This is a genomic window from Rahnella sp. RcJ3 (assembly GCF_009498575.1).
Classification (GTDB): domain Bacteria; phylum Pseudomonadota; class Gammaproteobacteria; order Enterobacterales; family Enterobacteriaceae; genus Rahnella; species Rahnella aceris.
On record NZ_QSNX01000007.1, the window covers coordinates 92,557 to 150,227 of the forward strand.

The 57,671-nt window shown below is 53.6% G+C and carries 49 protein-coding genes (1 of these 49 running past the window's edge); 6 read left to right on the forward strand and 43 right to left on the reverse strand.

What is annotated here, in order from left to right; translation table 11 throughout:
• Positions 1 to 122: 122 nt before the first annotated feature.
• The 19 genes from DXU84_RS11075 to DXU84_RS11165 all read right to left on the reverse strand — a co-directional run bounded on the left by DXU84_RS11075 (position 123) and on the right by DXU84_RS11165 (position 23,529).
• Positions 123 to 1,022 carry a LysR family transcriptional regulator gene (locus DXU84_RS11075; protein WP_013575730.1) on the reverse strand — a complete coding sequence of 300 codons (900 nt, stop codon included), beginning with the start codon at positions 1,020 to 1,022 and terminating at the stop codon, positions 123 to 125.
• 7 nt (positions 1,023 to 1,029) lie between these two features.
• Positions 1,030 to 1,851, reverse strand: a complete 822-nt coding sequence (locus tag DXU84_RS11080) for a M55 family metallopeptidase (protein WP_013575731.1) — start codon at positions 1,849 to 1,851, stop codon at positions 1,030 to 1,032.
• Positions 1,851 to 2,930: a P1 family peptidase gene (locus DXU84_RS11085; protein WP_015690019.1), complete on the reverse strand. Its 1,080-nt coding sequence runs from the start codon at positions 2,928 to 2,930 to the stop codon at positions 1,851 to 1,853. Before DXU84_RS11085 ends, DXU84_RS11080 begins: the two co-directional genes overlap by 1 nt.
• A 30-nt stretch (positions 2,931 to 2,960) precedes the next feature.
• Entirely contained in the window at positions 2,961 to 3,872 is a 912-nt protein-coding gene (locus DXU84_RS11090) for an ABC transporter permease subunit (protein WP_153375731.1), read from the reverse strand.
• Positions 3,873 to 3,881: 9 nt separating this feature from the next.
• On the reverse strand, positions 3,882 to 4,802 hold the full coding sequence (locus DXU84_RS11095; protein ID WP_013575734.1) for an ABC transporter permease subunit: 921 nt from the start codon (positions 4,800 to 4,802) through the stop codon (positions 3,882 to 3,884).
• Positions 4,803 to 4,945: 143 nt separating this feature from the next.
• Complete coding sequence (locus DXU84_RS11100) at positions 4,946 to 6,490, reverse strand: glutathione ABC transporter substrate-binding protein (protein ID WP_013575735.1); 1,545 nt, start codon at positions 6,488 to 6,490, stop codon at positions 4,946 to 4,948.
• Positions 6,491 to 6,526: 36 nt separating this feature from the next.
• Positions 6,527 to 8,395 carry an ABC transporter ATP-binding protein gene (locus DXU84_RS11105; protein WP_015690022.1) on the reverse strand — a complete coding sequence of 623 codons (1,869 nt, stop codon included), beginning with the start codon at positions 8,393 to 8,395 and terminating at the stop codon, positions 6,527 to 6,529.
• A 30-nt stretch (positions 8,396 to 8,425) separates the two neighbouring features.
• On the reverse strand, positions 8,426 to 9,391 hold the full coding sequence (dgcA, locus tag DXU84_RS11110; RefSeq protein WP_015690023.1) for an N-acetyl-D-Glu racemase DgcA: 966 nt from the start codon (positions 9,389 to 9,391) through the stop codon (positions 8,426 to 8,428).
• Complete coding sequence (gene dgcN, locus DXU84_RS11115) at positions 9,391 to 10,401, reverse strand: N-acetyltransferase DgcN (protein WP_037034403.1); 1,011 nt, start codon at positions 10,399 to 10,401, stop codon at positions 9,391 to 9,393. Before dgcN ends, dgcA begins: the two co-directional genes overlap by 1 nt.
• A 285-nt stretch (positions 10,402 to 10,686) precedes the next feature.
• Positions 10,687 to 11,766 (reverse strand): porin, encoded by a 1,080-nt coding sequence (locus tag DXU84_RS11120; RefSeq protein WP_013575739.1) that lies wholly within the window; start codon positions 11,764 to 11,766, stop codon positions 10,687 to 10,689.
• A 772-nt stretch (positions 11,767 to 12,538) separates the two neighbouring features.
• Positions 12,539 to 14,251: an ABC transporter ATP-binding protein gene (locus DXU84_RS11125; RefSeq protein ID WP_153375733.1), complete on the reverse strand. Its 1,713-nt coding sequence runs from the start codon at positions 14,249 to 14,251 to the stop codon at positions 12,539 to 12,541.
• Between the two features lie 105 nt (positions 14,252 to 14,356).
• The gene (locus tag DXU84_RS11130; protein WP_013575742.1) at positions 14,357 to 14,662 is read right to left on the reverse strand and encodes a hypothetical protein; all 306 of its coding nucleotides are present in this window, start codon (positions 14,660 to 14,662) and stop codon (positions 14,357 to 14,359) included.
• Positions 14,663 to 14,676: 14 nt separating this feature from the next.
• The gene (locus tag DXU84_RS11135) at positions 14,677 to 15,201 is read right to left on the reverse strand and encodes a hypothetical protein (RefSeq protein WP_015690027.1); all 525 of its coding nucleotides are present in this window, start codon (positions 15,199 to 15,201) and stop codon (positions 14,677 to 14,679) included.
• 265 nt (positions 15,202 to 15,466) lie between these two features.
• On the reverse strand, positions 15,467 to 16,330 hold the full coding sequence (locus DXU84_RS11140; RefSeq protein WP_015690028.1) for a D-amino-acid transaminase: 864 nt from the start codon (positions 16,328 to 16,330) through the stop codon (positions 15,467 to 15,469).
• A 167-nt stretch (positions 16,331 to 16,497) separates the two neighbouring features.
• Positions 16,498 to 16,737, reverse strand: coding sequence for a hypothetical protein (locus tag DXU84_RS11145; protein ID WP_013575745.1), 240 nt, complete (start codon positions 16,735 to 16,737; stop codon positions 16,498 to 16,500).
• A gap of 96 nt (positions 16,738 to 16,833) precedes the next feature.
• Positions 16,834 to 17,514: a respiratory nitrate reductase subunit gamma gene (narI, locus tag DXU84_RS11150; protein WP_013575746.1), complete on the reverse strand. Its 681-nt coding sequence runs from the start codon at positions 17,512 to 17,514 to the stop codon at positions 16,834 to 16,836.
• Positions 17,511 to 18,233, reverse strand: coding sequence for a nitrate reductase molybdenum cofactor assembly chaperone (narJ, locus tag DXU84_RS11155; RefSeq protein ID WP_013575747.1), 723 nt, complete (start codon positions 18,231 to 18,233; stop codon positions 17,511 to 17,513). The genes narI and narJ overlap by 4 nt, the downstream gene beginning before the upstream one ends.
• Positions 18,233 to 19,768, reverse strand: a complete 1,536-nt coding sequence (gene narH, locus DXU84_RS11160) for a nitrate reductase subunit beta (protein WP_037034411.1) — start codon at positions 19,766 to 19,768, stop codon at positions 18,233 to 18,235. Before narH ends, narJ begins: the two co-directional genes overlap by 1 nt.
• Positions 19,765 to 23,529, reverse strand: a complete 3,765-nt coding sequence (locus tag DXU84_RS11165) for a nitrate reductase subunit alpha (protein WP_153375735.1) — start codon at positions 23,527 to 23,529, stop codon at positions 19,765 to 19,767. Before DXU84_RS11165 ends, narH begins: the two co-directional genes overlap by 4 nt.
• A 385-nt stretch (positions 23,530 to 23,914) precedes the next feature.
• On the opposite strand from DXU84_RS11165, the gene DXU84_RS11170 reads away from it, so the two are divergent.
• Positions 23,915 to 24,934: a transporter gene (locus DXU84_RS11170; protein ID WP_013575750.1), complete on the forward strand. Its 1,020-nt coding sequence runs from the start codon at positions 23,915 to 23,917 to the stop codon at positions 24,932 to 24,934.
• A gap of 21 nt (positions 24,935 to 24,955) precedes the next feature.
• Here the strand turns inward: DXU84_RS11170 and DXU84_RS11175 are convergent, their stop codons facing one another.
• Complete coding sequence (locus DXU84_RS11175) at positions 24,956 to 26,650, reverse strand: chloride channel protein (protein WP_153375737.1); 1,695 nt, start codon at positions 26,648 to 26,650, stop codon at positions 24,956 to 24,958.
• Between the two features lie 6 nt (positions 26,651 to 26,656).
• Positions 26,657 to 26,890 (reverse strand): hypothetical protein, encoded by a 234-nt coding sequence (locus DXU84_RS11180; protein ID WP_013575752.1) that lies wholly within the window; start codon positions 26,888 to 26,890, stop codon positions 26,657 to 26,659.
• Positions 26,891 to 27,063: 173 nt separating this feature from the next.
• Here DXU84_RS11180 and DXU84_RS11185 point away from each other — a divergent pair, with 173 nt between their 5' ends.
• Together DXU84_RS11185 and DXU84_RS11190 are read left to right on the forward strand one after the other, a co-directional pair.
• The gene (locus DXU84_RS11185) at positions 27,064 to 27,378 is read left to right on the forward strand and encodes a type II toxin-antitoxin system RelE/ParE family toxin (protein ID WP_013575753.1); all 315 of its coding nucleotides are present in this window, start codon (positions 27,064 to 27,066) and stop codon (positions 27,376 to 27,378) included.
• A 53-nt stretch (positions 27,379 to 27,431) separates the two neighbouring features.
• Positions 27,432 to 27,749: a HigA family addiction module antitoxin gene (locus tag DXU84_RS11190; RefSeq protein ID WP_015690029.1), complete on the forward strand. Its 318-nt coding sequence runs from the start codon at positions 27,432 to 27,434 to the stop codon at positions 27,747 to 27,749.
• A 114-nt stretch (positions 27,750 to 27,863) separates the two neighbouring features.
• Here the strand turns inward: DXU84_RS11190 and DXU84_RS11195 are convergent, their stop codons facing one another.
• The 8 genes from DXU84_RS11195 to chaB all read right to left on the reverse strand — a co-directional run bounded on the left by DXU84_RS11195 (position 27,864) and on the right by chaB (position 36,190).
• On the reverse strand, positions 27,864 to 29,441 hold the full coding sequence (locus DXU84_RS11195) for an ABC transporter substrate-binding protein (protein WP_112198522.1): 1,578 nt from the start codon (positions 29,439 to 29,441) through the stop codon (positions 27,864 to 27,866).
• 142 nt (positions 29,442 to 29,583) lie between these two features.
• Positions 29,584 to 30,261, reverse strand: coding sequence for an ABC transporter ATP-binding protein (locus DXU84_RS11200; RefSeq protein ID WP_015690031.1), 678 nt, complete (start codon positions 30,259 to 30,261; stop codon positions 29,584 to 29,586).
• Positions 30,254 to 31,078 (reverse strand): ABC transporter ATP-binding protein, encoded by an 825-nt coding sequence (locus tag DXU84_RS11205; RefSeq protein ID WP_223509804.1) that lies wholly within the window; start codon positions 31,076 to 31,078, stop codon positions 30,254 to 30,256. Before DXU84_RS11205 ends, DXU84_RS11200 begins: the two co-directional genes overlap by 8 nt.
• 49 nt (positions 31,079 to 31,127) lie before the next feature.
• Positions 31,128 to 32,006 carry an ABC transporter permease gene (locus DXU84_RS11210; protein WP_013575758.1) on the reverse strand — a complete coding sequence of 293 codons (879 nt, stop codon included), beginning with the start codon at positions 32,004 to 32,006 and terminating at the stop codon, positions 31,128 to 31,130.
• A 5-nt stretch (positions 32,007 to 32,011) separates the two neighbouring features.
• Positions 32,012 to 33,064, reverse strand: a complete 1,053-nt coding sequence (locus DXU84_RS11215; RefSeq protein WP_013575759.1) for an ABC transporter permease — start codon at positions 33,062 to 33,064, stop codon at positions 32,012 to 32,014.
• Positions 33,064 to 34,632 carry an ABC transporter substrate-binding protein gene (locus DXU84_RS11220; protein WP_013575760.1) on the reverse strand — a complete coding sequence of 523 codons (1,569 nt, stop codon included), beginning with the start codon at positions 34,630 to 34,632 and terminating at the stop codon, positions 33,064 to 33,066. The genes DXU84_RS11215 and DXU84_RS11220 overlap by 1 nt, the downstream gene beginning before the upstream one ends.
• A 284-nt stretch (positions 34,633 to 34,916) precedes the next feature.
• Entirely contained in the window at positions 34,917 to 35,606 is a 690-nt protein-coding gene (locus DXU84_RS11225) for a gamma-glutamylcyclotransferase (protein WP_013575761.1), read from the reverse strand.
• 350 nt (positions 35,607 to 35,956) lie between these two features.
• Complete coding sequence (gene chaB / locus DXU84_RS11230) at positions 35,957 to 36,190, reverse strand: putative cation transport regulator ChaB (RefSeq protein ID WP_013575762.1); 234 nt, start codon at positions 36,188 to 36,190, stop codon at positions 35,957 to 35,959.
• A gap of 471 nt (positions 36,191 to 36,661) precedes the next feature.
• Between chaB and chaA the strand changes: the two genes are divergently transcribed.
• Positions 36,662 to 37,762, forward strand: coding sequence for a sodium-potassium/proton antiporter ChaA (chaA, locus tag DXU84_RS11235; RefSeq protein WP_013575763.1), 1,101 nt, complete (start codon positions 36,662 to 36,664; stop codon positions 37,760 to 37,762).
• Between the two features lie 116 nt (positions 37,763 to 37,878).
• Here chaA and phoH read toward each other — a convergent pair whose 3' ends face one another.
• The 7 genes from phoH to putP all read right to left on the reverse strand — a co-directional run bounded on the left by phoH (position 37,879) and on the right by putP (position 45,853).
• Positions 37,879 to 38,667: a phosphate starvation-inducible protein PhoH gene (gene phoH, locus DXU84_RS11240; protein WP_013575764.1), complete on the reverse strand. Its 789-nt coding sequence runs from the start codon at positions 38,665 to 38,667 to the stop codon at positions 37,879 to 37,881.
• Positions 38,668 to 38,730: 63 nt separating this feature from the next.
• The gene (locus DXU84_RS11245; protein ID WP_153375739.1) at positions 38,731 to 39,144 is read right to left on the reverse strand and encodes a hypothetical protein; all 414 of its coding nucleotides are present in this window, start codon (positions 39,142 to 39,144) and stop codon (positions 38,731 to 38,733) included.
• A 183-nt stretch (positions 39,145 to 39,327) separates the two neighbouring features.
• Positions 39,328 to 40,476 carry an N-acetylmuramoyl-L-alanine amidase gene (locus tag DXU84_RS11250; RefSeq protein ID WP_013575766.1) on the reverse strand — a complete coding sequence of 383 codons (1,149 nt, stop codon included), beginning with the start codon at positions 40,474 to 40,476 and terminating at the stop codon, positions 39,328 to 39,330.
• Positions 40,477 to 40,646: 170 nt separating this feature from the next.
• Positions 40,647 to 41,942, reverse strand: a complete 1,296-nt coding sequence (gene efeB, locus DXU84_RS11255; protein ID WP_013575767.1) for an iron uptake transporter deferrochelatase/peroxidase subunit — start codon at positions 41,940 to 41,942, stop codon at positions 40,647 to 40,649.
• Positions 41,943 to 42,097: 155 nt separating this feature from the next.
• On the reverse strand, positions 42,098 to 43,225 hold the full coding sequence (gene efeO, locus DXU84_RS11260) for an iron uptake system protein EfeO (protein WP_013575768.1): 1,128 nt from the start codon (positions 43,223 to 43,225) through the stop codon (positions 42,098 to 42,100).
• 44 nt (positions 43,226 to 43,269) lie between these two features.
• Positions 43,270 to 44,121: an iron uptake transporter permease EfeU gene (efeU, locus tag DXU84_RS11265; protein WP_037034423.1), complete on the reverse strand. Its 852-nt coding sequence runs from the start codon at positions 44,119 to 44,121 to the stop codon at positions 43,270 to 43,272.
• A 247-nt stretch (positions 44,122 to 44,368) separates the two neighbouring features.
• Positions 44,369 to 45,853, reverse strand: a complete 1,485-nt coding sequence (gene putP, locus DXU84_RS11270; protein ID WP_013575770.1) for a sodium/proline symporter PutP — start codon at positions 45,851 to 45,853, stop codon at positions 44,369 to 44,371.
• 510 nt (positions 45,854 to 46,363) lie between these two features.
• On the opposite strand from putP, the gene putA reads away from it, so the two are divergent.
• Positions 46,364 to 50,338 (forward strand): trifunctional transcriptional regulator/proline dehydrogenase/L-glutamate gamma-semialdehyde dehydrogenase, encoded by a 3,975-nt coding sequence (gene putA / locus DXU84_RS11275; protein WP_153375741.1) that lies wholly within the window; start codon positions 46,364 to 46,366, stop codon positions 50,336 to 50,338.
• Between the two features lie 312 nt (positions 50,339 to 50,650).
• On the opposite strand, the gene tcyN is transcribed toward putA, so the two are convergent.
• From tcyN to DXU84_RS11310, 7 genes are all read right to left on the reverse strand, one after another.
• Positions 50,651 to 51,403 carry an L-cystine ABC transporter ATP-binding protein TcyN gene (gene tcyN, locus DXU84_RS11280; RefSeq protein ID WP_013575772.1) on the reverse strand — a complete coding sequence of 251 codons (753 nt, stop codon included), beginning with the start codon at positions 51,401 to 51,403 and terminating at the stop codon, positions 50,651 to 50,653.
• Complete coding sequence (tcyL, locus tag DXU84_RS11285; protein WP_013575773.1) at positions 51,400 to 52,068, reverse strand: cystine ABC transporter permease; 669 nt, start codon at positions 52,066 to 52,068, stop codon at positions 51,400 to 51,402. Before tcyL ends, tcyN begins: the two co-directional genes overlap by 4 nt.
• A 70-nt stretch (positions 52,069 to 52,138) precedes the next feature.
• Complete coding sequence (gene tcyJ, locus DXU84_RS11290) at positions 52,139 to 52,939, reverse strand: cystine ABC transporter substrate-binding protein (RefSeq protein WP_015690037.1); 801 nt, start codon at positions 52,937 to 52,939, stop codon at positions 52,139 to 52,141.
• 135 nt (positions 52,940 to 53,074) lie between these two features.
• Positions 53,075 to 54,085: a D-cysteine desulfhydrase gene (locus DXU84_RS11295; RefSeq protein ID WP_013575775.1), complete on the reverse strand. Its 1,011-nt coding sequence runs from the start codon at positions 54,083 to 54,085 to the stop codon at positions 53,075 to 53,077.
• A 188-nt stretch (positions 54,086 to 54,273) separates the two neighbouring features.
• On the reverse strand, positions 54,274 to 54,780 hold the full coding sequence (fliZ, locus tag DXU84_RS11300) for a flagella biosynthesis regulatory protein FliZ (protein WP_013575776.1): 507 nt from the start codon (positions 54,778 to 54,780) through the stop codon (positions 54,274 to 54,276).
• A 54-nt stretch (positions 54,781 to 54,834) separates the two neighbouring features.
• Positions 54,835 to 55,557: an RNA polymerase sigma factor FliA gene (locus DXU84_RS11305; RefSeq protein WP_013575777.1), complete on the reverse strand. Its 723-nt coding sequence runs from the start codon at positions 55,555 to 55,557 to the stop codon at positions 54,835 to 54,837.
• 308 nt (positions 55,558 to 55,865) lie between these two features.
• Positions 55,866 to 57,146 (reverse strand): FliC/FljB family flagellin, encoded by a 1,281-nt coding sequence (locus tag DXU84_RS11310; RefSeq protein ID WP_013575778.1) that lies wholly within the window; start codon positions 57,144 to 57,146, stop codon positions 55,866 to 55,868.
• A 375-nt stretch (positions 57,147 to 57,521) separates the two neighbouring features.
• Here DXU84_RS11310 and fliD point away from each other — a divergent pair, with 375 nt between their 5' ends.
• Positions 57,522 to 57,671: the 5' end (the start) of a flagellar filament capping protein FliD gene (fliD, locus tag DXU84_RS11315; protein WP_013575779.1), read on the forward strand. It continues 1,287 nt past the right edge of the window; 150 of the gene's 1,437 nt are visible here — the first part of the coding sequence; the start codon lies at positions 57,522 to 57,524; its stop codon lies beyond the right edge, outside the window.

The following is a 57,671-nucleotide window of genomic DNA, read 5'->3' on the forward strand; positions in this document are numbered from 1 at the left end:
GGGGGGGTCTTGGGGGGCGGCGGCGATAAGCCGTCCCCCAAGTCGGTGTGGGCCGACGCCCACGACCTTGACCTTGACCTTGACCTTGACCTTGAATTTGAATTTGAATTTGAAATTAAAAACTAAACGGGATCGAAAGGCACTCCTTTCAACTCCCCCACTTTCCGCTTAATCAGTTGTCTGAGCCTGAGCGCCGCCTGCGACGCCGGTTGATCCCGGCGGCTCAGCAAAATCACCTCAAATGGCAGGGGTTCCACTACCGCCACGATCTTCAGTTGATCAACATACCGCCGGGCGGTAAACGTATCGACCACGCCGACACCGCCGCCTGCCAGCACCATGTCGGCGATCACCGAGTAGGTTTTGATGAACAACGCCGAGTGCGGCATCAGACCGTTTTCGCGCAGGACGCGGTTGAGCACCTGCCCCAGCGGATCCTGCTGCTGCAACATCAGCAGATCGTTTTCGCACAGCCACGCCAGCGTTACCGGCCCTTCCACCGGGGAATCTTTGGGCAGGAGCGCGACCATATTGGCCTGATAGATCGACTCAGCAACCAGTTCCTGCGTGGCCTGCTCGCCAAATGCCAGCGCGAAATCCATTTTGTATTGCAGCAAGTCCTGACTCAGCGTGTTGAAATGTCCGGTCACCAGTTCGACGCTGCCGCCGGGGGTCTGACGGCGGAAATCCACCAGCACCGGCGCCATCACGCTGTGTCCGAGGGCGTGTGCCGAACCAATGCGCACATGCTGGCCTTCGCCCTGACGTAACTGTTCCGCCAGCTCACCGATGGCCTGAATATGGCTGAATAACGCTTCGACTTCCGGCATTAACCGCCGCCCTTCCGGCGTCACAATCAGCCCCTGCGGTGTACGGTCAAACAGCGTGAAACCCAGTTGCTGCTCAGCGTGATTCAGCACGCGGCTGACATTCGGCTGCGACACGTTCAGCAGGCGCGCCGCGCCGCTGACGCTGCCCGCCTGTAACACGGCCTGAAACACTTCGATGTGGCGTAAGCGCATTGCTGCCCTATTTCTGCGTGATGGCTAAGTACGAGAAAGCACTTAACAGGCTGATAATATTAGCAACGGTCGGGCTGTGATAACCGACGGTGACGGCATCGAGACGTTCAACGCCGGGGATCAGACAAAATAAATCTGCCAGGACCGGTTTCGCAGTCATCAGTTCGAGATGGTATGGCGCGCTGAATCTTCCGGCAGTGAGCGGCGCAGGTTTGCTGACGGCAATGGTCGCCTGTTTACGGATTTTGGCACAGGCAATCGACGGGCTGTCGGATTCGGCCGCATTGGCAGAAATCGCCCGTTTGACGCAGACATATTGCGATTCCGGGTAATAACGGCGGATCCAGGTTTCGAGGTGATCGTCGCCGGTCACCAGCCATAACGGCACGTTGAGTTCCGCACCGGCAGCGGCGTATAAGTCGCTTTCGCCGACCACGTTACCGTTGAGTTTAACGCGGTAAAAAGCGCGGCCATTGATGGTGTGCGCCAGTACACCGTTTTCGCCTGCGGCAGTGTGATAGCCGACAAACATCAGGCCGTCGTATTGCTGTTGTTGCAGCCCTTCGACCATCGATAAACCACGCGGTTTACCCTGTACCAGCCTGGCTCGCGGGTCGATTTTATCGGCGCGCAGGTTTTGCATCATCGCGTGGCTGTCAGCCACCGTCACTTCCATCGCGCCACCGGCAAAAGCGCCGTCGATGGCGGCGTTAACTTCGCCTTCCATCAGTGCACGGGCGGCCTCGTAATCTGAATTCCCCGGGCTGCACTGCTCAGGACGCATGACACCCGCAATACCTTCAATGTCCGCAGAGATAAACACTTTCATCAGTCGTTCCCTTTTTGGTTTGCCAGAGCGTCCAGGACTTCAGACAACCCCAGCCGGTAATGTCCGTCGAATCCGCAAACGGTTTCAGCACTCAGTAAGGCATCAATAATAGCGTGTTCTGTGGCGTCTGCCGCCAGTGCCAGTAAAGGCTCAAGTTCGGCATCCGGTAATGTGACACCGTCACGTTGCGTCGAAAATGCCAGCGCGATATCCCCTGAGCCATGCCCCCAGTAACTGCCCAGACGCCCTAACCCGGCACCGGCGCGTTTGGCGATACGTCCGAGCTGACGGCTGTCGAGATAGCAATCGCAGGCCATCACAATAATCACCGAACCGGCGTCCACCTGCGGCGCCAGTTGCGGCAGGATTTGGGCGATGGCTTCGCCGGCACGCACGCCGTCAAGCGTCAGGTCAGAGAGTTTGCCAAAGTTCGCCAGCACCAGTACGCCTAATGTCGCGTTTAGCGTTTCGCACCAGCGCGAGGCGGTGCCGATGCCGCCTTTTAAGCCAAAGCTGCTCATGCCACGTCCGGCACCCACGCTGCCACGGGCGAAGGTTTTTGTCGCGCTGTCGAGTGCGGTCAGCGCGTCGTCTTCACTCACCGCCATCGCCTGAATATCATTAAGATAGAAATCATTGCACTCGAGGATAACCGGATTGATGGTGGCATCAGGACGGCCAATCTGCGGAAATTGCTGACAGCTGCGTTTCACCAGCGCATTAAATAACGTGCCGGTGGCGAAGGTATTGCTGAGCAGTACCGGCGTTTGCAGCTCGCCCAACTCCATCACCTGAATCAGCCCCATCGGTTTGCCGAAACCGTTTAACACCGCCACGCCACAGGGCAACGGCTTTTCATACAGATCGTCGCCCGGCGGCACGATGGCGGTGACGCCGGTCTGCACATCTCCGGCGGCCAGCGTGCTGTGTCCGACAGTCACGCCGGTCACATCAGTCAGTGAATTGGTGGCACCGCACGGGAAGCGCGGGCGGAAAATCTGGCGCGACCTGCGCCAGCGTTGCAGCAAGGCGGACAACGCCTGCTGCTGAAATTCATCTTCATGTTGTTGCGGATGCATCAGTTTTCCGTTTCAGCTGTTCGGTGACTATTACTTTTTCAGTTTAGGATCCAGCGTGTCACGCAGCGCGTCGCCGAGCAGATTAAATGCCAGAACCGTGAGGAATATCGCCAGCCCCGGGAACACGCTGACGTTCCATTTGCCCGCCATCATCATATTACGGCTCATCGCCAGAATATTGCCCCACTCCGGCACATCCGGTTCCGGCCCCAGACCGATAAAACTCAGGCTGGCTGCGGTCAGGATACTGGTGCCAATACGCATGGTGAAATAGACGATGACGTTTGAGAGCGTGCCCGGCAGGATATGACGCAAAATCACCACCCTGTCCGGCGCGCCGACGCAGCGAACGGCTTCGACATAGGCGCTTTGTTTAATCGATAACGTAGCAGCGCGCACGATGCGGGCAAACACCGGCACGCTGAATACCGCGACCGCGATGATCACGTTGTTCAGCCCCGGACCGAGAATAGCCACGACTGCAATGGCCAGCAACATGCCCGGAAAAGCGAATAAAACGTCGGAGCCGCGCATGATCAGCATATCCAGCCAGCGGCCGTAATATCCGGCCAGCAGCCCGAGTAACACACCGGCAATCATGCCGAGCGTGACCGAAAAAATACCGACATAAAGGGAGATACGCGCACCATAAATGATGCGGCTGAGGACATCTCTTCCCAAGTCGTCGGTGCCGAACCAGTGTTCTGGCGTCGGACCGACACCGAGTGCCATCCAGTCTGGTGTCATCGGGTCAAAAGGTGCCAGCCACGGCGCGAACACCGCAACAAGCACCAGCAGCAGGATAAATCCGCCGGAGACCAGCGCCATCGGATGACGAATAAAGGTGTGAAAAAAGTCGTACCACGGCGAGCGGATATCATCGTTTTGCGAGGCTACCGCAGCCGGTTGGATATCTCCCGGAGGAGAGACAGGATCGGTCATGAGCAGCTCCTAACGCAGACGGATAGCAGGATTGACCACCGCGTACAGCAGATCAACCAGCAGGTTTATCAGAATAAATTCAAACACGAACAGCATGACCAGTGCCTGAATCACCGGCTGATCCTGCGTTTTGATGGATTCGATCAGTAACCAGCCCAGCCCCGGCCAGCTGAACACGCTTTCGACAATGATCGAGCCACCGAGCAGGAAGCCAAATTGCAGGCCAAGCATGGTGATAATCGGGATCAGCGCATTACGCATGATGTGTTTCCACGTCACCAGACGCGCGCGTAATCCTTTGGCGTTGGCGGTGCGCACATAATCTTCCTGCGCCACGTCGAGAAATGCTGAGCGGGTGAAACGCGCCATGACTGCCGCCACCGAGGAACCCAGGGTGATTGCCGGTAAGATAATGTCAGCGGGCTGATTAAATCCGCTGACGGCAAATATCCCGAACGGCATGGCGACAAACTGGATAAGCAACAATCCGAGCCAGAATGGCGGCATGGAAATGCCGCCGACCGCCATGCTCATCAGCGTCCAGTCCTGCCATTTTCCACGTTTGAGCGCAGACACCACGCCAATCACCAGCCCCAGCACCACTGACCAGGCAAAGCCCGCCAGCGCCAGCAGCAATGTCGGCATAAACCCGCTTTCAATCACACTTAACACCGGCTGACGCGTGCGGTAAGTGGTGCCCAGATCGCCGTGAATCATGCCGTCCAGCCAGTGCCAGTATTGCGCAGGCAGCGGATCATTCAGACCAAGCAGTTGCCGTGCTGACTCAACCGCCTCAACCGGCGCATCCTGACCGGCGTAAATACGCGCAGGGTCACCCGGCAGCAGCTTGATAAAGCCGAAAACCAGTAATGACACCACCAGTAAAACGGGGATCATTTCCAGTATCCGGCGGATAAAATAGGTCAGCATAAAAGTGATTCCCTGAATTCCGTAAACTCCCTCCCCTGCGAAGGGGAGGGTTGGGGTGGGGTATTAATGGCAACTCTGAATCTGAAGTTGCCTGCTAAACCCCCTCCCAGCCTCCCCCTTCGCAGGGGGAGGAGCAAAAAAAATTACTTAAACTGTGCCTGATTAAAAATCAGTGAGCCGTCGGCCAGCATGTAGACGCCGGAAAGGTCTTTGCTCTTACCGACCAGGTTGTCCGGCACGCCGAGATAAGCCACCGGCGCATCTGCCCACAGCAGTTTTTGCGCATCGGCATAGGCGGCTTTACGTTTTTCCACATCAGCCGTTTGCAGACCGGCGGTGATCGCCGCATCAACCTGCTTGTTGCTGTAATAAGAGACGTTATAGGCAGAAGGGATCCAGGATTCGGTGGCAAACAGCGGACGCAACGCCCAGTCTGCATCGCCGGTAGAGGCCGACCATGCGCCGTAGTACATTTCCACTTTGGCATCCGCCGGTTTCGGTGTGCTCCACAGACGCTGGTTAAGCGAACCGGAATCCATCGGCACCAGTTTCACGCGCACGCCGATCAGTGAAAGTTGTTGTTTCAGGAACTGCGCACTGCGGATACGGTCGGTTTTGTTCGAGCTCCACATTTCAACGTCGAAGCCCTTCTCGTAACCGGCTTCTTTCATCAGCGCTTTGGCTTTAGCGATGTTATAGCTGTAATCCGGCGTGGTTTGTTTCTGATAGAACTGAACGTTTTTCGGCAGCGGCGAGGTGGACGGCGAACCCAGACCGGCGAAACCGACTTTCAGCCACAGATTACGGTCGATAGCGTAGTTAATCGCCTGACGGACACGCACGTCAGAGAACTCTTTTTTCTGCGTATTGAAGGCGATGTAATACAGATAGATGCCCGGATCCTGCGCAATATCCAGCTTCGGATCGCTCTTCACGGTATCCACCAGATCGGACGGCAACGGATACACCGCGTCCACGCCGCCGGACTTCAGTTTCGCCACCTGCGTGGAATCTTCCGGCGTCGGGTAAAGCGTGACGGAATCTACTTTCGGCCAGCCTTTCTGCCAGTAGTTGTCGTATTTCACCAGTTTGACGTCTTTACCCTGCTGCCATTCCACAAACTTAAACGGACCGGTACCGACCGGATGCACACTCAGATCCTGTTCGTTCGGGTATTGCTTTAACGAAGCCGGGCTGTGCATCACCGCCGACGGGTGCGCCAGGGTGTTGATCATCGCGCCAAACGGTTTGTTGAGGGTGATTTTTACCTGATACGGACTGACCACATCAACGGATTTGATCATGCTGAACAGCGAGTTACGTTTCAGATGATTGGCCGGATTGGCCAGCCGATCCAGGTTGGCTTTTACCGCATCAGCATTGAACGGCGTGCCGTCCTGGAAAGTCACATCGTGGCGAAGATTAACGGTGAATTCGGTCGCATCGCTGTTACTGGTGTAATCCGTCGCCAGCACCGGCACAACGGCCATTTTGCTGTCGAACTGGAACAGGCGTTCAAAAATACCGCTCTGAATGGAATAGCTCAGCGTATCTGTGGTGTCGTGCGGGTCAAAACCGGTCACGTCGGCATACATGGAAATACGCAGATCTTTGGCCTGAGCCGACGCCGCAAAACAAAGCGCCAGTCCGGCGGCAAGCAGGCTTTTACGCACTAAGGTCGAATGCATGGTGTTCTCCTGTGTGTCCCAAAAAAGAATGTTGAGTTATCCCTGTGCAACCCAGTGATGTTCACTGACGCGGGAATATTTGAGTTTTTCTATCTGTACACCCGCCGGATGCACCGGCGATTTCACTTCCACATCATCAAAATTGCGTAAAACACGTTGCGTCGGATCCGCCACCGGTACCGAACTGAGCAGGCGTTGGGTATATGGGTGTTTAGGATTACTAAACACGGCATCACGCGGGCCAATCTCGACAATCTGTCCGCTGTACATCACCGCCACCCGGTTGGCGATCCGCTCCACCACCGCCATGTCATGCGAAATAAACAGCCAGGCAACGCCGGTATCACGCTGAAGATCCATCATCAGATTGACCACCTGCGCCTGAATCGATACATCCAGCGCCGACACGGCCTCATCGGCAATAATCACCTGTGGCTGCAATGCCATGGCGCGCGCGATGGCAATACGCTGACGTTGCCCGCCGGAGAATTCGTGCGGATAGCGCCGCGCATGGAAAGGTTCAAGTCCGACACTTTTCAGCAGCTGATTGACCACCGGCGTGGCATCAGCCAGAGACTTTTTCAGGCCATGCAGTAATAAAGGTTCGGCAATGGAAAACCCGACGGTCAGACGCGGATTGAGCGAGGCGTAGGGATCCTGAAACACCATCTGGATCTGACGGCGCACCGCCTGAAACGGGGTGTCGCGCATCAGGGTAATTTCTTTACCTTCGAGGTGAATGCTTTCGGATTCGCTGCCCACCAGCCGCAAAATCGCGCGACCGGTAGTGGATTTGCCGCAACCGCTCTCGCCTACCAGTGCCAGCGTTTCGCCCGGCCAGATAGAGAAGTCGATTTGTTCCACGGCGTGAACTTCTTTGGTCACGCGTGACAACACGCCGGAGCGGATCGGGTAACAGACACGCAACCCGCGCACATCGAGCAACGGCGGCGCATCGTAGTTGGCGGTTTTCTGATCGCCATCACCCGCTGAAATGTGAGGATGATCACCTGCAACCGATTGCTTTTCTGGCGAAATATTTTGGCCGGTTTTATCTCTTAACAGCGGGAAGCGGCGCGGCCATTTCAGCCCCTGCATGTCGCCCAGTTTCGGTACGGCGGCCAGCAAGGCGCGGGTATAAGGATGCTGTGCGTTGGCGAAAATTTCCGTCACACTGCCCTGCTCCACCACCTGGCCCTGATACATCACCACCACGCGATCGGCAATTTCCGCCACCACGCCCATGTCATGGGTGATAAACAGAACCGACATATCGGTGCCCTGTTGCAGGTCGCGCAGAATTTGCAGGATACGCGCCTGTACCGTGACATCCAGCGCCGTCGTGGGTTCGTCGGCAATCAGCAGCGCCGGATCGCAGGCCAGCGCCTGCGCAATCATCACGCGCTGACGCATGCCACCGGAAAGTTCATGCGGGTAACATTTAAGGATACGTTCAACGTCAGGAATACGAACCTGTTTCAGCAGCTCGCGGGCTTTGTTCAGCGCCGTGGCTTTATTCGCCATGCCGTGATCCAGCAGCCCTTCGGTAAGCTGATCGCCTACACGCAGCACCGGATTGAGCGAGGTCATCGGCTCCTGAAAAATCATCGACATTTCCTGCCCGCGCAGTTTGCGGCGCGATTCTGCCGACAGCGACGTCAGGGTATGACGTTTGCCGTTACGGCCAAAAAACTCGATACTTCCCGCATCGACGTGCGCCGAATCCGGCAGCAAACCCATGACACTCAGTGAAGTGACGGACTTACCGGATCCGCTTTCGCCCACCACCGCCACCACTTCACCTTTATTAATAGAGAAGGAAACGCCTTTCAGCGCCTGCGTTTTGCCTTGCCGGCCGGAAAATGTCACCGACAAATCGTTAATCTGCAAAATGGGCACTGTCATCAATAAACGCCTCCTTTATAAGTTGAACTGTTAAAGCCAGACTTCACCGTTTTCATAGCGCAATGCCGGTTCAGCGTCCTGCGCCAGCCAGATCGGGCCATCAAGATCGACACGTTCCGCCTGCACCGCTACCGGCAGCGCCGCCTCCATCGCAATGGATGAGCCCAGCATGCAACCGACCATAATGCGCAGATTGAACTGCCGAGCCACATCGGTCATGGCCAGCGCTTCTGTCAGGCCACCACATTTGTCGAGCTTGATATTGATCATCTCGTAACGGTCGCGCAGCCCTGCAATATCCGCACGCTCATGACAGCTTTCGTCGGCGCAGACAGGAACAGGATGCAAACAACGCACCAGATCTTTGTCATTACCGGCAGGAAGGGGTTGTTCGATCATCGCCACGTTGAATTCATGCAGCGCCTGAAACAGGCTGTCGAGATCCAAACCCAGCCAGGATTCGTTAGCGTCCACCACCAGCGTAGCCTGCGGTGCCGTGGCGCGGATGGCGGCCACTTTCTCGATAATCTGCTCGCGGTCGAGTTTGATTTTCAGCAACTTCGCGCCACCGGCAACTGCCACGGCGGCGGCATTGGCCATATTTTCCAGCGAATCCAGACTCAGGGTTTCGGCGGTAATCACCGAAACAGGCTTAGGCATATCAAGCAGTTGCCACAGGTCTTTGCCCTGTTTTGCCGCATCGAGACGCCACATTGCACAATCGAGGGCATTGCGCGCTGAGCCAACCGGCAACGCCTGTTGCAGCGCCTCGCGGCTCAGTCCCTGTTCCACCTGCGGACGGATAAGTTCCAGTTGCTCGCCAACGCTGTGCGGGGATTCCTGATAATGTGCCGTCGGTGTGCACTCCCCGACGGCGGTAAATTCACCGTCCGTCAGGTAAACACGTACCACCGTGACGGCGGTGCGGATACCACGGGAAATCGCAAATGGTTTTGCCAGCGGCAGTTCGACGGACTGGAAAGTCATCTGGATCATCAGGCGTTTTCCTTGATCCATTGCGCGATATTTTTGATACCGAAACGCACCGGATCGGTGGCCGGGACGCCGAATTCTTCGCTGATTTCCGCCAGCGCGATTTTGGCTTCTTCTTCACTGACGGAGGAGGTGTTAAGCGAGAAACCGGCGAGTCTTACGCCAGGACTGGTCAGGCTGGCTGCCGCCAGATTGGTATCGAGACACTGGCGCAGCGTGGGCATAAACTGATGTGGCAGATGGCGCATGTGCGGACGACCAAGCTCGTGACACATCACTAATAAATGTGCCTGCGCGCCATGAATCAATCCCATGCTGACACCGGCAAAAGACGGATGATACAGCGAGCCCTGACCTTCAATGATGTCCCAGTGATCGTCATCGTTCGCCGGGGAAAGCGCTTCGACAGCACCAGAAATGAAGTCGGCAATCACCGCATCAATGGCAATACCGGCACCGGCCACCAGTACGCCGGTCTGACCGGTAGCGCGGAAATCAGCGTTCAAATCCAGCTCACGCATGGCCGCTTCAAGCGCCAGCGAGGTGTACATTTTGCCGACCGAGCAATCTGTGCCGACAGTCAGAATGCGTTTGCCGCTACGTTTCATGCCGGTGCCGGTATCCAGCGCCGGTTGCATGTGGCGCACATCGAACAGTTGCACATTATTTTCAGCGGCCAGCGCAACCAGCTCAGGGATGTCGTTCAGCCCCTGATGCAGACCGTTCGCCACATTCAGACCGGCACTGATGGCCGCTTTGATCGAATCAATCCAGTGTGCCGGTAATTTACCGCCTGAATTTGCGGTGCCCAGCACCATGGTTTTCGCGCCCTGCGCTTTCGCCGTGGCGATATCCAGATCCGGCAACCCTAAGGACACAGAATCCGTTGCCAGACGAATTTGTCCGACACAAGCTTCAGGACGCCAGACGTGAATACCGCGCGCTGTTTTCGCCGCCAGCGGATCCATCACATCACCAAGAAATAAAAGATACGGCTTTGGAATTTGCTGCATGTCAGTTTCTCCGGGGTCTATTTTTTTGAATGGGGTTTTAATCAGACTGCAGAGAATATTCCACGGGAGAAACCGGCTGACGAATACTTGTTTGGGTCTGGGGTATAACCTTAGGCTATAGAGTTAGATATATGAATTTATTGTGGTTATTTGAGAAGAGAAACGGGGGCGGCCTGGGAGGCATTACACGAAATCACAGGTATAAAAAAAGGCAGAGCCAATGAACTCTGCCTTTGCGATTACCTTTTTCAGACACAGAATGGGGTAATAATTTAGTTCACTAACTTAGAAGCGGTAAGTCAGTGCTACAGCAACGATGTCGTCAGAGCTTACGCCCAGTTTGTTGTTGTCATCGATCTGGTTGATCATGTAGTCAACATAGGTGTACATGTTTTTGTTGAAGTAGTAAGTTGCACCGATTTCGAAGTATTTAACCAGGTCCGCATCACCCACACCTTCAACATCTTTCGCTTTAGACTGCACGTAACCGATTGAAGGACGCAGACCGTTTTCGAACTGATACTGCGCAACTAACTCATAACCCTGAGTTTTGTTAGCGTAGCCGCTCGTGGAGCCCACGGTGACTGGCGCCTGGTTACGGGTTTCGTTGTACATCGCTGCCAGATAAATCTGGTGAGCGTCATATTTCAGGCCAGTTGCCCATGCAGAAGCTTTGTCGCCAGCACCGATTGTGGCGTTGGTTTGTGCGTTAGTACGGTCAGAAGAAGAACCCGCAATAACTGCACCGATGCCGGAACCTGCGATATCTTCATAATCGATGGATGCGCCGTAACCGTCGCCGTTGCCTTTAGACGCTGAACGACCGTCGTTTTCGTTTTTACCCTGGTATTGCAGGGCGATGTTCAGGCCGGTAACCAGACCGAAGAAGTCCTGGTTACGGTAAGTTGCCAGACCACTTGAACGACCCACCATGAAGTTGTCATTGTTAGCAGTATCACCACCAAACTCAGGCAGCATATCGGTGAAGCCCAGTGCGTCGTAAACCACACCGTAGTTACGACCGAAATCGATAGAACCGAAATCTTTCACTTTCAGACCCGCAAAGCCCAGACGGGTTTTATTGCCCAGGTCGCCCTGAGATTCTGCGTGGTTAGCCTGAATGTTATATTCCCACTGGCCATAACCGGTCAGTGTGTCGTTAATTTGAGTTTCGCCTTTAAAGCCCAGACGCGCATAAGTCATGTCGCCGTCAGAACTTTTATCATCGGAGAAATAATGCTTAGCGGTTACACGACCATACAGGTCCAGTTTGTTACCGTCTTTATTATAGATTTCACTCGCGTTTGCGGTAGATCCCACTGCAATTAAAGAGACCGCTAAGGCCAACACACTGCGCTTCATCATTATTTAAGTTTCCTTGATTTTTTATAAAGGAGTTCTCATGCCCGCTTTCTTTTATATATCTGGAATATCGGGCTGTGAGTATTTGTACATGTTTTGAAATACGTCTGTCTGTAAAACGATTCGAACCTTAACACTGAGCACGAAAAGTTAAAATGGAAAAGTTCGCCTCATTAAGTCTTTTTTGCGTAAAGAGTTGTAACATAATATTTCTGTTATAAGCCGCTAACCCCCTGATTATATGCGCTTTTAGCATAACGTTTTGCACCATAACGGTGCGGTGCATTTTTTTGGTGCAAAACAGGTCTCGCATTGTAAAGTTATTGCAACCGAGATCACCTTTATCAAAAGGTTTTTATCTGTTAACAATCGTTAATGAATTAAGGAGGAATTTAGACGCGTTGCATTTAAATGGTGCATAGCAGGGTAATTATCACAAGGGTAAGTTCATTATCACATTAATAGAAAAAGCAGCCATAAGATTTTTGTACTACGCAATTTTTTTCGAATTAGGATTTTCGCTAAAGATATTGAGCAAAATAAAGTCAAATTAAAGGAAATAATAATGACCTGCGTGATTGAATTGAACGAAAGTGAATATTTTTACCTGCCCGAATCGCATCATTTTTATTCAAAACGGGCTTTTACTAAAAAGAAAATATTAAAAGAGAGGGCAGACTTGAGAAGGATAGGGAAATTTTTAGGGAGACTTTACTTTTGAGTGGCGATTATTTCGCCGTTCCAACCCTCTCCTTTGCAGGAGAGGGTACAAAAATTAACGGAACTGTGCGGCGTGGAGTTGTGCATAACGCCCCTGATGAGCCAGCAGTGATTCATGCGTACCCTGCTCAACAATGCCTTCTTTATCGACCACGATAATACGGTCAGCGTTCTGAATCGTCGCCAGACGATGGGCAATCACCAGCGTGGTCCGGCCCTCAGAAAGCTCCGCCAGCGACTGCTGGATAGCCTGCTCGGTGGCAGTATCCAGTGCAGACGTGGCTTCGTCGAGGATCAGGATTGGCGGGTTTTTCAGGAAAATCCGCGCAATCGACAGGCGTTGCTTCTGCCCGCCGGAAAGCTTCACGCCCCGCTCGCCAATCACCGTGTCCATGCCCAGCGGCAGCGCGTCAATGACGTCATCAAGGCGTGCGCGGCTGGCAGCCAGGCGGATTTCTGCTTCGCTGGCACCGAGCTTACCGTACGCAATGTTCTCGCGGATCGTCCCGCCAAACAGGAACACATCCTGCTGCACGATGCCGATGTTATGACGCAACGAGGTCTGCGTCATGTCGCGGATATCAATACCATCGATGGTGATACTGCCGCTGTCCAGCTCATAAAAACGGGGCAGCAGCGAACACAAGGTGGTTTTTCCCGCACCGGAAGGCCCGACGAATGCCAGTGTTTCTCCGGCATTAATAGAAAGCGTGATGCCATTGAGAATCTTGCTGACTGACGTATAGCCGAACACCACGTTGTCATAATGAATATCGCCGCGCAGATGGCTGACCACCTGAGCGCCCGGCCGGTCCGTGATATCCGGCGCGGTATCAATAAGCTGCGTGAAGCGTTTGAAACCAGCAATCCCTTTCGGATAGCTTTCCAGTACCGAACTGATTTTTGCCACCGGACGGAAAAACACTTCCACCAGCAGCAGGAACCCCACGAATCCGCCGTAAGTCAGCTGACCATTAATCACGTACCAGGTTCCGGCGACCATCACGATCAACTGAACCAGACGCGTACTCAGATAGCTCAGCGTCAGGCTGGCAGTCATGATCTGATAGGCTTTCAGTTTCGTCGTGCGGTAATTATCGTTGTCAGAAGCAAACAGTTTTTGCTCATGCGCTTCGTTAGCGAAGGCTTTCACCACACGAATGCCGCCGATGCTTTCTTCTATACGTGCGTTGAAATTACCCACCTGGCCGAACAGGCGCCGCCAGGTTTCAGTCATCTGCGCACCGTAGCGGCTGACCATCCAGGTCATCGCAGGCACAATAATGATGGTCATCAGCGCCAGCTTGACATGCACCGTCGCCATCAGAATGAACGCGCCGATAAAGGTCATCACCGCGATAAATACATCCTCCGGCCCGTGGTGTGCCACTTCGCCCACTTCCTCCAGATCCTTGGTGACATGGGTAATGATGTGACCGGTTTTGGTATTGTCGTAATAACGGAATGACAGTTTCTGCAGATGGCTGAACGCTTCGCGACGCATGTCGGTTTCAATCCCGACGCCCAGCGCGTGTCCCCAGTAGTTGACGATCGCCATCAGCGCAGTATTGAACAGATAAATCAGCAACAGACCGACCGTCGCGCCGATAATCAGCACCCAGTCGTGTGCGGGCAGCAACTTATCGATGAAGGTTTTGATCGCCATCGGAAAGCCCAGTTCCAGCAATCCGGCCAGAATGGCGCACCCGAAGTCGAGGAAGAACAGTTTTTTATAGGGCGCGTAATAAGAGAAGAAACGGCGGAGCATCAGACATCCTCATAGAAACGACCCGGAGGCGGGCAAGTCCGTCAGTCTAAATGAAAATAGTTATCGATAAAGATAATTTTAGACTCGCCCGCCGCAAGATCGTTTTTACAGGACGTTGCGCACGCCGCTCAAAATCACGTCAAAGACCGCATTCAGCGCCTGCCAGGCTATCTCTGCGCTGATCGCTTCATAGGTGGTCAGCACTGCCACGAAAGTGGATTTTTGAGTCGCCAGCAAAGATTCATACTCCCCCGAACGGAAACTGCCTTTGCCCTTTTCAATCTCCCATGTCAGCTGAAGTAAGGCTTCAATCTGCGGGACGGCACTGCTTGCCACCGTATTCCAGTTTGCGCCCAGTGAAGCTTTTGCCGCATTGATTGCGCGGTCTCTTAAATCAAAAATATCACTCATCCTGTTCACCTTTATTATTTTTGCGATGTGCCTGAGCCATTTTTTAATACCCGCTCATACGTCAGCATTGACTGCATAATCACGGAAACCTGTTTACGCTGAATAGCGATATACGCCGGAGAATCCTGTTGCGAACAATGCTGCTTTTTATATTTGATCTGATAGAAGATATTTCTCAGGCCGAATATCTGCTGATCAATCGCAGGATTGTTATTTAAGGCTTTGGTGCGGGATTCAATCAACGCCAGATCGGTTTCCGCGGAATTGAAGAACTGACTGTCGGGTTCAGAAAGGGGAGAAATCAGTGAAAGTGTTTGTCCTGCCGCCACGGGCGCAGCCTGGCAGGCAACCACCGGCACGGCGGGTTGCGTATTGTCAGCCATTGCCTGCGCAGTCCAGGTCACAAATTGCCGGTCAGCTTTAATTTCGAATTCGGTAATTTGATTATCTAACGTCAGGTCGTACTGATGTGTGGAACACGCGGTCATTGTCATCACGACAATAAACATCGCGACGCTGAATTTAATGATTGATTTCAAAATGCCTCTCCTGTGATGAATTCCGAAGGTGGGCATTATTCCATTGCCCCTGCCTTCAAAAAATTAGTCACAAGAGAGAAACGGCGCAATCAACCGGTAAATCATTTTCAATAAATGATGGCGTCATTTTTATCATTAAAATAAATAAGCGATGAGGGATTATTTCCAGGTTAAAAACGTTCGCGTCTGTACACAGCGACAACCGTCATACTCCCTCCCATCCTCCTCCTTCGCAGGGGGAGGAGCCGTCTTCCGTTGACGTTAATTACCGGCTCGTCGCTTCCACCGCCATTTGCACATAAATCGCCCGCAATTTTGCGGCGATGGCACCTGGTTTTCCGTCCCCGACCGGCTTACCGTCCAGCGCGATCACCGGCCAGATAAAGGTCGTTGCCGAGCTGATAAAGATCTCGCGGGCGTTATGTGCTTCATCGAGCGTGAACGGACGTTCCTCGAAACGGATACCGTACTGCTTCGCCAGTTCCAGCAGCGCCTGACGGGTGATGCCATGCAGAATGTGCGTGCTCAGCGGGCGGGTGATCAGCGTGCCATCAGCATCTACGATCCAGGCATTGCTGGAACTGGCTTCGGTGATCAGGCCGTTTTCGATCAGTAAGGCGTCATCGGCATTATGCTGATGGGCATACTCTTTCGCCAGACACGGAGCCAGCAGACCCACGGTTTTGATGTCACGACGCTGCCAGCGGATATCCTCAACGGAGACCATGCGAATACCGCTTTTCGATTTGGGGTGATCTATCAACGGCCGCGCCTGGGTAAACATCAGAAAAGTTGGCGTTACGCTTTCGCCGGGGAAATCAAAATCACGGTCACCGCTGTTGCCGCGGCTGATTTGCAGATATACCGCCCCTTCCACCAGATGGTTTTCAGCAATCAGACGCTTTTGCAGGGTCTCAATATCGCTGAGCGCGCAAGGCAGACGCAGATTCAGCGCCTGACAGGAACGTGCAAGCCGCGCCAGATGTGCCGCGTTGTCGAGCAGACGGCCATTCAGTACGGCGCTGACTTCATAGACGGCATCAGCAAATAAGAAACCGCGATCAAATACCGACACCTTCGCGTCATGCTCGGCAACAAACTCCCCGTTAAGGTATACCGTTCTGGTCATGTTATTTTTCCTGGCCAACGTTGATTAGGATTTTTATTAGCTGTAAGACGACTGAAAGCATAAATTGCGTGAAAACTGAGCAGCAGATGTTGATGCAACGCAGGTTTCCGGCACACCAGACATAAAAAAGCGCCCTGATGAGCGCTGATGCGGTATGGAGCGAAAGATCAGAGTTCGCCTTTTTTCTTTTTGTTACGGATAACTAACCAGCTGATCAGCGCCATCACGCAGCCGATAAAGATAAACCAGATGCCGAGCATCAGTTGCGGTGCCATTTCTCCTGGCGGAGTTTCAGGGCTGCCGACCACTAAACCGTGGATAGTGGCAACAATGCCGATAACCAGTAAGATCAGGCTGTTGCGAAGTAAACGGCGGGCTACGGTCATAGGTTGTCTTGGGGTGGCCATCAGATGCGTCCTTGAGCAATAAAATAAAGATAAGGGCGCATAATAGCGCCCTTCGTTTTTATGTCAAAATTGCCAGATCACAATCATGCAGGTCAATCAGCGACGATTACGCACCAGCTGATAACGGCGGGTGAGATATTCCACCGGCGCGCTCCAGATATGCACCAGGCGGCAGAACGGGAACAACAGGAATAGCGTCATCCCCAGCACCAGATGCACGCGGAAGATAAACGCCACGCCATCCAGATGCGCTGCCGCACCGCCACGGAAGGTCACCACGGACTGCGCCCAGCCAACCAGTTTCATCATTTCACTGCCGTCCATATGCTGCGCGGAGAACGGAATGGTACTCAGCCCGAGGGCACATTGAACCACCAGCAGAATGATGATCATGATGTCACCAAAACTGGAGGTCGCCCGCACGCGCTCGTTGCTCAGACGACGCCACACCAGCATGCCGCCGCCGATCAGGGTCATCAGGCCACAGGCACCCCCCGCCCACATTGCCATCTGCTGTTTCACCGGCACCGGCAGAAAGGATTCATACATCCAGTGCGGCGTCAGCATACCGAAGGCATGTCCTGCGAAAATGCCGAGAATACCGACGTGGAACAAAGGCGAGGCAATACGCAGCGTTTTTTTCTCCAGCAACTGGCTGGAACCGGCGCGCCAGCTGTACTGGCCATAGTCGTAACGCAACCAGCTGCCGACCAGAAATACCGTGCCGCACAGGTAGGGATAGATATTGAAAAAGAAGTTGTTGAGGAAGTCGGTCATTTGCGTGGTTCCCCCGCAGGCATTTCATCAAGGTTCAGATACTGTGGTGCGACCGCACCAGCGAAGCGTTTCTGGTGCGCAGTCTCATCGCCCGACGCACAACTTTGCTCGCCGAGGAACTTGATTTGCTCCTCTTCCCATACCGCATCCAGCGCGGCGGGTGTGTCATCACGGGCTTCCTGTCTGATGCCTTCGCGCACCGTTTCGGTCGCGATATCACTGCCAGACAGCGCCAGCAGCAGATCAAACAATTCAGCGTAATGACTGTCCCGCTCCTGCATGCGGGCGCTGAGTAACGCCAGAATCGGTGCGATATCACGCAGCCCTTCCCGCGCCTGATTTTCATCACGCGTGGTCAGATATTCCAGATACAGTGGCAGGTAATCCGGCAGCTCGCGGCTGTCGATTTCCAGCCCGGCTTCACGGTATTGCCCCATCAGATCGACCATCGCCTGACCACGGTCACGGGATTCGCCGTGCACATGTTCAAACAACAGCAGCGAGGTGGCGCGACCACGATCGAACAAACCGGTATACGCCGATTGTGCATCCAGCAAATCCTGCTTACAGAACGCCGTGATATACAGCGCCAGATCAAGGCGCTGCTCCTGAGTCAGCTCCGGAGACTCTGCCACCGCTTCCAGCAGTTCAGGCTGGTGTTGCCACAATTCTTCGGAGGGGTAATCAAGCAGTAAGCCTGTCAGTCGTAAACTGTTCATCAGCGGTTCCTTTCGGTTTTCGCGCCGATGTCGATGGCATCGATGCGTTTACTGTTGAACAGGTTGAATTTGCTGTCGCTGCCGTGGCAGCCGTCGCCGAAGCTGAAACCACAACCTTTGGCTTCCGGGAAGGCTTCACGCGCCTGTTCACGATGGCTGGATGGCACCACGAAACGATCTTCGTAGTTGGCAATCGCCAGATAGCGGTACATTTCTTCCGCCTGTGCCGCAGACAATCCGACCTGTTCCAGCGCGCTGGTGTCCGTTACGCCATCAACCGTTTCAGCACGTTTGAAATGACGCATCGCCAGCATACGTTTCAGGGCGCGCAGCACCGGTGCGGTGTCCCCTGCGGTCAGCAGGTTCGCCAGATATTCCACCGGAATACGCAGGCTTTCGACGTCCGGCAGCACGCCGCTGTGCGGTAAAGCACCGGCATCGGCGGCAGACTGAATCGGAGACAGCGGCGGCACGTACCAGACCATCGGCAGCGTGCGGTATTCAGGATGCAGCGGCAGCGCCAGCTTCCATTCGATCGCCATTTTGTAGACCGGCGACTGACGCGCGGCGTCCATTACCGACAGCGGAATACCGTCTTTTTCGGCCTGCGCCATCACTTCAGGGTCGTTCGGATCGAGGAAGATACTCATCTGGCTTTCGTACAGGTCTTTCTCGTTTTCAACCGACGCGGCTTCGCCGATACGGTCGGCGTCATACAACACCACGCCGAGATAGCGGATGCGGCCGACGCAGGTTTCGGAACACACCGTTGGCTGGCCCGCTTCGATGCGCGGATAACAGAAAATACATTTTTCTGACTTGCCGCTTTTCCAGTTGAAATAGATTTTTTTGTACGGGCAACCGGTCAGGCACATGCGCCATCCGCGGCATTTGTCCTGGTCGATCAGCACGATGCCGTCTTCGCCACGTTTGTAGATCGCCCCGCTCGGACAGGTCGCCACACACGCCGGATTCAGACAGTGTTCGCACAGACGTGGCAGGTATGCCATAAAGGTATTTTCGAACTCGCCGTACATCTCTTTCTGCATGTTGGCGAAGTTCTGATCGGCAGAACGTTTGCTGAACTCAGTGCCCAGATCGTCTTCCCAGTTCGGGCCGCCGGTAATTTTCTTCATGCGTTTGCCGGTCAGCAGCGAGCGCGGACGCGCCACCGGCTGATGTTTACCGTCTTTCGCGGTATGCAGATGCTGATAATCAAAATCAAACGGCTCGTAATAATCATCGATTTCCGGCATATGCGGGTTGGCAAAGATTTTATGCAACAGGTTGGCTTTATTGCCCATGCGCGGCTGCAGTTTGCCGTTGATTTTGCGGATCCAGCCGCCCTTCCATTTTTCCTGGTTTTCCCAGTCGTGCGGATAACCCAGACCCGGTTTGGTTTCCACGTTATTGAACCACGCGTATTCCATCCCTTCGCGACTGGTCCAGACGTTTTTACAGGTTACGGAACAGGTGTGGCAGCCAATGCATTTGTCGAGATTCAGCACCATGCCGACTTGTGAACGAATTTTCATTTGGCTTTCTCCTGTTGCACGGCGTCCTGCACGTAGTCATTGCCTTCATCGTCTAACCAGTCGATGCGGTTCATTTTGCGCACAATCACAAATTCATCGCGGTTAGAACCGACCGTGCCGTAGTAGTTGAAGCCGTAGGCCAGTTGCGCATAACCGCCGATCATATGGGTCGGTTTCGGGCAAACGCGGGTGACGGAATTGTGAATACCACCGCGCTGCTGGCTGATTTCGGATCCCGGAATATTCACGATGCGTTCCTGCGCGTGATACATCATGGTCATCCCCGCCGGTACACGCTGGCTGACCACCGCACGGGCGCTCAGTGAGCCGTTGGCGTTAAACGCTTCGATCCAGTCGTTGTCCTCGATACCTAACTGTTTCGCATCGTCTTCACTCAGCCAGACAATCGGACCGCCGCGACCTAAGGTCAGCATCAGCAGGTTGTCGCTGTAGGTGGAGTGAATACCCCATTTCTGGTGCGGCGTCAGGAAGTTCAGTGCCATTTCCGGATTACCGTTCGGCTTCGCATTCAGCAACGGTTGCGCCGCGCGGGTGTCGATTGGCGGACGGTACACCAGCAGGCTTTCACCGAAGGCGCGCATCCACGCGTGATCCTGATAAATCTGCTGACGGCCGGACAGCGTGCGCCATGGAATCAACTCGTGCACGTTGGTGTAACAGGCGTTGTAAGAAACGTGTTCATCTTCCAGACCAGACCACGTCGGGCTGGAGATAATTTTGCGCGGCTGCGCCTGAATATCGCGGAAGCGGATTTTCTCGTCTTCTTTATTCAGCGCCAGATGCGTGTGGTCGCGGCCGGTATTCTGGCTCAGCGCTGCCCAGGCTTTCACCGCCACCTGACCGTTGGTTTCCGGTGCCAGCGTCAGGATGACTTCGGCTGCATCAATCGCGGTGTTGATCATCGGCTGGCCTTTCGCCGCGCCATCCGCTTTGGTGTAGTTCAGTTTTTTCAGCAAATCGACTTCGCTGTCGGTATTCCAGCTAATGCCTTTACCGCCGTTACCGAGTTTTTCCAGCAACGGACCGACGGAAGTGAAACGCTCATAGGTGTTCGGATAATCACGTTCAACGGCCATCAGATGCGGGGCGGTGCGCCCCGGGATCAGCTCACATTCGCCTTTTTTCCAGTCTTCCACACCAAACGGCTGCGCCAGTTCAGCGGCGGAATCATGCTGGATAGGCAACGTCACCATATCGGTTTCGACACCCAGATGGCCGACGCATACGCGAGAGAATTCTTTGGCGATACCTTTGTAGATTTCCCAGTCACTTTTTGAATCCCAGGCCGGATCAACAGCCGCGGACAGCGGATGAATAAACGGATGCATATCCGAGGTATTCATGTCGTCTTTTTCGTACCAGGTGGCGGTTGGCAGCACGATGTCGGAATACAGACAGGTGCTGGACATACGGAAATCAAGCGTCACCACCAGATCCAGTTTGCCTTCGCCGCCCTGCGCCTGCCATTCGACTTCTTCCGGCATCACGCCGCCCTGAATGCCTAAATCATCACCCTGAATACCGTGTTCGGTGCCCAGCAGATACTTCAGCATGTACTCGTGGCCTTTACCGGAAGAGCCCAGCAGGTTGGAGCGCCAGACGAACAGGTTGCGCGGGAAGTTTTGCGGATTGTCCGGCTGTTCAGCCGCGAAACGCACGCTGCCGTCTTTCAGGGCTGCCACGGTAAAATCTGCTGGCGATAAACCGGCGGCCTTTGCCTGTTGTGCAATGTGCAACGGGTTAACGTTGAGCTGCGGCGCAGACGGCAGCCAGCCCATACGCTCGGCGCGCACGTTGTAGTCGATCATGCTGCCCGTGAATTTGGATTTATCCGCCAGCGGCGACAACAACTCCTGCGGCGCGACGGTTTCGTAACGCCACTGGCTGGAATGGTTATAGAAGAACGAGGTGCTGTTCATCTGGCGCGGTGGACGCTGCCAGTCCAGACCAAACGCCAGCGGCTGCCAGCCGGTTTGCGGACGCAGTTTTTCCTGCCCGACATAGTGTGCCCAGCCGCCACCGCTCTGACCGACGCAACCGCAGAAGATCAGCATGTTGATCAGGCCGCGGTAGTTCATGTCGAGGTGATACCAGTGGTTCATCCCGGCACCGACGATAATCATCGAACGGCCATGGGTTTTGTTGGCGTTATCGGCAAATTCGTGCGCGATGCGCTCGATGTTCTGCTGAGAAACACCCGTGATTTTTTCTGCCCAGGCTGGCGTGTAGGCTTTGATTTCGTCGTAGCCTTGCGCGCAGTTTTCGTCATTCAGACCGCGTTCAATGCCGTAGTTCGCCAGTGTCAGGTCGTAAACACTGGCCACCAGACCGGTACTGCCATCTGCCAGTTGCAGGCGTTTGACCGGCAATTTGTGCATCAGAATTTCATCCAGCGCCACGCTGTTGAAATGCTCACTGACCGCGCCGCCAAAATACGGATAGCCAACATTCACGACCTCATCATGATCATCAAGCAGGCTCAGCTTCAGGCTGACGTCTTTACCGTCTTGCCCCTCGCGGGATTCCAGATTCCACTTGCCTTTTTCACCCCAGCGGTAACCGATCGAACCTAACGGCGAGACCAGTTCGCCGGTGTTTTCGTCGAAGGCGATGGTTTTCCACTGCGGGTTATTTTCCTGACCCAAATTGTCCACCAGATCAGAGGCACGCAACATACGGCCTGCAGCATAAGAACCGTCTTCACGCGGTTCAAGCATCACCAGCATCGGCATATCGGTGTAGCGGCGCACGTAGTCAGTGAAATACTGACTTGGATTGTCGACGTGGAAGGATTTGAGGATCACATGGCCCATTGCCAGCGCCAGCGCGCTGTCGGTACCTTGTTTCGGTGCCAGCCACTGGTCACAAATCTTGGCGATTTCAGCGTAATCCGGCGTAATCGCGACGGTTTTGGTGCCTTTGTAACGCACTTCGGTAAAGAAGTGGGCATCCGGCGTACGGGTCTGCGGAACGTTGGAGCCCCAGGCGATAATATACGAAGAGTTGTACCAGTCAGCGGATTCAGGGACATCCGTCTGCTCGCCCCACGTCTGCGGAGAAGCCGGTGGCAAATCGCAATACCAGTCGTAGAAACTCAGACAAACGCCGCCGATCAAAGAAAGATAACGCGCGCCGGAAGCGTAAGACACCATCGACATCGCCGGAATTGGCGAGAAACCGATAATACGGTCCGGGCCGAAGGTTTTGGCGGTATACACGTTGGAAGCGGCAATCAGCTCATTCACTTCCTGCCAGCTTGAACGCACAAAACCACCGCGACCACGTGCCGCTTTGTATTCTTTGGCTTTTTCCGGTTGATTCACAATCGAGCCCCAGGCATCGACCGGATCGCTGTAATTCAGTTTGGCCTCGCGCCATAACTGGATCAGCTTTTTGCGCATCAGCGGATATTTCAGGCGGTTAGCACTGTAGAGATACCAGGAATAACTGGCACCACGCGGACAGCCGCGCGGCTCGTGGTTTGGCAAGTCCGGACGGGTGCGCGGATAATCAGTTTGCTGAGTTTCCCAGGTCACCAGACCATTTTTGACGTAAATCTTCCAGCTACATGAACCGGTGCAGTTCACACCATGCGTGGAACGGACCACTTTGTCATGCTGCCAGCGGCTGCGGTAACCATCTTCCCAGTCGCGATTGGTATTCAGCGTCTGGCCGTGGCCGTCAGCAAAAGGTTCAGCTAGCTGTTTGAAATAGCGAAACCGGTCAAGAAACTTGCTCATCCGGAACTCTCCTGTGCAAAGGCTTATTTGCGCTTTGTCATTATGTGAATGGCGGGGAATACAACTACATTGCTCAATATGGGCTCAGGGTATGCACGCGCGGGAGCCGTCTACTTGATTGCGATCAACGCCTTCGCGTCATGTATTTATTTACATAACGCCAGATACTCCCAAAGAGGTACAAATTTAAACGGGGTTAACTTTATGATTTATTGGTCATAATTTCGGAAAGAAAGCAAAAAGGCGGGAGTGACGTCATCTGACGGAAAATTGGGGGTAAGGCTGTTTGAATGTGACAGTATTGTGAAATTAGACGGGAGGTTATTGTATTTACGCCGATGTCTGGCGTAATGGTGCCACCTGCTTTGGTCACCAGAAATCCGACATGCCGACAGAAAAACCCGCCGTACTCAATTTCAACGATGAAGTCACCGGAATGATTTACGGCTTCGTTTTTCGTCCAAACCGCCCTGCCGAACGTGTTTCTTCACAACAGGTTCAGGAAGCCTGGCAGCAGATTTGCCACGACAAAGGATTCGTCTGGATCCACGTCAATCTCAATCATGCCATGTCAGAAAAATGGCTGAAAAAGCATTTTGGCGTCGGTGAGGTGTTTTTCGAGGAAATCCGCGAAGGCTCGCGCAGCACGCGCATTGAACGGCTCGATGACACGCTGCTGGCGGTGCTCAACGATGTGATTTTTCGCCCGGATGAAACCAGTGATGAAGCTTCGACGCTGTGGCTCAGTTGCCATCAGCAACTGGTGGTCACGGCACGCCATAAACCGGTCAGGCTGATCGAGCAATTATTCAAACGACTGGAGCACCTGAACATCAGCACGCCCACCGCGCTGCTGGTGCATCTTTTAGAAGAACAGGAAGATTTACTGGAACACATTGTGCGTCGGGCCAATCAGTACGTGGACACCATCGAAGAGCGACTCCTGAGCCATCACGTGAAAAAGAACCGCGCCGATCTGGGGCGTCTGCGCCGGATGCTGCTGCGGTTTCAGCGTTTACTGGCACCGGAACCGACTGCGCTTTTCCGCCTGCTGAACCGCCCTCCTACCTGGATAGCTCCCGCTGTGGTCCAGGATTTACGGCAGTTTGCCGAGGAATTTTCTGTGGTGCTCAATGACCTTATCGCGCTGACCGAACGCATCCGGTTATTGCAGGAAGAAATCACTTCACGCCAGATGGAGCAAAGCAACCGCACGCTGTATGTACTGACCGTGATCACCGTGCTGGCGCTGCCGATCAATATTGTGGCCGGTTTCTTTGGCATGAACGTCGGGGGCATTCCGCTTGCCAGCAATCATCACGGTTTTATTTTGCTGGTGATGATTGTCGGCGTGTTTACCCTGCTGGCGGGCTGGTATGCATTAAGGCATCGCGACGACGGCTGATGGCCGCGAACCGCACAACAACTACAGGAAATCTTTGGCTTTATTCAGCAGCGAGGCTTTGGTGATCACCCCCAGCAGACGGCGGGATTCAGCGTTTTCCAGCACCGGTAAACGTTCAAGCGGCGAATTGCTGAACATCGCCCACGCCTGTTCGTAACTGGCCTGCTGGAAAATCGTCGTGAATTCCTGCTCGATAAACGGGCCAATCGGGCTGCCGGATTTCACGCTGCCATCGATAAGCCCTGCTGCCACCACATTGGTCGGCACTACGCCGAGAAAACGCTCCTCCCTGTCCACCACGTACACATATCGCGTGCGCTGTTTCAGCCCTTCGCTGACCACTTCAGACAGCGAGGCATCAACATACATTTTCGAACATGGCGAAATCAGTGACGCCACCGTACTGTATTCAAAGGCATTTTTCGCCGCAAACCGCGCGTTATGACGTGTCAGCACCGGATACGTGCCACCGACTTTCAGGCGTGAGGCCACGACATAAGAAATCGCCGTCGCCAGCATCAGCGGGAACAGCAGCGAACTGTTGAGGGTCATTTCAAACGCCATCATGATCGACATCAGCGGCGCATGACTGGTCGCCGCCAGCAATGCGCTCATGCCGATCGCGGCATATAAACCGACCGGACCGGGATCGAACCCCAGCCATTGCAGGAAAGTACACACCAGCGCCCCGCCTGCCGCACCAATCAGTAACGACGGCGTAAACAACCCGCCGACCGCACCGGACCCGATGGTGATCGCTGTGGCGACAATTTTCAGGATCAGTAACGACGTCTGCAAATCGCCGTTATTGAGGATTAAATCAATCACCTCAAAACCGTTACCCAGCACCAGCGGCGACATCATCGCGATCAGCCCGACACCCAGCCCGCCGAGCCCCAGGCGCAGCGCGGGATGCGAAATGGGTTTCATCCACTGACGGACTTTATCGATTGATGAGATGAATAGCGGCCCGAGAATCCCCGTCGCCATGCCGATAATCAGCACGGTGAAAATCGCGCCGAAAGACGGGCTGAAAGAGGCGGAAGAATACAGATACAGTGGCGCGTAATCGGTCAGAGAACGGACAGTAAGCACCGCGACCGACGCCGAGATAAACAACGGGATCAGGCGCTGAACTGCGGTCACACCAAAGGCGATTTCCGCCACAAACAGCGCACCGGCAAACGGGGCGTGATACACCGCCGCCAGTCCGCCCGCGGCGGCCATGGCGATAATATCTGACTGATGTACACCTTTGAAACGCGAAAAACGCCCGAGCAGACTGCCGCTCAGCGCGGATAACTGCACCATTGCCCCTTCGCGACCAATTGAACCACCGCTGGCAATACTGGCAAGCGACGACAGCCCGCGCAGCACGGTACTGACCACCGGAATGCCCGGCAGACGCTGATCGATAACATCCAGATAATCCGGCATTTTGCCGTGCTTGTTTTCGTAGCGCAGCGCCAGGATCAGGATAAAACCGGCAATGACGCCGCCGGCTGTGGTGATCAGCGGCCAGACAATTTTGGGATATTCATTGAAAGCTTTGGTGATGTCGCTGCCATCGGTGAACATCAGGCCGTTAATACCCGAAATCGCCCCGCGAAAAGCGATTGTCACCAGCGCGGCAATAATCCCGGCGGGAATGGCGATCAGCAGGTTAATCAGATCACTCTTTTGCAGGACGTCAGGGTTGAAAGCTTTCAGGCTCATAAGATCTCAGTGGTCGAAAACAGTGACAGGCAGAATACCGATGGAAATCATTATCATGCTCATCAGCCCGACGCAACCCGGGGCGTGGCTTAAAATCGAAAATTGTTGTCCCCCGCCTGTTCCGCCGCCACGCTGATAAAGTGCGGTCACTACGCCGCCAATGCAGCGTAAACATTCTGCGCGCTTTGCCGCACTTATGCCGTCCCCTCTGTCGGACGATGCAAATTCTCTGGAAAACATCCTGCAAAATCCTAAACAACCGCTTTCGCTAAATGCATGAAGCATTAAAGTCACGTTCGTTCCCGGGAGAACAATCCCTATACAACGGCAAAAGACTCTGTTAATTTATGCACCGAAGCACAGTGCAACAAGGCTTCGGTGCCCCACCTTAAAAATCAGGATGGGTTCATCTCATGAACGATATGCTCAGGATAAGCAGTTTCCGCGATCAATGGCTGGAAGACTTTTTCCACTTCGCCACTCCCCATCGCAAAATACCCTGGACGCTGGCAACTGCTCTGGAAAGGAAGCTGGATATGATCAATGCCGCAATGGATTATCGCGATTTACTCTGGCCCCCGGGCAATCGCTATGAAGATCTGGCCCCCCCGTTAAAGGGATTTTCATCGATCAGAGTGAATGAGCAGTACCGTCTGATTTTTTACTGGCGGGAAGGAAAAGCACATGGCCTGTATTTAGATCCCCACGGTTACAGGAGTTACCGGTAATTATGAGCATATTCGCTTTGATGTTAATGAAGACATACCAGAAGGAACATCGTATGGCTGTGACCACACGTAAACCCGCTACCGTTGGTGATATTTTACTTTACGAATTTCTCGAGCCTGCAGGCCTGCGGATCAACGATCTCGCCGACATGCTGAATGTTCACCGCAATACCATCAGCGCGCTGGTGAATAACAACCGCAAACTGACCGTTGATATTGCCTTCCGGCTGGCAAAGACATTTGAGACCTCTGTCGAGTTTTGGTTAAACCTGCAAACCAATGTCGATATTTGGGAAGTGCGCAATAACCCGCGCCTGATGGATGACATTAACAAAGTCGCCCATCTGAAAGATTTTATGAAAAAGTCATGAAAACTCCGCAGCAGACAAGCCTCAATGGCGCGTTCAGGAACCTGCTGACAGGAGCGACCCCGAGACCGGTGGCCCGGGGTCATGACTTGAGAAGAAGGGATGATAAAGCCCCTCTTATTCCTTACTCACCGTATCCAGATACAACTGGCTCCCCGCCACATTCTGGCTCGCACCTTTCACGTTATCGCGGATGGCCACCAGCAACTTGCTTTGCAACGCCACCACAAAGGGTGAGTTTTTCTGCAATTCACGCTGCAAATCTGCATACAGCGCCTTGCGTTTGGTCGGGTCAGATTCCGCCGCCGCTGCGCGGGTTTGTTTGCTGATTTCCGGGATCACCCACTGAATACGCTGCGCCAGTGTTTTCGGGCCGTTCGGCACGTTATAGGCAAAGGTACTGGCGTTGGTGTTCGGGTCGAGGTAATCCGCACCCCAGTAAGTGAAGATCGACTGGAATTTATGCGCGCGCATGCGGGTCAGCACATCGCTTTCCACCAGCGGATGCACCACTAAATTGATATCGGCTTTGGCAAAGCTGGCCTGCAACGCCTGCGCGATATCGGAATAAGGTGGCTGGTTAATCACGATTAAATCGATTTTTGTCCCCGGTGCAATGCCGCCTTTGTTGAGAATGGCTTTGGCTTTCGCGACGTCGTATTTGAACGGCTGATCGTCAATGGCACCGGCTAAACCGTCCGGCAGGAAAGTCTGATGAATGCCGTACTGGCCTTTGAGCAGATCGGTTGAAATACCCTGGTAATCTACCAGCCAGCGGGCAGCCTCCCAGAGTGCGGGATTCGCCAGCGCCGGTTGGGTGGTATCGCCGACGTTAAACGCCAGATAGAAGACTTTCGCCGCCGGGAACTGGGCGACATGTACACCCTTTTCTTTTTGCAGCGAGCTGAACTGATCCGCGCCTAAATCGTATGCCACGTCAGCATCACCATTAAGTACCAGCAGACGGCGGGTAGAAGGATCACCGACATTTTTAAAGAGGACGTTTTCCAGCTTCGCCAGCGGTTTGGCATTCGGGTTACGTTTGAAGATTAGCGCTTCGTGAGGCACATAGTTACGCACTTCAAAGGCACCGCTGCCTGCTGAACGTGAACGCAGCCAGCTGTTGCCGAAATCGTTCTGATCGACATGTTCTTTCAACAGCTTGCTGTCAACAATGCCTGCCACCGGCGCGGATAAAATGCTCAGCACCAGACCACTGCCGATATCCGCAGGCCAGCTCAGTTGCACTTTATCGTCCGACAGTTTTTTCAGATTGCCGTCGACATTTTCTGGTGTCCAGCCGAGTTCGCCGAGAATAAACGACGGGCTTTTATTGAGTTTGACCACGCGACTAAAGGAATAAATCACGTCGTCAGCGGTCAGCGGATTGCCGCTGGCAAACGTCTGCCCCGGCTTAAGGGTGAAAATCAGGCTGTGCGCGTCAGGCCCTGGCTGCCAGCTGGCGGCGGCGTCCGGGTCGAGTTGATCGGGATGCTGACGGTTTGAAACCACCAGTTGCTGATACAGGTTAACCAGATTGCCGGAACTGACGGTTTCAAAACTCTCCGCCGGATCCAGGCTGATAATACCTTCGAGCGAACCGGCTACCACCAGCGTATCCGCAGGTGTCGCCGCATCCACACGGGTTGCCGCCATCATGAGCAGAAATAACAGGGAAGGAACACGTACTTTCATTGAGGTCGATCTCCACAGGTGAAAAGACAGTTTTTCCGAGTGTAGAGGTGCAGCGGCAAGGCCCGAACAATGAAATAAAGCTTTGTTATTTAATAAATTAGATTAAGCATTTTCCAGCTCCCTCCCCTGCGAAGGGGAAGGACTACGTCAAGACGTAACCCTTCGCCATATGCACCGCACGATCACACATATGGTCAATCACATCCGCATCGTGGCTGACCAGAATCATGGTCAGGTCGCTGCTGGCTTTCAGGTCGTTGAGTAAATTGAGAATTTCCGCCTGTACAGACATATCGAGGGCAGACGTCGGTTCATCAAGCAGCAGCAGTTTCGGTTTAAGCAGGAGTGCGCGAACAATTGCCACGCGCTGACGCTGGCCACCGGAAAGCTGGTGCGGATAGCGGTTCATCAGCGCCGGATCCAGTCCGACCTGGCGAAAACCTTCGGCAATTTTCTGTTCAATATCCTGCTCTTTGAGGATTTTCAGCGGCTCTGCCAGCGTGCGCAGCAGCTTGTGTTTCGGGTGCAGCGAGGCATAAGGGTCCTGAAAAACCATCTGCACGTCGCGGCGCAGGCTACCGGTAAAAGGTTTACCGGGTTTCACCTGATGATCAAGCAACGTCAGGCTGCCGTCCCAGTGTCCGTTCAGGCCCGCCAGCACCCACAGCAGCGAGGATTTACCGCAACCGGACGGCCCGACCAGCCCGAAGCATTCGCCTTTGTTGATAGTCAGGTTGACGTTATGTACCACCGTGCGGGTTTCGTAACCCTGACGATGCGACACGCTCAGCTGATGCAGTTCAGCAATAATCTCACTCATGGCGCGGCTCCTGTTTTAAAGAGGCCAGCAGCGCGCGATCCAGCACCGGCAGGCGTTCACCGTGGGTAAATTTGCTCGGACGGCATGACCAGAGTGTATGCGTATAAGGATGTGTAGCGTTCGCCAGCTGATCGGCTGCAAGCTCATCGAGCAGTTCGCCTTTGTACATCACCAGCACACGTTCACAATAGCGGGCGACCTGTTGCAGGTCGTGACTGATGAGGATCAGCCCCATATTTCGCTGTTCGACTAAACGCTCAATCAGCCCCAGAACCTGCTCACGCATGTCGAAATCCAGCGCGGAAGTGGGTTCGTCGGCAATCAGCCATTGCGGGTCGTTGATCAGTGCAATCGCCAGCATCACGCGCTGCCCCATCCCGCCGGAAAGTTGATGCGGATACTGCTGTTGCAGAAAAGCCGGATTCGGCAGACCGACCGCATTCAGCATCTCGGTGACCTTTTCCTGACGCTCCTTGCGGCCAAGACGGGTGTGCAAACGCAGCGGTTCTTCCACCTGTTTGCCGATTTTCTGCGTCGGATTCAGCGCATGTTTCGGATCCTGCATGACCATCGATACGCGGTTACCGCGAAGCGTGCTCCACTCACGTTCTTTGAGTGTGGTCAGATCGTTATCACCCAGCGTCAGCTGTGACGCGCGCAGCTTGCACGGATGTGGCAGCAACCCCATCAGCGCGCGGGCAGTCAGGGATTTGCCGGATCCGGACTCGCCGACCAGCGCCACACGTTCCTGTCCGACGCTGAATGACAGGGATTTTACCAGTTCCAGCGGACGTTCACCCGGCAGGTAAATGGTCATATCTTTCGCGACCAGCTTGTCGCTATTTGATTTGTCTTTATGTAAAAAGTCAGTTGCCATGTCGTGGATCCATTTTGTCACGCAGGCCATCGCCCAGCAGATTGAAAGCCAGGCTGGCGAAAAGAATCGCCCCGCCCGGTGCAGCGGCGACCCACCACTGGTCGAAAATGACTTTGCTGCCTTCGGCAACCATCGAGCCCCATTCAGCCGTCGGTGGCTGAATGCCCATGCCGAGAAACCCCAGACCGGCAGAGGCCAGAATGATGCCGCCGAGGCTGAGCGCCGCCCGCACCACGGCGCTGGGCAGGCACAGCGGCAAAATGTGGCCGAACATCAGTCGCAACCCGCCGATGCCCTGCATGCGTGCCGCCGCCAGATAATCGCTGCGGCGAAGTGCCAGTGTCTCGGCCCTCGCCTGTCGCGCAAACGGCGGCCAGCTGGTGAAAGCCAGAGCCAGTGCACCGTTCATCAGACCGGGGCCGAGAATAGCCACCAGCGCCAGCGCCATGACCAGACTGGGCAAGGACATCACAATATCGGTCAGTCGCATCACAATGCGTTCATACCAGCCGCCAATGTAACCGGCGCTGATACCGATCAGCAGGCCAACCGGAATGGTCAGTACCAGGATCAGTGACACCAGCAACAGCGTCGGGCGCGCGCCATACACCACACGCGAGAGCAAATCACGGCCAAAACCGTCGGTGCCCAGCCAGTGGGTTTCCGATGGTGGCAGCAGACGCAGTTCGATGTGTTGAATGTTCGGGTCAAACGGCGCCAGCCATGGTGCGAGCAGCGCGGTCAGTACCAGAATAGCGACCAGCACCAGCCCCACGGAAAACGTGGTGATGCGCCGGGCCGGTTTCCAGACGGAGGTTTCGGCTTCGGCCTCAACCTGCGTGGGTTGTTCAGGGATCATTTGAGTCATAGAAACTACCGGGTTCGCGGATCGAGCAGATAAGTAAGGGCGTCAGCCAGCGCATTAAGCAGCACAAAGCAGGTGCCGATCAGCAGCGTAGCGCCAAGAATTGCCGGGGTATCCGCGGCGAACAGCGCGGTGGTCAGATAACGTCCAACGCCTGGCCAGGCAAATACCGTTTCCGTCAGAACCGCCCCTTCCAGCAAACTGGCGTAGGAAAGCGTCAGCACGGTGATCAGCGTGCCGAGCACGTTCGGGAAAACGTGACACAGCAGTACACGTACCCTGCCCGCGCCTTTCGAGCGCGCCAGAATCACATATTCTTTGTTCATTTCGCCGAGCATCGACGCACGCAGAAGGCGCGTAATGCCCGCCATCGACAACATCGCCAGCACCGTTACCGGCAACCATAAGTGGCTGATGGCGTTGTAGAACATTTCACGGTCGCCGGAAAGCCAGGTATCAATCAGCACAAAACCGGTGCGCGGCGTCATAGTGTACATATACAGGTCATCAAGCCGTCCCGGCCCGCCCGCCCAGTGCAGTACCGCGTAAAACAGCAAAAGGCCGAGCAGGCTCAGCCAGAAAATCGGTACAGAATAACCGAGCAGCGACACCATTCTCGCAACGTTATCCAGCCAGCTTCCCGGTTTCCACACCGCCAGCAGCGCCAGCAGAATGCCGAGTGTGCCGCCAAGCAGGATCGCACAGGTCGCCAGTTCGACCGTTGCCGGGAAGGTGCGCATCAAATCGCTGGCGACCGGCTGCGCGGTGATGCGGGAGATACCCATATCGCCGTGCGCCAGTCTTTCCAGATAACGGGTGAACTGCACCGGCACCGACTGATCGAGACCTAAATCACGACGCACCTGCGCATAGGTGGCTTCACTGGCGTGATCACCCGCCACCTGAAGTGTCGGGTCAATCGGAGCAAGATGGGAAAGCGTAAAAGTAAACGCCAGCAGGCCGAGTAACGTCAGCGCCAGCGAAATCACGCCAGTCAGCAAACGGCCTGACCAGCGCCAACCCTGCCGGACGAATCCGGCGGGTGTTGAACTGTCTGTCATTACTTAGTGACCTTGCTGTAGAAGACCATGTCAGGGTTGATGCCCTGCACGTAACCTTTGATGTTGTCGCGTACGGCAATCAGGCTTTTCGCTTGCAGGCCAATCACGAACGGTGAGTTTTTCTGTACTTCCAGTTGCAACTGACGGTAATCCGCCACGCGTTTGGCCTGATCCGGTTCCGCAATCGCGGCCAGCGTCAGTTTATTGAGCGCCGGAATGGACCAGTTCGCCCGCCATGCCAGCGTTTTGCTGCCATCTTCCGGGTTGAAAGCAAACGCCGAAGCGTTAGTGTTCGGGTCAAAGTAATCCGGTCCCCACGAAGACATATACGCATCGTAGTTGTGTGATTTCACTTTGGTGGAGATCTGCGAGCTTAAACCCGGATCCAGTTTCACCGTTACGCCGCCCTGCGCGAAGCTGGCCTGCAACGCCTGGGCGATGTCCAGGTACGGCGGCTGATTGGCGGTAGACAGCGTGAAGCTGACGTTGGTCAGCCCGGCTTTTGCCAGAATCGCTTTGGCTTTCGCCGGATCATAGGTGTATGGCGTGTCATTCAGCGCGCCCAGATAACCTTCCGGCAGGAAGGCCTGATGCACCTGGAACTGATCTTTCATCAGGTCGTGTGCAATGTGGTTGTAATCGAACAGGTAACGGGCCGCTTCCCAGAACGCAGGATTACCCAACGCCGGAGAAGCTTTGGCGTTGAACTGCATGAAGTACAGCGAGGCATACGGGATCGCCAGAGGCTTAACGCCTTTTTTGCCGGCGAGTGCGGCCATCTGGTCAGAACCGAGATTACGCGCCATATCGGCATCCCCCTGCTCGATCAGCAAGCGGCGTGCGGCAGGATCCGGTACGTTTTTGATCAGAATGGTTTTCAGCTTCGGCGCGCCTTCCGGCGAAGTCGGATTCGCAGACAGAATCACCACTTCATGCGGAATGTAGTTGCGGATCTGATACGGGCCGGAACCGGCAGAATGGTTGCTCAGCCACTGATGCCCCAGGTCGTCAGCAGTGGCGTTAGCTTTCACCAGTTTGCTGTCAACGATAGAAGATACCGGCGCCGACAGCAGGCTCAACACGAATGACGGGCTGACATCGGCGGTCCAGCTGACTTTTACGTGCTGGTCATCGATTTTAGTCAGGAAGGTATCGACGTTTTTATCGGTCCAGCCCAGTTGCGTCAGAATGAACGAAGGTTCGAGATTCAGCTTCACCACACGCGATAACGAGAAAATCACATCATCGGCTGTCAGCGGATTACCGCTGGCAAAGGTGGCTTTCGGTGACAGCGTGAAGGTCAGGCTGCGGTTATCTTTACCTGTTTCCCAGGAGGCCGCCAGCGTCGGTTTTAAATCGATCGGGTTGTTCGGGTCAGACTGCACCAGACGCTGATAAATATTATTGAAAGCCTGAACCGTGGTCAGTTCGAAGCCCTGCGCCGGATCAAAACTGGAGGTGTCATCAATGGATTGCGCGATAACCAAAGTATCCGGCGGCGTGGCAGCCTGCGCAGAGAAAGTAGCCGCAATAGCCGTAAACAGGACGGACGGTAATAAAGCTTTCATCAGGTCAGACTCTCCAAGGTAGCGAAATTGCTAAAGTTTTGTTGAGTGTAAAGTTTCTTCAACCTACCAGAAAGTCTGATAAATACTATCGTTATGCGAATTTTGCATAACGTTATCTGATTGGTTATTAAAGCGTCGGAATGCGGTCTGACGGGGGATTGTTACTGTACAAACCACAGGGAAATACCCGCTGAAGGGATGTGGGAATGAATAGCACGTAAACCGGGGGGTGTTAAGGGAAGCGGGCTGCACGGAAGGACACGCACAGCCCGCATATGCGGGGCTTAGCTCAGCCCCGGCACATCAAAACCGGGAGAAACGGACAACAGCATTCGTACCTGTTTGACCAGCTCACTCATGCAGTCATCACGCATGCCGTAGTTGTTCAGCTCTTTTTCCAGGGCAAACAGATATTGTGCATTGGTCCCGAGCGGGCCGCTGGCCTGCGCAATCAGTGGCGCGATAACCTGATAATCGGTATCGGCCTCATATTGCGGGTGCGAGGGATCCATAATGAACACCAGCGCCGTCACCTTGCGGCCATCGTCGAGATTCAGTTCGCACCAGGTCGGACGATAACAGCCGGTCAGCATTTCACGCTTCCACAGCAATTCGAGTTCATCGAGAAGTGTGTCTTCCGGCAGACGGAACGCCAGACCGGTGGTTTTTCCGCCATCCCGCAGCGCCAGCATGCGGCCAGGTTGCGCATGGGTGCCACGCCCGGAGGTCAGGCGTAAACAGAAGGCACGATGATAACCGTGCAATGTGGCGGGTCGCGCCTCTTCCGAGTCAAAAACCGGGTTCCACATCAGTGAACCGTAACCAAAAATCCAGACCGGGCTGTTGTCGGGGCGACGCGCCAGCGTGCAGCTCAGAGAGGCTGCGCGCTGTTCAGGGGTCAGTAGCATCGACTCATCAATGCTGCCGAATGCTGTTTTGCAATCTGCGTTACGCAGGAAATCTCGAGTTAACATTCATTCCCCCTTCGGTACGACTTACTTTTGAACATGCCATGCTGTTAACGCTGTGTTCTCCGTTATCGTGAGTTTCATTTAATAACGCTATCGGACAGTTTTCGCCTGAGCTTCAGGCCGCGGGGCAAATTTATTAGGAAGTTTCGTATACCCCTGCTGAATGAAACCTTATTCGTTTCTTTCGTTGCAATCAAGGTTGAGAGCGATCACAAAACGAAAATAAAGTGATTATTTTATGAACATTGCATGAATGTTGATATTTAGGGAGGGAATAACACAAAAACAGCGGGAATCCGGAGGCCGGGCAGACCTTCTGGCAGGCGCGGGATCCCCCTCACCTGCCATTCATATCAGGATTTCTTAGGATGCCACTTATCGTCATCTCCTTTTTTATACCCATGTTTCACAGCGGCCCAGGCAACTTTATGCGCCGTTTCCTCACGCGAGTCATCGCCCTGCCGGTCTTTAGGTTTTTTATACTCATCCCAGGCGCTGTTAAACGCTTCCTTATAGATATCCTGCGCATGGGCAGGAAGCACATTGCGCACGGATTCAGGCAACGCTGAGCGGTTCTGATAAGGCATAGTCGTCTCCTTTTTCATAGCGTTCATCGCATTGATATTTTTTATGTGCGGCGTCTGCGCACAGGATAAAGTCTAGCTGCTACCCTCAAAGGACGCTGCCAGATTATTCTCGTTATCGGGCCGCTGACTGCACATTTACTCCATGAAATTGTGTGGGTATCCTGATGATTTACACAAACTGACGCATAATCGCCATATTACTACAATATCAATATAATACATTGTTTTTAAATGACTTAATATTTTAACAAAACGAATTATTAGGGTATTTATTGCTGGTTAATTCAGATTATTCCATGATAAACAATTGATATGTCATTTTTTATGCATTAACAATGACTTTACCCTGTTAATAGATTAATTTATCTACTATACTTAACAGGTTAGACCTTTATGCTGCCAGGCATTTTTCTGACAACTGACAGACAGGCGGTTGTTATTACGTGAGCGTTTATAAGGAGAATAATCATCATGGTGTCTTCACAGGAACATCCAAAAATCAAAACCCGCCATCAGGAATACTCCCTGGTTTTTCCCATCGCTGCACTTATCGTTCTCATCCTCTGGGGCAACAGCAGTAACTTTGCCTCGGTTGTCGGTATCAATTTAATCGCGCTGGTCGGTATCCTCGCCAGCGCCTTCAGCGTGGTGCGTCATGCCGACGTACTGGCACATCGTCTTGGCGAACCTTACGGGTCGTTGATCCTCAGCCTTTCAGTGGTCATCCTCGAAGTCAGCCTGATTTCGGCCCTGATGGCGACCGGCGACGCCGCGCCCGCGCTGATGCGTGACACGTTGTTCTCGATCATCATGATTGTTACCGCCGGTCTGGTTGGCGTTGCCCTGCTGTTGGGCGGGCGCAAATTTGCGACACAATATGTGAATCTCGGTGGGATCAAACAGTACCTGATGGCGATATTCCCGCTGGCGGTGATTGTGCTGGTGCTGCCTGCCGCGTTGCCGGCGGGCAATTTCTCGACGCTACAGGCGTTGTTTGTCGCGATGATTTCAGCCGCCATGTACGGCGTATTTTTGCTTATCCAGACCAAAACCCACCAGAGCCTGTTTATTTACGAGCATGAAGATGAAGGCGAAGAAGACGGACACGGAAAACCGTCTTCGAAAAGTAACCTGACGCATACGCTCTGGCTGATTGTCCATCTGGTGCTGGTTATCGCAGTGACCAAGTTCAACGCCAATCCGCTGGAAAGCCTGCTGACCGAACTGAATGCTCCTGCGCAGTTCACCGGCTTCCTGGTCGCGTTACTGATCCTTTCACCGGAAGGTCTGGGCGCACTGAAAGCGGTACTGAAAAATCAGGTACAGCGCGCCATGAATTTGTTCTTCGGCTCCGTGCTGGCGACGATTTCACTGACCGTACCGGCGGTGACCGTCATCGCCACCCTGACAGGTCAGGATCTGATTTTCGGCCTGGATCCGGCGAATATTGTGGTGATGCTGGCGGTGCTGATCTTGTGCCAGATTTCATTCTCCACCGGCCGTACCAATGTATTAAACGGTACCGCGCATCTGGCCCTCTTCTGCGCCTACATGATGCTAATTATGCTTTAAATCTTCATCCTTCGGGTTGCCGCCCTGATACAACCCAAATGATTTTGATTGAATGAAGAATGACAAAAGAAAGGCCGCTCAACTGAGCGGCCTTTTTCATGGGAGGGATGGGAGAATTAAGAGTAGGCGTGGAGAGTGCGTTTACACAGCTCTGAACGCACGCAGTCCTCTTTGCCAAATTCAATGATGCCAATCATCTCGTCTTCTTCGAAGCGAGACATTGCATCGCTGAGCCCCGATACTACGCCGCGTGGTAAATCGCACTGGGTAATATCACCGTTAACAATCACCGTCACATTTTCACCGAGACGGGTCAGGAACATTTTCATCTGGCTGGCCGTGACATTCTGCGCTTCGTCCAGAATAACCACCGCATTTTCGAAAGTACGCCCGCGCATATAAGCGAATGGCGCAATTTCAACCTTCCCTATTTCCGGTCGCAAACAATATTGCAGGAATGATGAACCCAGACGACGTAATAGAATGTCGTAGACCGGACGGAAATAAGGCGCGAACTTCTCAGAAATATCACCGGGCAGGAAACCGAGATCTTCATCGGCTTGCAATACCGGGCGCGTCACAATAATCCTGTCGATTTCTTTGTGAATTAATGCCTCTGCCGCTTTCGCAGCGCTGATAAATGTTTTGCCGCAACCGGCTTCACCGGTGGCAAAAATTAACTGCTTATTCTCTATGGCTGATAAGTAATGACCTTGAGCTTCAGTACGCGCTTCGATGACGGACGTATCGCGGGAGTCGCGAGCCATGCCGATCGATTCCAAACCGCCCATCTGTACTAATGACGTCACAGATTCTTCCTCGCGCTGGCGGTGACTACGTGAATCACTACGAATAACACGTTTTGCTTCACGACGAGCTTTGATCACTGCTTTCTGTCTTCCCATAGTGGCACCTTACAGTTTGATTCACTTAACGCTAAGGCATAATGCCCGCACGGTTATGTTTCACTAACAAATGAGGTTTTGGTCTCCTTTTAGACCAAGTGGAGCCAATGAATAACGTGAAGAGGAAAAGAAACCAAAGGGATTAACGGAAAGTCTTTTGGTTGTTTTCTGTTCACGAGGAGGCATTGTCAAAAGTGTCAATAATGACAAACCGCTGACCCATACAATGAAAATTCCAGAATAAAAGCCAGTGATATTCACATCATTTTGGTAAACATTTACGGGGTCAGTTAAAGAACAGGGTTGAGGTTGAGTGGATGATATTTTTTGCAGCAAGCGGCAGGAAAAAGCTGAAAGTAAAGGTTGAAATATTAGAGAGTCGGAAACCTGACCCTCGTTTGCATTTAAGCGACAACAACGAGTGAATGAGAGAAGTGTGTTATTTTCGATCAACAGCCCAAACATGGACTTTACCATTCGCGCTCCCCGCAGTGTTATTAACGGCACCTGCCGTACACCTCGTGAAAACTACCGCTTATAAATGTCAGTATAATGACAGCTGAAACATTTGCGTTACCAAAATGTAAAAAAGTTTGTGGCTGACGTCAATAGGATCATGAGGATCTTTTTCAGATCCTCTTTAATCGTGCTGAATTTCTCTCAGCCCAGCAGATTATTTTTCTTTTCATTGATGAAGTAACTGTTAATGCCTTCCGCCAGCGCATGCGCCATTTTCTCCTGAAACACCGGCTCACCCAGTAATTTTTCTTCCTGTTTATTGGTGATGAAGGATGTCTCCACCAGCGCGGAAGGAATGCGCGGGGATTTCAGTACCGCAAATCCCGCCTGTTCAGGATGCGGACTGTGCATGTGATGCACTTTACTAATAGTTGTCGCCAGATGATGGCCAAAATTCAGGCTGCGATGAATGGTTTCGTGCTGGTCGAGATCAAACAACGTTTCTTTAAGGTATTGATCGTCGGTTTTAAAATCGTCGTCATACAACACATCTGCGCTGTTTTCGCTTTGCGACAAATAGCGCGCCATCGCACTGCCCGCACCGTGTTCAGACAGCGCGAAAACCGACGCACCGGAGACCTGATCGTTGGTAAAACCGTCGGCATGAATTGAGATAAACAGATCTGCCTCATGCTGATGCGCCAGGCTGACGCGGTGATACAGCGGAATAAATACGTCATCCTGGCGCGTCAGCACCGCCTGAATACCGTGCTGTTGATCAAGCAAGGTTTGCAGTCGTTTGGCGATGTGCAGCACCACGTGTTTTTCATAGGTGCCTTCGTTGCCGATCGCGCCCGGATCCTTTCCGCCATGCCCCGGATCAATCATCACCAGCAGCGGTTTCTCTGCCCGAGGTGCAGCGGTGGTGACGGGCAAAATCTCGGCGTCAGGGCTTTCTCCGGATATCGTCACGTTCAGCACACCGTTTTCCGTGCTGCGCGTAATCTTCGGTTTACCGTTTACCTGCAACACAATGCGCGCCACTTGCGGGCTGAAGTGAGCAATCCTCCCCTCTTTTATCCACGAAAATTTCTGCCTGACCACCGTCAGCGCATGCTCCAGTTCCGGTGGAAATGACGCCATCGGCATATCAATCACCACTCTTTCCGGCGCACTGAGCATAAACACCCGGCTGTATTTATCCGCTGCCGGTAACGTCAGGTAAATCTGACTGGCGTCTGATGTCATGGTAATGCGCACGGCTTTTTGGGCGGCATACAGGCGTGGTGCCGTCAGGGAAAGTCCGATGCCAAAGATCAGTAATTTTCTGCGGGCATGGTTGATGGTCATAACAGTCTCGGAGCAGGCATCGTAATAAATCAGTTTGACGATTTATCATCATGACATTGCTGAGATTTTTTGGGATGCAGCGGAGTATTAACAGGCGGTGAATTGCGTAACGAAGCGTAAAAAGGATTTCTGGATTGAGCTTCTCCCCCTTCGCAGGGGGAGGCATTAAATTACGCTTCGATTAACGATTGACCGAGATAGTGGCTTTCATCTTTATTCCCCGGCAGCGTGAAGAAAAAGCCGCCGCCATTCGGACGGATATACTCTTCAAGCGCTTCGCCATTCAGGCGTTTCTGCACGGTCAGGAAACCTTTTTCCAGGTCATGCTGATAACAGACAAAAATCAGCCCCATTTCCAGTTGCCCGGAATGGGTCACGCCAAGCGAATAGCTGTAGCCACGGCGCAGCATCAGGTTTTCATCGGTGGCTTTGGTACGCGGATTCGCCAGACGGATATGCGAATCAAGGCGGATGGTCTTACCTTCCGGGTCTTTTTCGTAATCCGGCACATCGTGCTCTTTTTCCATCCCCAAAGGTGCGCCGGTGGCTTTGTTACGCCCGAAAATAGACTGCTGCTCCTGCAACGGCGTACGGTCCCAGGATTCCACCTTGAACGGGATCAGACGTGTGGCCTGATAACTGCCGCCAAGCGTCCACGCCGGTTCGCCCTGACCGGCGGTGACCCAGACGGTTTTATCCATCAGTGGTGTGTCTTTCGAGTCAGGATTCGCCGTGCCGTCTTTAAAGCCCAGCAGGTTAATCGGCGTTTCTTTGCCCTGACTGCGCGCTGCGTGGGACGAAATAAAGCCGTCACGACGCCAGCGCACGCTGAGTAAATCCGGTGTGTACTTGATGATGTCACGCAACGCATGCACCACCGTATCGTTGTTGTTGGCACAGATTTGCAGTGACAGGTCACCGTGACAGAGTGTGGCATCCAGTGAATCATTCGGGAAACGCGTCATGCGCTGCAATTTCAGCGGCTTATGCGGCGCTAATCCAAAGCGTTCATCGAACAGGGAATCCCCCACCGACAGCGTCATGGTCAGGTTATCCGGGTAGATTTCTGCCCCCATCACGCCGGAATCCATCGGCGGGAATTTCGGATCCATTGAAGGTGCGGTGCCACCCTTGGTCAGGAAGGCAAACCGTGAATCAAGGAGACGGAAAAGACGCTCCAGATCGGCTTTGTTGGTGGCCAGCACGTCAAAGGAAACCAGCATCATCGACGCCTGTTGTGGCGTTAAAATCCCTGCCTGATGCTCGCCGTAATAAGGTTGCCTGCCCCAGCGTTCGTCCGGGGAAACCGTGCCTGGCGTGTACTCTTTTTTTGCGCCGGGTGTTTTCTCAGCCTGCGCCGTGGCAGCGCCGCCCAGGGCAAATGCCCCGCCTAACAATCCCACACCTTTCAGCAAACTGCGGCGGGAAGAAGAAACGTCGTTCTGATTATCGTTTTTGTGACTCATTGCTATGCCTCGTTATAACGCTCCTCCCCCTGCGAAGGGGGAGGTTGGGAGGGGGTTTTAATGATAAAACAGGGGGTTATGCATACTTCGGCTGCTGGATTTTTCTTTAATACCCCACCCCACCCTCCCCTTCGCAGGGGAGGGTGCTAAGGAGTTTAATCTAAACCAAGCACACCGCGCAGTTTGGACAAGTCTTCTGCCAGCGTGGTGATCGGCCCTTTCATTGCGTTACGGTCTGCATCAGACAGTTTTTCATAATTCTCGTAACCGTCTTTGGTTTTGTATTTATCCAGCAGCGCATCGACGGTTTTGAAGTTAGCGTCGATTTTATCCAGCAACGGTTTATCGGCTTTGACCAGTAACGGACGCAGCAGATTGACGATTTTTTGTGCGCCATCAAGGTTGGCACGGAAATCCCACAGGTCAGTGCGGCTGTAACGGTCTTCTTCGCCGCTGATTTTACTGGCGGCCACTTCTTCAATCAGGCCCGCCGCGCCGCCGACCACTTTGCTAGGCGGGAAAGTCAGGTCTGCGATACGTTTTTGCAAATCAACGGTATCGGTATAAAGTTTGTCAGCAAAGGGTTCGGTGCCTTTGGTGGTTTTGTCCGCGAAGAGAATTTTCTCCAGACGGTGGAAACCGGTGAAGTTAGGATCTTCGGCTTTTTTCTCGAAATCATCTTCACGGGCGTCGATGCTGCCGTCCAGATCAGAGAACAGTTCGGCAATCGGTTCGATACGCTCATAGTAAACACGGGTTGACGCGTAAAGGGATTGTGCTTTCGCCAGATCACCCTTCTTCACTGCGTCGGTAAAGGCTTTGGTATGCGCCACCAGTTCAGCGACCTGCTGCGTCACATAGACTTTGTATTCCGCAATCGGGCCAACCAGCGCCATGGCGTCAGGCTTACCGGAAGCGGCTGTCCCCTCGGCGGTGACAGTCAGTTTGCCTTTCGGATTGCTCAGCAAGCCACAGGTCATGTCGTATTCGCCCGGTTCAAGGTTAGCCGTCATTTTTTGCGTGAAACCCGGTGCCACGTTTTCACGTTCTTCCACCACCATCACGCCTTTCAAAATTTCCCATTCCAGGTTTTTCTGACTGTTGTTATGGATAACAAACTGGGTTTTACCGGCGGGCACGGTCAGCGCCATCGGTTCACATTGTTTGTCGTTAACAGCAATTTTGACCTGACGAACATCAGCAGCCAGCACGTTGGCGCTCAGCGCAAAAGCCGGCAGGGATAACAGTGCAATCTGTAAAGCTTTACGGCGAAAATGTGTCATGTACAACTCCGTGACAAAGGCAAGATGATGGAAAGGTTTAAGGATCAACGTCGTGTTTTTTGCCCGGCAGAGGCCGGCGCGGCCACAGGCGATTTACCTTGTGGCATAAAGAACAGGAACAGCGCAGGGATCAGATACAGGAAGTACACCGCGACTTCGCTGACCGTCGGGGCTTCCTGATAGCCAAACATCCCTTCCAGCAACGTGCCGAATAAAGAGTGCGTGGATAATGTGCCGCTCAGATCAAAAGCAATATCCTGCATACGGTTCCACAATCCGGCTTCGTGGAAAGCGCGAATAGCCCCCGCAGCCAGCCCGGCGGCGACAAACAGAATGAACAGGCTGGTCCATTTGAAGAACTTCGCCAGATGCAGCTTCACCCCGCCGTAATAAATCAGGAAACCCAGCACGATGGCCGCGCCAAGCCCGAGCACTGCGCCGATCGGCGCTTCGATGCCGACGTCCTGCTGGAAGGCCGCCAGCAGGAAAAACACCGATTCCAGACCTTCACGCGCAACCGCAAAAAACACCATCGCGACCAGTGCCCAGCCCTGACCGCGGCCGGAATTCAGCGCATGGTCAATCGCCCCTTCCAGATGCACTTTGATAGAACGCGACACTTTGCGCATCCAGAACACCATATAAGTCAGGATGCACACCGCAACGACGGCGACGATACCTTCAAACAGCTCCTGCTGTTTTTGTGGAAACTCACCGGTCGTGGCATTGATGAAAAGACCGAGCGCCAGACAGAGTGCGGCAGCGATGAAAACGCCAATCCAGACCACACCGAGCCACTGCCCGCGTTGCGTCCGTTTGAGATAGCTGGCAATCAGGCTGACGATCAGTGCAGCTTCCAGCCCTTCGCGAAACATAATGAGAAACGGAACGAACATGACGAGCTCCCGAGCCCTGAATTCTGACGAACAACAGAATGTGTAAGGTCTCTGTAAAGAAAAGTAAAAAGAAACGATAGTGATTATCATTCTTGCCAAAAGAAATACAAGAGGTAACCGATCCTTTTTTTGAAGCGTGATCGGTAAATAGACAGGAAAAATCAGGTCAGGGGGTTTATCTGGCGGAAAATGCTGAAAACCGGGGGCTGAATGCCCCCGGTCTGAGTGTCATAAAAGTAAAATACCGTTAAATAGTATTATATTCCGCTTCCGCAACAGTGAAGCGCTGTTCCACGGCGGCGGAAGGTTTACGCCCCGCCAGGCTGACAATCCAGATAGCCAGTGACGCGAAAATAAAGCCGGGAATGATTTCATACAGTTCGGCCCAGCCGTATTGTTTCCACAGGATCACTGTCACGGCACCGACGATCATGCCTGCCAGTGCACCGTTACGCGTCATACGTTTCCACATCACGGAAATCAGGATCACCGGTCCGAATGCTGCGCCAAAACCGGCCCATGCATAACTGACTAAACCGAGAACACGGTTTTCCGGATTGGCAGCCAGCGCAATCGCGACCAGCGCCACAACCAGCACCATCGCACGCCCTACCCACACCAGTTCGCGCTGGCTTGCGCCTTTGCGCAGGAAGGCTTTATACAAATCTTCGGTAATGGCGCTTGAACACACCAGCAACTGACAGCTCAGGGTACTCATCACCGCCGCCAGAATAGCGGACAGCAAAATACCGGCAATCCAGGGATTAAACAGAATTTTCGTCAGCTCGATGAACACGCGCTCACCGTTTTGCGTCACGTTGCCCGCTTCGCCCGGATTATTGCTGAAGTACGCAATCCCGAAGAATCCTACGGCAATGGTGCCCGCCAGACACAAAATCATCCATGTCATGCTGATACGGCGCGCGCTGCGGATAGTTCGGTGAGAATCGGCCGCCATGAAGCGCGCCAGAATATGCGGCTGACCAAAATAGCCCAGTCCCCAGCCCAGCAATGACAAAATCGCCACCAGATTCATGCCCTTGAACATATCGGTGTATTCAGGGTTTTTGGCATTGATTACCATCATCGAGGTATCAATACCGCCCACTGCGAGGATGACGATAACCGGTGTCAGGATCAGCGCGAAAATCATCAGGCTGGCCTGCACGGTATCAGTCCAGCTGACTGCCAGAAAACCGCCGATAAAGGTATAAATGATGGTCGCCGCTGCACCAGCCCAAAGTGCAGTCTGGTACGTCATGCCGAAGGTGCTTTCAAACAGACGCGCACCGGCCACGATGCCGGAGGCACAATAAATGGTGAAGAACACCAAAATCACAATCGCGGAGATAATGCGCAGCAGCTTGCTGGAATCTTCAAAACGATGGGTAAAGTAATCCGGCAGTGTCAGCGCATTATTGTTGGCTTCAGTGTGCACACGCAGCCGCCCTGCCACCAGTTTCCAGTTCAGGTACGCGCCGATGGTCAGGCCAATGGCGATCCAGCTTTCCGAAATCCCGGAAATAAAAATCGCCCCCGGCAATCCCATTAACAGCCAGCCGCTCATGTCAGAAGCACCGGCTGAAAGCGCCGTCACCACGCTGCCTAAACTGCGTCCGCCCAGAATATAATCATCAAAGTTTTTGGTTCGTAGATACGCGATGAGCCCAATAAAAATCATCCCGAAAATATAAACACAAAACGTCACCAGCATCGGTGTGTTCATTGTCATTCCATTCTCCACTTCTTATTTTTTGCGATGTTGTCCGGCAGCTGTCTGTCCTGAAGCACTCCACCAGAAGTGCCGCTAAAAACCTGCCGGGGCGAGATGATGGCTGAAACCCTGTAAGGTTGCAGCAAGACTCTCCATATTTTTTACGTAGTCACTGACTCTGTGTGGTTTTTGTTCAAAATTACTGTCGGGCCGGATACTGGTTTAGCCTGATCCACTTTTCAATATTTTTAACATTTCAAATACACAAAATTCACCCTCCATCACAGTTATCCGCAATACCGGTTGTACTTTGCACTGACAAAAGTTGCACCTGATGCAACCTTTGACATTCTCCTCAGGTGAATGCAGGCAAGATCCATGCCGTTATTTTATTGTTAAAAATGCCAGACAAATCACAACAGGCATACTTCATGCATTAACAGGGTTGCACAAGGTTGCAACATAGAAGATATTGCTCAGCATAAAATAACGAATTCACCTGAAATTTTTTATATGGAGTGTTTGCGCATGGGTATGACGACGATGGGCGTGAAGCTGGATGAAGGTACACGCGACAGGCTTAAAGAAGCGGCTCACAAAATTGACCGCACGCCGCACTGGCTGATCAAACAAGCGATATTTTCCTATCTGGAACGACTGGAAAATGGCGATACGCTGCCGGAAATTCCGGCGCTGAATGGCGCTGCGCCTGAAGGTATGGAAGATGTCGCTGTGCAACTGGTGCAGGAAGCCCATCAGCCGTTCCTTGATTTCGCCGAGCAGATCCTGCCACAGTCAGTCAGCCGTTCTGCCATCACTGCCGCCTATCGCCGCCCTGAACCTGAAGCCGTGTCGATGCTGCTTGAACAGGCGCGTTTGCCTGCCCCGCTCAATGATGCTGCGCTGAAACTGGCTGCTGACATTGCCACCAGACTCAGGAACCAAAAGAGTGCAAACGGCCGCGCCGGCATGGTGCAAAGCCTGCTGCAGGAGTTCTCTCTGTCTTCTCAGGAAGGCGTGGCGCTGATGTGTCTGGCGGAAGCGCTGCTGCGTATTCCCGACAAACCGACCCGCGATGCGTTAATCCGCGACAAAATCAGCAACGGTAACTGGCATTCGCATCTGGGCCGCAGCCCGTCGCTGTTCGTTAACGCCGCGACCTGGGGTTTGCTGTTCACCGGCAAGCTGGTGGCGACGCATAATGAAGCGAGTCTGTCAAAATCGCTGAACCGCATTATCGGCAAAAGCGGCGAACCGCTAATCCGCAAAGGTGTGGACATGGCAATGCGCCTGATGGGAGAGCAATTCGTGACCGGCGAAACCATCGCCGAAGCGCTGGCCAATGCCCGCAAACATGAAGAAAAAGGTTTCCGCTATTCCTACGACATGCTGGGTGAAGCCGCGCTCACCGCGAAAGACGCGCAGGCCTATTTGCAGTCCTATCAGCAGGCGATCAATGCCATCGGCAAAGCCTCCAATGGTCGCGGCATTTATGAAGGCCCCGGCATTTCCATCAAGCTTTCCGCCCTGCATCCGCGTTACAGCCGTGCGCAATATGAACGTGTAATGGAAGAGTTGTATCCGCGCCTGCTTTCACTGACCTTGCTAGCACGCAGTTACGACATCGGTATCAACATCGATGCCGAAGAAGCTGACCGCCTGGAAATCTCTCTCGATTTGCTGGAAAAACTCTGCTTCGAACCGGAACTGGCGGGCTGGAACGGCATCGGCTTCGTGATTCAGGCGTATCAGAAACGCTGCCCGATGGTGATTGATTACCTGACCAGTCTGGCACAGCGCAGCCGCCGCCGTCTGATGGTCCGTCTGGTGAAAGGTGCGTACTGGGACAGCGAAATTAAGCGCGCACAAATGGACGGTCTGGAAGATTATCCGGTTTATACCCGCAAGGTTTACACCGATGTCTCCTATCTGGCCTGCGCCCGTAAACTGCTGGCCGTGCCGAACCTGATTTATCCTCAGTTCGCGACGCATAACGCCCACACCGTGGCGGCGATTTATCAACTGGCCGGTAATAACTATTATCCCGGTCAGTACGAATTCCAGTGCCTGCACGGTATGGGTGAACCGCTGTACGAGCAGGTGGTGGGGAAAATTTCTGACGGCAAACTGAACCGCCCGTGCCGCATTTATGCCCCGGTCGGTACACACGAAACACTGTTGGCGTACCTGGTACGTCGTCTGCTGGAAAACGGCGCGAATACCTCCTTTGTTAACCGTATTGCCGATGCCACGTTACCGATCGATGAACTGGTTGCCGATCCGGTTCTGGCGGTCGAAGCGCTGGCCGCCAGCGAAGGTCAGGTCGGATTACCCCATCCGCGAATCGCCCTGCCGCGCAATCTTTATGGCGAAAAACGTGTGAATTCTGCCGGTCTCGATATGTCCAGCGAGCACCGTCTGGCCTCCCTTTCCAGCGCCCTGCTGCAAAGCGCCAGCCACCCGGTCAAAGCGCAGCCGATAATTGATGCGCAAACGGACGACGGCGAATTCCTGCCGGTGATCAGCCCGTCTGAAAATACCGATATTGTCGGGTATGTTCGCGAAGCGACAGAAGCTGAAATCAGCCGCGCGCTGGATGCCTCAACCGCTGCCGGGTCAATCTGGTTTGCGACGCCTCCCGAAGAACGTGCCGCAATTCTGCAACGGGGTGCAGAACTGATGGAAGCGCAGTTGCAAAACCTGCTTGGCGTGCTGGTGCGCGAAGCCGGAAAAACCTTTAATAACGCCATCGCCGAAGTACGTGAAGCCGTGGACTTCCTGCATTACTACGCCGGGCAGATCCGCGAAGATTTCGCCAATGACACGCACCGTCCGCTGGGGCCGGTGGTCTGTATCAGCCCGTGGAACTTCCCGCTGGCGATCTTTACCGGTCAGATTGCTGCCGCGCTGGCCGCCGGGAACAGCGTGCTGGCAAAACCGGCAGAACAGACGCCGCTGATTGCTGCATTAGCCGTCAGCATTCTGCATGAAGCCGGAGTTCCGGCAGGCGTATTGCAGTTGCTGCCGGGCCGGGGTGAAACGGTCGGTTCGCAACTGGTCAATGACGAACGTGTACGCGGCGTGCTGTTTACCGGTTCGACGGATGTCGCGGGTATTCTGCAACGCAACATCGCCGGTCGTCTGGATCTGCAGGGCCGTCCGACGCCGCTTATCGCCGAAACCGGCGGGCTGAACGCCATGATTGTCGATTCCTCCGCCCTGACCGAACAGGTAGTGACGGATGTGGTCGCGTCGGCTTTCGACAGCGCCGGTCAGCGCTGCTCCGCCCTGCGCGTGTTGTGTATTCAGGACGACGTCGCCGACCACACGCTGCAAATGCTGCGCGGTGCGATGGCGGAATGCCGGATGGGCAATCCGGAGCGCTTGTCTACCGACATCGGGCCGGTGATCGACGCCGAAGCCAAAGCCGGTATCGAAAAACACATCGATGCGATGCGCACCAAAGGCCGCACCGTGTATCAGGCTGCGCAGGAATTTACGGCTGACCAGCAGGAATGGAGCCGCGGTACCTTTGTTAAACCGACGCTGATCGAGCTGGAAAGCTTCGATGAGATGAAGAAAGAAATCTTCGGGCCGGTGCTGCACGTGGTGCGTTATGCCCGCCAGGATCTGGATAAGCTGATCGGTCAGATTAATGCCGCCGGTTATGGCCTGACGCTGGGTATTCATACCCGCATCGATGAGACTATCCATCGCGTTACGCAGCAGGCACACGTCGGCAATATGTACGTGAACCGCAATATGGTGGGTGCTGTCGTGGGTGTGCAACCTTTTGGCGGCGAAGGCTTGTCCGGCACCGGTCCGAAAGCCGGTGGCCCGCTGTATCTTTATCGTCTGCTGAGCAGCCGTCCGCAAGACGCCGTCCAGCAAACCCTGTTACGTCAGGATCGCGAACTGCCGCTCGATACCTCCGTGCGCGAAGCCTTGCTGGCACCACACCGGGCGCTGCAACAATGGGCAACGGAGCAGAAACACCGTGAGGAATTTGTCACAGTTTGCGAACGTTTCGCCCAAACCAGTCAGGGCGGCACCTTGCGCACACTGCCGGGGCCAACCGGCGAGCGTAACACTTACGCACTGTTACCGCGTGAGCGCGTCCTGGCACTGGCGGATAATCAGGAAGATGCCCTGACCCAGCTTGCCGCTGTCACCGCGACAGGTTGCCGCATTCTCTGGCCGGAAGCGCCATTGCAACGTGATTTGTTCAGCATCCTGCCAAAAGCAGTGCAGGCGCGAGTCGATTTCGCCAAAGACTGGCAGAACGATGCGCAGGTATTTGATGCAGTGATTTATCACGGTGATGCGGATCAGTTGCGCGAACTTTGTCAGACCATTGCGCAGCGTCCGGGCGCCATTATATCGGTACAGGGCTTTGCACGCGGCGAGGATAATATTCTGCTGGAACGCCTGCTGCATGAACGTTCACTGAGTGTGAATACGGCAGCCGCCGGGGGCAATGCGAGTCTGATGACGATCGGATAAAGGTTGGGATGGCAGGAAAGCCGCTGCAAGTGGCGGCTTTTAAAAAAGCCTGAAAAAATTTCCCGTTACATTAAGGGCTGAATCGAGAAAATTTCGGTTTCTCAATAACGGTTATCATGTGGCCTTTCGCGCCGAAACCGACCAAAGAGGGCTATGACGAGCCCTCTTTGGAATCTCCACGTCTTAAACTCCCCGCTATCGCTCGCTGGCTATGTTTCAGGTATCACGGTGAAAGAGCCGGGGGGGGCTTGGGGGACGGCGGAGATAAGCCGCCCCCCAAGTCGGTGTGGGCCGACGCCCACGGTTTTGATCTCAGTGGGCCAGGAACTTCTCCAGGAACTGTTTCGTCCTGGCATGTTGCGGATTCGAAAACAGCTCTTTCGCTGGCCCCTGCTCCACGATTTTCCCCTGATCCATAAAAATAGCGCGGTCTGCCACGTCACGGGCGAAACTCATTTCGTGGGTCACAATCACCATGGTGCGGTGCTCAAGTGCCAGTGCGCGGATAGTGTTGAGCACTTCACCCACCAGTTCCGGATCGAGCGCGGAGGTCGGTTCATCAAACAAAATCACTTCCGGGCTCATCGCCAGTGCGCGGGCGATGGCAACGCGTTGCTGCTGGCCACCGGAGAGACGTCGCGGATAGGCATTTTCTTTGCCGCTTAACCCGACTTTTTCCAGAAGCTGACGTGCTGTGGCGATGGCTTTTTCTTTTGACTCGCCCTTCACAATCACCGGTCCTTCGATGATATTTTCCAGTACTGAACGGTGCGGGAACAGGTTGAAGTTCTGGAAAACAAACCCCACCTGCTTGCGCAGCTCACGGACGTTATTCTTCTGTTTACTGAGCGGCTTGCTGGCATCAATTTCGATATTGCCGACTTTTATGGTGCCGCCGTCCGGCTCTTCCAGCAGGTTAATGCTGCGCAGCAAGGTGGTTTTACCCGAGCCGCTTGGCCCGATAATCGCTACCACTTCGCCGGCGTTGACCTGTAAATCGATACCGTGCAACACCGTCTGTCCGTGGAATTTTTTTGTCAGTTGCTTTACGTCAATGGTACTCATGAAGGCTCCTGATCCTGACGGTTAACGCGGTCTTCCAGACGGTTTTGCAGGAAGGATAAAACAGTCGCCAGCACCCAGTAGATAACCGATGCGGCCAGATACATGGTGAACACTTCCAGCGTGCGCGACGTCACAAGCTGTGCCTGACGGAACAGTTCCGGCACCTGGATGGTCGCGGCCAGCGAGGTATCTTTTACCAGGCCGATAAAGCTGTTACCGAGCGGCGGCAGCGCGGTGCGGGCGGCCTGCGGCAAAATCACGCGGCGCATGGTCTGCCACGGATTCATACCAATACTGGCCGCCGCTTCCCACTGCCCTTTTTCAATGGACGAAATCGCCGCACGCAGGGTTTCGGAGGTGTAGGCCGCGGTATTGAGCGACAGGCCAATCATGGCTGCCGGGATAGGATCCAGCTCGATGCCAAACTGTGGCAGACCGTAGTAGATCATAAACAATTGGGCGATCAGCGGCGTGCCACGGAAAACGGAGACGTAAAAACGCGATAACCATGACAGCGGCCAGAAATGCGAAAGGCGCATCAGCGCCAGCACGAAGCCCAGGATAAGACCGAACACCATTCCGCCCAGACTGAGCTGGAGCGTAAACAGTGTTCCTTTCAATAAAAATGGTGCTGAATCCAGCACCAGTTGAATACTTTCTTGCATCCGATAAGAACCTTATGGATCAGTTCGTAATGAGCCGGAGCGCCAGTCTGACGCTCCGGTTTTACGGGTATTATTTTGTGACGTCAGCACCAAACCACTTTTCAGAGATTTTGGCGAGCGAGCCATCTTTCTGCATTTCAGCAATCGCTTTGTTGATAGCAGCCAGCAGCTCCGGGTTGTCTTTGCGAATGGCCACGCCAGATTCCAGACGGGAGAACGGTGCGCCTGCAACGGCTAAGGTATCACCGGTTTTCTTCACCAGATCCAGTGCTGCCAGACGGTCAACCAGAATGGCGTTGATACGGCCTACGCGCAGATCCTGATATTTAGTCGGGTCATCATCATAAGTACGGATGTCCACGCCCTGCACATTCTCGCGCAACCATTGCTCGTAGTTACTGCCCAGACCTACGCCGACTTTTTTGCCTTTCAGATCTTCAGGTTTAGTGATGGTGCCTTCCTGACCTTTTTTAGTCAGCGCCTGAATACCGGAAACGGTGTATGGCGTAGAGAAGTCATATTTTTTCTCACGCTCAGGCGAAATGGTCACCTGATTGATCACCACATCAATACGTTTGGATTCCAGCGAAGCCAGCATGCCGTCCCATTTGGTCGGTTGCAGTTTCGCTTTAACACCCATGTGCTGCGCCAGCGCATCGGCGAACTCGACTTCAAAGCCGGTCAGTTTGCCGTCTTCACCCTGGAAACTGAACGGAGGGTAAGTCCCTTCCAGCCCGACAATCAAGGTGCCGCGATCTTTGACTTTCTTCAGTAACCCTTCGTCAGCAAAAGTATTGCTGACCATGCCTGCTGTCAGCGTGACCGCAACAGCACCCAGAAGTAAACGACGACGCAGTGTAGAAAAACCCATATTCACCTCAGTTATAGTTAGTTATAGAACGCTATATCCCCTACGAATTTGCGCACAGTAGCACCCGCTGCGTCAGTTATCAGGAATATAATTCTATAATCTTAGCTCAAAAAAGCATAAGCGGATTTTAGAGTATTAAACCTGCGGATGATACGCAAACAGTGCCGGTGCACCGCCGGTGTGAATGAACAGGATCGGGCCTTCATCCGGGAACAAACCACGCGCTATACCGTCGAGCAATCCGGCCATCGCTTTGCCGGTATACACCGGATCCAGCAGCATGGCTTCCTGCTCTGCCAGCAATTTCACGGCGGCGGTTCCGGCTTCATTCGGCTCACCGTAGCGTGGCGCAAAATATTCGTCCCACAAGGTAATTGACGGCGTTTTCTCACCCAGTTGTAATTGTGTTGTCACTTCCCGGGCAATGGCTTCAACTTTGGGACGCTGGGCATCGGCACTGCGCGACACTGTCACACCAATCAACTGCGTGTCTGGCATTAAATGTTGCAAAGCGACGGCCAGACCAGCGTGCGTACCGGCGCTGCCCGATGCCACCACCACGGCACTGAAATCCACAAAACTGGCCGAAGACTGCTCGGCGATTTCCAGCGCGCACTGCACGTAGCCGAGTGCACCAAGCGCATTGGAACCGCCAACCGGCACGACGTAGGGACGAAAACCTTGTGCTTCCAGACGTTCGGCTTGTTCTGCAAGCTGCGCCATCGGGTCATCAAGCGCGTCACACATCACCACTTCCACATTGAACAGATCCAGCAGCAGACGGTTGCCGTTGCTCAGATAATTGACTTCGGTGGTGCCGATCGGGTTTTCCAGCAACGCAACGCATTTCAGGCCCAGTTTGGCGGCCACGGCGGCGGTCTGGCGTACATGATTTGACTGAATGGCACCAGCGGTCACCAGCGTATCCGCACCTTCTGCCAGCGCTGCGGCGGCCAGATATTCCAGTTTGCGCAGCTTGTTACCGCCCATCGCCAGCGGCGTGATGTCATCGCGTTTAATGTAAATGTCACGTCCGGCGTATTCGGAAAGACGATGCAGTTTTTCCAGCGGCGTGGCGCTGCCCAGTAAATCGATCCGATCGAAGGCTTCCAGCCGGGTTTTAAGCAAAGAAATTTTAGCAGGCACGATGTTCCCCTGACGCACAGCACGGTGCCGCACGAAGTCGTTATAGTCGAAGTTGGTTTGAGTTTAGAGACAGGTTATTGAGTAAGTATATAAAGAATTTATAGAAACTGCGGACAGATTCAAGACAAAAAAACAGGCTCCCGGAGGAGCCTGTTTGTGCATTGCGTGTCAGTCTGTCTGAGATCCGATTACGCGGATTTCTGCCAGGCCAGATACTGGTCGTATTTGCGCAGGGCAATACGGTAGTTGTCATGACCCGCCACCGGCAAATCATTGATGATCCGCTGGTGGATACTGTCCCCTGAAAGTTTATCCAGAGGATAGTTGTTTGCAGAGAGGATTTCATCCAGACGGCGGAGGCGGACAACATACTCGCGCACCGTGCTGTGATTCATCTCAGTCTGCTCAAACAGATATTGCTTAAACGCCATAATGTCAAAATAGGACGAATGGCTGTTACAGCTTATCTCACTGCAAAAACGACACAGTGCGGTCAGTTCCTGCGACAGGTTGTGCCACACGTCATCATCAATAGGCTGGTCCATCTTGGCGATGGCCTCTTTATTGATGATTTGCCCGCGAAACACCAGTGCCATCCTGTCGAGTTCTTTTGCACACTGTGAGCAATGAGTCTGACTGTGTTTAAAATCTTTAAGATAACGGCTTAAAGGCCTTGTTTTGATTCCCGCTGGCATAAATTTATTCCTGATAAGGGATATAAAATGTATAACCGGCCAGGAAAAAGCGGATCAGTGGTCGTTGGCCAGGCGTGTTCGCAAACGCTTAATCGCCTGACTGTGGAGCTGGCTTACACGGGATTCCCCGACGTCCAGCACCGCCCCGATCTCTTTTAAATTCAACTCTTCCTGGTAGTAAAGCGTAAGTACCAACTTCTCCCGTTCAGGTAACGCATCGATAGCTTCCATCACCCGGTGGCGTAAATTACCCTCCAACAGATGATGTAACGGGTTGGCCTCTTCGTGCCCTTCCATCAATGCCTCGGCAGTATCGCCGTGCTCTTCGCGCCATTCGTCATAAGAAAACAACTGGCTACTGTTCGTATCCATTAATATCTGCCGGTATTCCTCAATGGGAATATCCAGCACCTGCGCCACCTCTCCTTCACTCGGCGGTCGCCCTAATTTCTGTTCTGCGCTATGCATCGCCTGGGACACTTCACGCGCATTACGTCTGACACTACGCGGCACCCAGTCGCGGCTACGCAACTCATCGAGCATCGCGCCGCGAATACGCTGAACGGCATACGTCGTAAACGCCGTCCCCTGCATCGCATCAAAACGCTCAACCGCATTTAACAGGCCGATCCCGCCCGCTTGCAGTAGATCATCAAGCTCTACGCTGGCGGGAAGCCGCACCTGCAAACGCAGGGCTTCATGGCGCACAAGCGGAACATAGCGCTGCCACAAAGAATTTTTGTCTATCACGCCGTCGGCGGTATACAGATCGCTCACTGTCGTAACCTGGCAAATTTAGGGTCAGTATCATTGTGCCAGTGATAATCGCTAATCAATCGGCTGAATAAGGCCTGAAAAACGCGGTTATTTTGATTATGTCTCGCAGATTCTGTTTGCAGACGTCCGCCGGTAACACCGCAAACGATTGACTAAAAAACAATCGCAACATAAAGATTATCTTAAATTATACCAGCGAATGCCCCGCATTAATCCTTAAGAATGGTAAATTTTAGTTAAAAAAAACCCCGCCGGAGCGGGGTTTGTTCTGTTTGTAACCGAACTGCGTAATTTGTCGACTAAGACAATTATTGCAGCAGGGACAGTACAGACTGAGGAACCTGGTTAGCTTTAGACAATACTGAAGTACCAGCCTGCTGCAGGATCTGTGCTTTAGACATTGCTGAAACTTCTGTTGCGTAGTCAGCATCCTGAATACGGCTCTGTGCAGAAGACAGGTTAGTCGTGGTGTTGTCCAGGTTGGTGATGGCAGAATCGAAACGGTTCTGAACCGCACCCAGTGAAGAACGGAAGGTGTCAACTTTAGCGATAGCAGCGTCGATTGCTTTCAGTGGATCAGAAGTCGCAACGCCAGTGTAAGCGTTGGTGTTAGCAGCACTGGCGATGTCGCCGATGGTGCTTGCAACGTTCGCAGTACCGGTAGCGCCGCCGTCAACGATAGCGCCAGCTGCAGTTTTGTAGTCTTTACCCTGAACGGTAACGTAACCTACTGCTGCGCCAGTGGCGTCTGCGCCAACTTTAACCAGTTTGCCAGTCTGAGTACCTGCAGTAACACCGTTGTCAGTGTCAGTGTAAGAAACGTCAGTGGTGTTCAGTGTTACAGCGCCAGTTGCGTCATCTACAGATGCAGCGTAGTTGCTGGTACCATCAGAAACAACGTAAGTTGCAGTCGCTGCGCCAGCTGCTGTCTGAACGTTTTTCAGAGACAGTTTGCTTGCGTCCAGGCCCAGAGAAGTTGCCGCTGCAGACAGGTCAACGTTTTTCAGGGAGCCGCTTGCGCCAACCTGAGTGATTGCATCGCTGGTTTTCAGTGCGTTGCTTGCTACTGAGAAACCGTTCAGACCCAGAGTGGTAGAGTCGATTTTCTGCAGGTCGATGTCGATAGTCTGACCATCGTTAGCGCCAACCTGGATTTTCATCGTCTGGTTAGAAGCCAGTACGTTCACGCCGTTGAACTGAGTCTGACCAGATACACGGTCGATTTCAGACAGACGGGAAGTGATTTCGTCCTGGATTGAGGTCAGGTCGGAATCGGAGTTGGTGCCGTTAGCAGCCTGAACAGACAGCTCACGAATACGTTGTAAGTTGTTGTTGATTTCGCTCAGTGAACCTTCAGTGGTCTGCGCAACAGAGATACCGTCGTTGGCGTTACGTGAAGCCTGAGTCAGACCGTTGATGTTAGAAGTGAAGCGGTTAGCAATCGCCTGACCAGCAGCATCGTCTTTTGCGCTGTTGATACGCAGACCGGAGGACAGACGCTCGATAGCGGTGCTCAGAGCGGACTGGGATTTGTTCAGGTTGTTCTGAGTCATCAGAGACAGCGTGTTGGTATTGATAACTTGAGCCATGAGTGTATTCCTTCAAATCTGGTTAAGGGTTCGGGCTTATTGCCCACGGCGTTCATCACCGTCCAAACTTGTATCGGCGGTACTGCGGTAACCTTTAGAATTATTTCTCAAAAAATCCGGTTTTCTTACTTTGAGAATTACCCTTCCTTATACCGCCTATTCACGCCATTACTTTTTGTTGTGATCTATTAAACTTTTTCTCCGTCGTGCCGATAGGGCTTAAAGACTCTTTTATACCTAAAGTCATTGGAGTTGCAGTAAGCGGCGAGGGAGTGAACCCGTTACCTGACATCCGTCAGGAAAACCGGTGAACGAACGAAGCGAAGGCGACTGTAAATTCACGTACTCAGGGCAATCAAACTGTAAAGGATAATTATGGCCACTTCAGGCACTATCTCTTCATTAGGTATCGGTTCAGGTTTACAACTTTCAGACCTGCTGGATAACCTGACGACTGCAGAAAAAAAACGTTTAACCCCGATCACCGCGGCACAAACCAGCTATAGCGCCAAACTGACGGCTTAT

Excerpts from the sequence above, each read along its gene's own strand:
- DXU84_RS11190 (WP_015690029.1), top strand. The coding sequence starts at position 27,432 with ATGGCTGTGACCACACGTAAACCCGCTACCGTTGGTGATATTTTACTT.
- DXU84_RS11145 (WP_013575745.1), bottom strand. The coding sequence starts at position 16,737 with ATGGCCACCCCAAGACAACCTATGACCGTAGCCCGCCGTTTACTTCGC.
- DXU84_RS11100 (WP_013575735.1), bottom strand. The coding sequence starts at position 6,490 with ATGCATTCGACCTTAGTGCGTAAAAGCCTGCTTGCCGCCGGACTGGCG.
- efeO (WP_013575768.1), bottom strand. The coding sequence starts at position 43,225 with ATGACACATTTTCGCCGTAAAGCTTTACAGATTGCACTGTTATCCCTG.
- narI (WP_013575746.1), bottom strand. The coding sequence starts at position 17,514 with ATGACCGACTTCCTCAACAACTTCTTTTTCAATATCTATCCCTACCTG.
- narJ (WP_013575747.1), bottom strand. The coding sequence starts at position 18,233 with ATGAACAGTTTACGACTGACAGGCTTACTGCTTGATTACCCCTCCGAA.
- DXU84_RS11175 (WP_153375737.1), bottom strand. The coding sequence starts at position 26,650 with ATGAGCCTGAAAGCTTTCAACCCTGACGTCCTGCAAAAGAGTGATCTG.
- DXU84_RS11080 (WP_013575731.1), bottom strand. The coding sequence starts at position 1,851 with ATGAAAGTGTTTATCTCTGCGGACATTGAAGGTATTGCGGGTGTCATG.
- DXU84_RS11245 (WP_153375739.1), bottom strand. The coding sequence starts at position 39,144 with ATGGTAAAGTCCATGTTTGGGCTGTTGATCGAAAATAACACACTTCTC.
- DXU84_RS11310 (WP_013575778.1), bottom strand. The coding sequence starts at position 57,146 with ATGGCTCAAGTTATCAATACCAACACGCTGTCTCTGATGACTCAGAAC.
- DXU84_RS11165 (WP_153375735.1), bottom strand. The coding sequence starts at position 23,529 with ATGAGCAAGTTTCTTGACCGGTTTCGCTATTTCAAACAGCTAGCTGAA.
- DXU84_RS11140 (WP_015690028.1), bottom strand. The coding sequence starts at position 16,330 with ATGACCAGAACGGTATACCTTAACGGGGAGTTTGTTGCCGAGCATGAC.
- DXU84_RS11215 (WP_013575759.1), bottom strand. The coding sequence starts at position 33,064 with ATGACAGACAGTTCAACACCCGCCGGATTCGTCCGGCAGGGTTGGCGC.
- DXU84_RS11105 (WP_015690022.1), bottom strand. The coding sequence starts at position 8,395 with ATGACAGTGCCCATTTTGCAGATTAACGATTTGTCGGTGACATTTTCC.
- DXU84_RS11095 (WP_013575734.1), bottom strand. The coding sequence starts at position 4,802 with ATGCTGACCTATTTTATCCGCCGGATACTGGAAATGATCCCCGTTTTA.
- DXU84_RS11200 (WP_015690031.1), bottom strand. The coding sequence starts at position 30,261 with ATGAGTGAGATTATTGCTGAACTGCATCAGCTGAGCGTGTCGCATCGT.
- putP (WP_013575770.1), bottom strand. The coding sequence starts at position 45,853 with ATGACAATGAACACACCGATGCTGGTGACGTTTTGTGTTTATATTTTC.
- chaA (WP_013575763.1), top strand. The coding sequence starts at position 36,662 with ATGGTGTCTTCACAGGAACATCCAAAAATCAAAACCCGCCATCAGGAA.
- dgcA (WP_015690023.1), bottom strand. The coding sequence starts at position 9,391 with ATGATCCAGATGACTTTCCAGTCCGTCGAACTGCCGCTGGCAAAACCA.
- DXU84_RS11210 (WP_013575758.1), bottom strand. The coding sequence starts at position 32,006 with ATGACTCAAATGATCCCTGAACAACCCACGCAGGTTGAGGCCGAAGCC.
- DXU84_RS11185 (WP_013575753.1), top strand. The coding sequence starts at position 27,064 with ATGAACGATATGCTCAGGATAAGCAGTTTCCGCGATCAATGGCTGGAA.
- tcyN (WP_013575772.1), bottom strand. The coding sequence starts at position 51,403 with ATGAGTACCATTGACGTAAAGCAACTGACAAAAAAATTCCACGGACAG.
- efeB (WP_013575767.1), bottom strand. The coding sequence starts at position 41,942 with ATGAGTCACAAAAACGATAATCAGAACGACGTTTCTTCTTCCCGCCGC.
- phoH (WP_013575764.1), bottom strand. The coding sequence starts at position 38,667 with ATGGGAAGACAGAAAGCAGTGATCAAAGCTCGTCGTGAAGCAAAACGT.
- DXU84_RS11075 (WP_013575730.1), bottom strand. The coding sequence starts at position 1,022 with ATGCGCTTACGCCACATCGAAGTGTTTCAGGCCGTGTTACAGGCGGGC.
- tcyJ (WP_015690037.1), bottom strand. The coding sequence starts at position 52,939 with ATGGGTTTTTCTACACTGCGTCGTCGTTTACTTCTGGGTGCTGTTGCG.
- DXU84_RS11195 (WP_112198522.1), bottom strand. The coding sequence starts at position 29,441 with ATGAAAGTACGTGTTCCTTCCCTGTTATTTCTGCTCATGATGGCGGCA.
- DXU84_RS11220 (WP_013575760.1), bottom strand. The coding sequence starts at position 34,632 with ATGAAAGCTTTATTACCGTCCGTCCTGTTTACGGCTATTGCGGCTACT.
- putA (WP_153375741.1), top strand. The coding sequence starts at position 46,364 with ATGGGTATGACGACGATGGGCGTGAAGCTGGATGAAGGTACACGCGAC.
- fliZ (WP_013575776.1), bottom strand. The coding sequence starts at position 54,780 with ATGCCAGCGGGAATCAAAACAAGGCCTTTAAGCCGTTATCTTAAAGAT.
- efeU (WP_037034423.1), bottom strand. The coding sequence starts at position 44,121 with ATGTTCGTTCCGTTTCTCATTATGTTTCGCGAAGGGCTGGAAGCTGCA.
- DXU84_RS11125 (WP_153375733.1), bottom strand. The coding sequence starts at position 14,251 with ATGCTCCGCCGTTTCTTCTCTTATTACGCGCCCTATAAAAAACTGTTC.
- chaB (WP_013575762.1), bottom strand. The coding sequence starts at position 36,190 with ATGCCTTATCAGAACCGCTCAGCGTTGCCTGAATCCGTGCGCAATGTG.
- DXU84_RS11205 (WP_223509804.1), bottom strand. The coding sequence starts at position 31,078 with ATGACCATTTACCTGCCGGGTGAACGTCCGCTGGAACTGGTAAAATCC.
- DXU84_RS11250 (WP_013575766.1), bottom strand. The coding sequence starts at position 40,476 with ATGACCATCAACCATGCCCGCAGAAAATTACTGATCTTTGGCATCGGA.
- tcyL (WP_013575773.1), bottom strand. The coding sequence starts at position 52,068 with ATGCAAGAAAGTATTCAACTGGTGCTGGATTCAGCACCATTTTTATTG.
- DXU84_RS11085 (WP_015690019.1), bottom strand. The coding sequence starts at position 2,930 with ATGCATCCGCAACAACATGAAGATGAATTTCAGCAGCAGGCGTTGTCC.
- narH (WP_037034411.1), bottom strand. The coding sequence starts at position 19,768 with ATGAAAATTCGTTCACAAGTCGGCATGGTGCTGAATCTCGACAAATGC.
- dgcN (WP_037034403.1), bottom strand. The coding sequence starts at position 10,401 with ATGCAGCAAATTCCAAAGCCGTATCTTTTATTTCTTGGTGATGTGATG.
- DXU84_RS11170 (WP_013575750.1), top strand. The coding sequence starts at position 23,915 with ATGCCGACAGAAAAACCCGCCGTACTCAATTTCAACGATGAAGTCACC.
- DXU84_RS11225 (WP_013575761.1), bottom strand. The coding sequence starts at position 35,606 with ATGTTAACTCGAGATTTCCTGCGTAACGCAGATTGCAAAACAGCATTC.
- DXU84_RS11090 (WP_153375731.1), bottom strand. The coding sequence starts at position 3,872 with ATGACCGATCCTGTCTCTCCTCCGGGAGATATCCAACCGGCTGCGGTA.
- DXU84_RS11120 (WP_013575739.1), bottom strand. The coding sequence starts at position 11,766 with ATGATGAAGCGCAGTGTGTTGGCCTTAGCGGTCTCTTTAATTGCAGTG.
- DXU84_RS11180 (WP_013575752.1), bottom strand. The coding sequence starts at position 26,890 with ATGTTTTCCAGAGAATTTGCATCGTCCGACAGAGGGGACGGCATAAGT.
- DXU84_RS11130 (WP_013575742.1), bottom strand. The coding sequence starts at position 14,662 with ATGAGTGATATTTTTGATTTAAGAGACCGCGCAATCAATGCGGCAAAA.